Source organism: Brevundimonas sp. NPDC055311 (assembly GCF_053645695.1).
On the sequence record NZ_JBSHMV010000002.1, the window covers coordinates 1 to 56,786 of the forward strand.

The following is a 56,786-nucleotide window of genomic DNA, read 5'->3' on the forward strand; positions in this document are numbered from 1 at the left end:
GATTGAAGCGCGGAACCTAACCGATCCAACCATCCGAAGCAAGGCGCTTTTGCAAACCCTCGCCCCAGACAAAACCCCGAAAATCCAGTCTCCGAAGCCCGTCGGGCCAGCCCGTCTCCGAGCGAGGCGGCGATATACGTCCCACTTTTCCGCAGAGCAAGCCTCTTTTCACAAAAAGTCCAAGAATCTCAACGAACCCGAGTCGCTCGCACCCCAATCCGCAGCGCCCCTCGCGTATGCGCGCGTTTTTGTTTGTTCGAGACCAACACCTGAAGGAGTGGAATTTTCACCCCTCCTCGCCGAGTTGGAGGCGAATTTTATCGCTCAATCGGTGACAGACTTCATTCCAGCGGTGCTTTCTTGCACATTTCTCCTTCGGGCGGTTGCGCCGCAACATTTAGCGATGCATAAGAGCGCCAGTTCGAAAGGTCTGTCCTTGTCCCACCGCGCCGCCATCGCTGCGATCCTGAGCCCCGCGCAAGCGGCGGCCGATCTGCGCATGCTGTCGCTGGGCGTACTCCTTCTCTCGGTAATTCTCATTCCGCTTAGCCAAGCGGTGTGGATGCCTGCGACCTGACCTGAACCCAGCCAGTTTCGCCCATTCACCCCGCTCCGGCCCCGGACGCGGGGTTTTTCATGTGCCCGCCCTATCACCGACAGGCAAGAACTTCCAAGATTTCGATGACACAGCCTTCTGACAGCACGAAACGTCCCAACAGCCGCTCTTCGGCCGTCACCCACGGCCCGAACAGGGCGGCGGCGCGGTCCTATCTGCGCGCAGCGGGGATGCAGGACGCCGACTTCGACAAGCCGATGATCGGCATCGTCAACACCTGGTCGACGGTCACGCCCTGCAACATGCACCTGGACCGTCTGGCCAAGGACGTGCGCGCCGGGATCATCGCGGCGGGCGGCTATCCGGTCGATTTCAACACCATCGTCGTCACCGACGGCATCTCCATGGGCACGGCGGGGATGAAGGCCTCGCTGATCAGTCGTGAAGTCGTCGCCGATTCCATCGAACTGGCCATCGAGGGGCATCAGCTGGACGGCGTCGTCTGCATCGTCGGCTGCGACAAGACGATTCCCGCCGCGGCCATGGCCCTGGCCCGGATGGATATCCCCGGTCTGGTCTATTACGGCGGCACCATCCTGCCCGGCGTGATCGGGACGAAGGAAGTTTCGGTGCAAGAGGTCTTCGAGGCCATCGGCGCCCATGCCGCCGGCTCTCTGGACGACGCGGGCCTGAAGGCGGTCGAGAGCGCGGTGTGCCCCGGCGCCGGCGCTTGCGGCGGCCAGTTCACCGCCAACACCATGGCCATGGCCCTGTCGATGATGGGCGTCAGCCCCATGGGCGCCAATGACGTGCCCGCCGTCGATCCGGCCAAGGGCGCGGAAGGCGAGCGCTGCGGCCGCCTGATCGTCGAGCGCGTCTTCGCCGGCGACACGGCGCGCAAATACATCACCAAGGCCAGTCTGAAGAACGCCGCCGTCGCCGTCTCGGCCTCGGGCGGATCGACCAACGCCGTCATGCACCTGACCGCCATCGCGGCCGAGGCGGGCGTCGACTTCGGCGTCGAGGACTGCCACCAGGCCTGCGTCGAGGCGCCGGTCATCTGCGATCTGAAGCCGGGCGGCCGTTTCCTGGCCTCGCACCTGTATGCGGCCGGCGGCACCCGCCTGGTCGCCCAGCGTCTGGCCGAGGCGGGCAAGATCGCCAACGTCCCGACCGTCTCGGGCCGCAGCCTGTTCGCCGAAGCGGGCGACGCCGAGGAACAGCCCGGCCAGCAGGTCGTGACCGACTTCGAGGCCCCGGTCATGGCGCGCGGCTCCTACGCCGTCATCTATGGCGATGTCGCGCCGGAAGGCGCCGTCATCAAGCTGACCGGCCACAAGGTCGATCGCTTCGAAGGTCCCGCCGCCGTGTTCGACTGCGAGGAAGACGCCTTCCACGCAGTGCAGGACGGCTCGGTCGGCGAAGGCGACGTCATCATCATCCGCTACGAAGGCCCCAAGGGCGGCCCCGGCATGCGCGAGATGCTGCAGGTCACCGCCGCCCTGAAGGGCCGCAAGGTGGAGAACGTCGCCCTGCTGACCGACGGCCGCTTCTCGGGCGCCTCCTATGGCTTCGTCGCCGGCCACGTCTCGCCCGAGGCGGCGGCGGGCGGCCCGATTGCTCTCATTCGCGATGGCGATCCGATCGTCATCGACGTCACCAACCGAAGGATCGATGTGCTCGTCGATCTGGAGGCGCGCCGGGCGGATTTCGCCCCCAACCGTATCCGCCCGGCGCAAGGCGTTTTCGCAAAATACCGCGCCGCCGTCGCCTCCGCCTCTCAAGGGGCCGTGACCATTCCCAATCCGCCGCCAGCCCAGATCCCCGCCGATCTGGCCGCCCGCTCCACCGAAACCGCCGCTTCCTAAGGACGTCCTCCATGGCCATCACCATCTACACCAACGAAGACATCAAGCCGGGCGCCATCGCCGGCCAGCGCATCGCCGTCATCGGCTATGGCTCGCAGGGCCGCGCCCACGCCCAGAACCTGAAGGATTCCGGCCACGACGTGGTCGTCGGCGTTCGCCAGGGCGGCACAGGCTGGAAGCATGCGACCGAGGACGGCCTGGCCACGGCCGAGCCGGCCGAGGCCGTTCGCGGCGCCGACATCATCGCCATCCTGACCCCCGACATGGTCCAGAACGAGGTCTATCGCGACGTCATCGAGCCGAACGCCAAGCCGGGCGCCGCCCTGCTGTTCGCCCACGGCTTCTCGATCATCTACGACCGCATCACCCCGCGCGACGACATGGACGTCATCCTGGTGGCGCCCAAGGGCCCGGGCGATCTGGTCCGCCGCGAGTTCGCGCGCGGACGGGGCGTCCCCTCCCTGTTCGCCATCGAGAAGGACGCGACCGGCAAGGCGCGCGACCGCGCCATGGGCTACGCCAAGGGCATCGGCGGAGCGACCGGCGGCCTGCTGGAGACGTCGTTCCGCGAAGAGACCGAGACCGATCTGTTCGGCGAACAGGCCGTCCTGTGCGGCGGGGCCAAGGAGCTGGTCATCCAGGGCTTCAACACCCTGGTCGAGGCCGGCTACCAGCCCGAGATCGCCTATTTCGAGTGCCTGCACGAGCTGAAGCTGATCGTGGACCTGTTCTACGAAGGCGGCATCTCCAAGATGCACCACTTCATCTCGGAAACGGCCAAATGGGGCGCCGTGGCCTCGGGGCCGCGCGTCATCACCGACGAGACCCGCGCCCGCATGAAGACCGTGCTGGACGAGATCCAGAGCGGCCAGTTCGCGCGCGAATGGATCGCCGAGAACGAGGCGGGCAAGCCGAAGTACGAGGCCCTGCTGACCGAGGACCGCTCCAGCCAGATCGAACAGGTCGGCGCCCGTCTGCGCGACCGCATGGCCTGGCTGCAGACGGCCAAACAGGCCGCCGCCTGATCCTCTGTATATTATAAAGTGAGACTGACCCGATGAGCGCCGCCGCGCCCGCCTTGAAAACCGCTTCCGCCCCGGCCGTCATGACCGGTGCGCGCCTGCTCGTCTCCAGCCTGGAGCGGATGGGCGTAGAGGTGGTGTTCGGCTACCCCGGCGGCGCCATCATGCCGATCTACGACGCCCTGACCGGCTCGTCGCTGAAGCACATCCTGGTGCGCCACGAACAGGCCGCCGCCTTCGCCGCCGACGCCTATGCCCGGCTGAGCGGCAAGGTCGGGGTCTGCATGGCGACCTCCGGCCCCGGCGCCACCAATCTGATCACCGGCATCGCCAACGCCATGATGGATTCGGCGCCGATGGTCTGCATCACCGGCAATGTCCCTCAAGGGGTCATGGGCACCGACGCCTTTCAGGAGATCGACATCCTGGGCGTCACCCTGCCGATCGTGAAGCATTCCATCCTGGTCCGTGACGCGGCCGAGATCCCGGCCGCCATCGAACAGGCCTTCCACATCGCCGCCTCGGGTCGTCCCGGCCCGGTGCTGGTCGACCTGCCCAAGGATGTCCAGTTCGCCGAAACGGTCGCCCCCTTCGGCTTCAACATTCCCAATGAGACGACCGAGGCCGACCCCGACGCCATCGCCGAGGCCGAGCGCTTCATCCGCGCCGCCCAGCGCCCGCTGATCTACATCGGCGGCGGGGTGAAGATCGGTCACGCGACCGAAGCCCTGCGCGCCTTCGCCGAGACCACCGGCATCCCCGCCGTCGCCACCCTGAACGCCCTGGGCACAGTGCCGACCGACGCCCCCGGCTTCCTGGGGATGCTGGGGATGCACGGCACGCGCGCGGCCAATGAGGCGGTGCAGGCGTCCGACCTGCTGATCGTCATGGGCGCCCGCTTCGACGACCGCGCCACCGGCAAGCTGGCCGAGTTCGCCCCCCACGCCCGCGTCGTCCACTTCGACGTCGACGCCTCCGAGATCGGCAAGCTGCGCGAGACCCACGTCGCCGTCGGCGGCGAGATCCGCCCGGCCATCGAGGCCCTGACCGCGCGCATGGCGGCGGCGCCCCATGGAAATGGAGGTTTGGCCATCGACCCCTGGGTCATCCGCTGCGCCTCGGCGGCCGAGCGCCACGCCGCCCGCTATGACGCGCCGGGCGAAGGCGTCTACGCCCCTGCCCTGCTGAAGACCCTGTCGGAGATGGCGGGCGACCGCTTCGTCGCCGCCTGCGACGTCGGCCAGCATCAGATGTGGGCCGCCCAGCACTGCCGCTTCGCCCGGCCGGAAGCCCACATCACCTCGGGCGGCCTGGGGGCCATGGGTTTCGGCCTGCCCGCCGGTCTGGGCGCCCAGATGGCGGACCCGGAGGCGGTCGTCGTCACCATCGCCGGCGACGGCGGCTTCATGATGAACATCCAGGAACTGGCGACCCTGCGCCGCTATGGCGTGCCGCTGAAGATCGTCCTGCTGGACAACGCCTCCCTGGGCCTGGTGCGTCAGTGGCAGGAGCTGTTCTTCGCCGAGAACTATTCCGAGATCGACCTGTCCGACAATCCGGACTTCGTGAAGGTGGCCGAGGCCTTCGGCGTCGAGGCCTTCCGCATCGACCGCCGCGATCAGGTCGAGGCCGGTCTGGCCCGTCTGCTGGCCGCCGAAGGCGCCTGCCTGGCCCACGTCGTCATCGATCCCAAGGAAAACGTCTGGCCGCTGGTGCCGCCGGGCAAGAGCAACGCTGAAATGATGGAGGGCTCCACGCGATGAGCGACACCATTCACATCCAGATCGACCGGGCCGACGGCTCGCTTCAGCGTCTCATCGGCCTGGTGGAGCGCCGCGGCTTCCACATCGACGGCATCAACATGGCGGATGAGGGCACGATGCGCCGCATCGCCCTGACCGTTCGCGGGCGCGACGCCGCCCGCTCCATCGACACCCTGGGCCGCCAGATCGATCGCCTGATCGGCGTCGCGCGCATCCAGGCTCAAACCTTCCAGTCCGAGGCCGCGTAATGTCCCGAGTAGAACGAGTATCCAGAACCGCCGAGATCGCGGCGTCCGATCCCAACCGCGTCATCATCTTCGACACCACCCTGCGCGACGGCGAACAGGCGCCCGGCTTCTCCATGTCGGCCGAAGCCAAGCTGAAGATGGCTCATGTCCTGCGCGACCTGGGCGTGGACGTGATCGAAGCCGGTTTCGCCGCCGCCTCGCCGGGCGACGAGGAGTGCATCCGTCGCGTCTGCGGCGAGATCGAGGGACCGGTCTTCGCCTCGCTGTCGCGCGCCAACGAAAAGGACATCGACGCCTCCTTCCGCGCCCTGGCCCCGGCGCCGAAATCGCACCGTCGCTGCCACGTCTTCCTGGCCACCAGCCCGATCCACCGCTCAGCCAAGCTGCGCATGAGCACCAACGAGGTGCTGGCCACGATTTCGCGCACGGTGGAATACGCCGCCTCGATGTTCGACGACGTGGAGTTCTCGGCCGAGGACGCTTTCCGCACCGAACCGGAGTTCCTGGCCGAGGCCCTGACCGCCGCCGCCGACGCTGGCGCCCAGACGCTGAACGTGCCGGACACCGTCGGCTACGCCACGCCCGAGGAATCGCGTCAGCGCTTCGCCTATCTGGACGGGATCATCCGCCCGCGTCACGCGGACATCATCTTCTCGTCCCACGCGCACAACGACCTGGGCCTGGCCGTCGCCAACTCCCTGGCCGCCGTCGAGGGCGGGGCGCGCCAGATCGAGGGCGCGATCAACGGGATCGGCGAACGGGCCGGCAACGCCTCGGTCGAGGAAGTCATCATGGCCCTGCGCACCCGCGCGGACCGCTATGGCGTGACCATCGGCTCCGAGAGCCGCCACCTGGTGCGCGCCTCCGAGACCCTGCGCGAAGTGACCGAGACGGTCATCGCCCGCAACAAGGCCATCGTCGGCCTGAACGCCTTCGCCCACGAGGCCGGGATCCACCAGCACGGCATGATGGCCGACGCCCGCACCTACGAGATCATGCGTCCCGAAGACGTCGGTTTCGAGGGCAGCTACTTCGTGCTGGGCAAGCATTCCGGCCGCCACGCGGTCGGCAAGCGGGCCGAAGCCCTGGGCCATGTGCTGGACGGCCAGCGCCTGGCCGACGTCTTCGCCGGCTTCAAGCGACGCGCCGATGAGATCGGCGAGATCAACGACGCGGAACTGACCGCCATCATTGCGGCCGTGACGGCCCAGGCAGGCGCTTCCGCACAAATGGACAAGACCTATGCAACCGCTGGCTAAGAACATCTGGATCAATGGCGAACTGACGGCGTGGGAGAAGGCCACGGTTCACGTCATGAGCCACGCCCTGCACTACGGCACCTCGGTGTTCGAGGGCATCCGCGTCTATGACACCCCCAACGGCCCGTGCGGCTTCCGCCTGACCGACCATATCCGACGCCTGTTCGACAGCGCGCGCATCTACCACTTCCCCATGCCCTACACCGAGGACGAGCTGGTCCAGGCCTGCAAGGACGTGGTGCGCGCCGAGGGCCTGCGCTCGGCCTATCTGCGGCCGCTGGCCTTCCTGGGCGAGTGCGGCATGGGCGTCAGCCCTTCGGCCGAGGCGATCCGCAGCGATGTGATGATCTCGGCCTTCGCCTGGGGCGCCTATCTGGGCGAAGAGGCGCTGGAGAAGGGCGTCGATGCCTGCATCTCCAGCTGGAACCGCGTGGCGCCGAACACCGTCCCGGCGGGCGCCAAGGCGGGCGGCAACTATCTGTCCTCCTATCTGATCGGGCGCGAGGCCCGCGTGCGCGGCTTCGGCGAAGGCATCGCCCTGGGCGCCGACGGCCTGCTGTCCGAGGGCGCGGGCGAGAACCTGTTCATCGTCAAGGACGGGGTGCTGATGACGCCTCCGGCCGCCGCCTCCATCCTGCAGGGCATCACCCGCGACAGCGTGATGAAGCTGGCGCGCGGCCTGGGCTATGAGGCGCGCGAACAGGTGCTGCCGCGCGAGGCCCTCTATGTCGCCGACGAGGTCTTCATGACCGGCACGGCGGCCGAGATCACCCCCGTCCGCTCCATCGACGGCATCATGACCCGCGCAGGCGGTCCCGGCCCGGTGACCAAGGCGGTCAACAAGGCCTTCCGCGGCCTGTTCGACGGCACGACGCCCGACCGCTACGGCTGGCTGGAGCCGATCGGCGAGACCACCGCCGGCGCCGCCGCACAGGAGCGCGTGCATGAGCCGGCCTAAGACCCTGTATCAGAAGGTGTGGGACCGGCACGTCGTCGTGCCGGAAACCGCCGAGACGCCGGGCGTCATGTATGTGGACCTGCACCTGGTCCACGAAGTCACCTCGCCTCAGGCCTTCTCCGAGATCGAGGCGCGCGGGCTGAAGGTCCGCCGCCCCGACCGCACCTTCGCCACCCTGGACCACTCGACCCCCACCCTGCCCGCCGGGTCGGATGGTCAGCGCCCCTACGTCACCGAACAGGCGCGTCGTCAGGTCGAGACCCTGGAGGCCAACTGCGCCCGACATAACGTCGAACTGGCGGGCTGGGGCTCGGATCAGCGCGGCGTGGTCCACGTCATGGGGCCGGAGCTGGGCCTGACCCAGCCGGGCATGACCGTCGTCTGCGGCGACAGCCACACGGCCACCCACGGCGCCTTCGGGGCGCTGGCCTTCGGCATCGGCACCTCGGAAGTCGGCCATGTGCTGGCGACCCAGTGCCTGCTGCAGCGCCGGGCCAAGGCCATGCGGGTGACGGTCGACGGGCGCCTGCGTCCCGGCGTCTCCGGCAAGGATGTCGCCCTGGCCGTCATCGCCGCCATCGGCTTCGGCGGCGGCACCGGCTACGTCATCGAATATGCGGGCGAGGCCGTGCGTTCGCTGGACATGGAAGGGCGCATGACCCTGTGCAACATGTCCATCGAGGCGGGCGCGCGGGCGGGCATGATCGCCCCCGACCAGACCACCGTGGACTGGCTGCGCGGCCGTCGCCACGTCCCCGCCGACTATGAGGCCGCCGTCGCCGACTGGCTGAGCCTGGCCACCGACCCCGGCGCGACCTTCGACAAGGAGGTCGTGCTGGACGGCGCCGCCATCCGCCCGATGGCCACCTGGGGCACCACCCCCGATGCAGGCGCACCCGTCGGCGCGCCGGTGCCGCAGCCGCGCTCAGCCTCGGACCAGAAGGCCATCGACTACATGGGCTTCACTGCTGGAGAGGCGACCACCGGCCACAAGGTCGACGTCGTCTTCATCGGCAGTTGCACCAACGGTCGCCTGCCCGATCTGCGCGCCGCCGCCGACGTCCTGCGCGGCCGCAAGGTCCAGCCGGGCGTGCGGATGCTGGTCGTGCCCGGCTCGGAGGCCGTCCGTCGCGACGCCGAGGCCGAAGGTCTGGACCGGGTCTTCACCGAGGCGGGCGCCGAATGGCGCATCCCCGGCTGCTCCATGTGCATCGCCATGAACGGAGACGTCGTGGCGCCGGGCCAGCTGGCCGTCTCGACCTCCAACCGCAATTTCGAGGGCCGTCAGGGCAAGGGCGCCCGAACCATCCTGGCCAGCCCCGCCACCGCCGCCGCCAGCGCCGTCGCCGGGGTGCTGACCGACCCGCGCGCTTACTTGGAGGCCATTCATGCCTGAGGCTTTCAAGACCCTGACGTCGAAGACCCTGACCCTGAGTCAGGCCAATATCGACACCGATCAGATCATCCCCGCGCGCTTCCTGACCACCACGACGCGCGAGGGTCTGGGCGCCCACGCCTTCCACGACTGGCGCTATGAGGCCGACGGCTCGCCCAAACCGGAGGCGGTGCTGAACCGCATCGACCCGACCGAACAGCGCATCCTGCTGGCCGGGCCGAACTTCGCCTGCGGCTCGTCGCGCGAACACGCGCCCTGGGCCTTGCTGGACTACGGCTTCCGGGCGGTGATCTCGACCGAGATCGCCGACATCTTCACTTCCAACGCCCTGAAGAACGGCTTCCTGCCCATCGTCGTCGATCAGGCCGTCTGGGACGATCTGGCCGCCCACCCGGAGCAGCCCGTCACCATCGATCTGGAAGCCGGCGAGATCCGGCGCGGCAACGCCCCGGCCGTGCCGTTCAAGGTCGAGTCCTTCGCCCGCCAGTGCCTGCTGGACGGGGTGGACGCCCTCGGCTGGCTCCAATCGAAGCTGCCCTACGTCACCACCTACGAACGCCTGCGCCAAGACATCTATCAGCCGGAGACCGCCTGATGACCGCCCGTGAAACGCCTGCCGCCCGCACCTTCAACATCGCCGTTCTGCCCGGCGACGGGGTCGGTCCCGAGGTGGCCCTGGCCGCCCAGCGCGTCCTGACCTGCATCGGCGACATCTATGGCCACCGCTTCGAATTTTCCGAGCATCTGATCGGCGGCGCCGCCATCGACGCGGTCGGCGAGGCTCTGCCGGAAGAGACCCGAAGCGCCTGCCTGGCCTCCGACGCCGTCCTGCTGGGCGCGGTCGGCGGGCCCAAATGGGACGACGCCCCGGTGCGCCCGGAGCAGGGGTTGCTGGCCATCCGCAAGGCCATGGGTCTGTACGCCAACCTGCGCCCGCTGCAGGTCTCGCCGGTGCTGGCCCATCGCTCGCCTCTGAAGAAGGAGATCGTCGAGGGCGTCGACCTGATCGTCTTCCGCGAGCTGACCAGCGGCGTCTATTTCGGCGAGCGCACGCGCACCGAGACGCAGGCTTCCGACCTGTGCGTCTATACGGTCGAGGAGATCGAGCGCGTCGCCCGCGCCGCCTTCCAGGCCGCCCAGCAACGGCGCGGCAAGGTCACCTCGGTCGACAAGGCCAACGTCATGGAGACCAGCCGCCTGTGGCGCGAGGTCGTGACCCGCATCCACGCCGAGGAATATCCCCAGATCACCCTGGAGCACGCCCTGGTCGACTCCATGGCCATGCACCTGATCCGCAAGCCTCGCGACTATGACGTCATCCTGACCGAGAACATGTTCGGCGATATCCTGTCGGACGAGATTTCGGTGCTGGGCGGCTCCATCGGCCTGCTGCCCTCGGCGTCGCTGGGCGCGGACGGGCCGGGCCTGTTCGAACCGATCCACGGCTCGGCGCCGGACATCGCCGGCCAGGATCTGGCCAACCCCGTCGGCATGGTGCTGTCGGCGGCCATGATGCTGCGCCACAGCTTCGAACTGGAGGATGAGGCCGACTCCATCGAGGCGGCGGTCGCGGCCGTTCTGGCTTCGGGGGCGGTCACCGCCGACCTGGGCGGCCCCCTGGGCACGGTCGCCGCCACGCGCGCCATCGTCGACGCCATCCGCGCCATCCACTGGGCGGCCGCGCGCCATGTGCCGATGCACTGGGCCTGAGCTTCGGGCAAGAGAGGAAGAAAGAGGCGGGCTTCGGTCCGCCTCTTTTCAATTCAGCCGTCGATCAGCCCCTGCAGGGCCTTCGCCATGCGGTCGCGCAGGCGGCCCCGCTGCTCTTCCGTCAGGGCGGAGAAGCCGTCCGACAGCTCGCGGCCGATCGCCATGCCCATGATCAGGCCGGACGCCAGGCGCGCTCGCACGGCCGCGTCCTCGCCGCCGATCCATTGGGTCAGGGGGTCGAAGAAACGATTGTTCGCCGTACGCTGCACCACGTCCATCGCCTTGGTCGAGCCGATCGAGCGCAACAGGATCAGCAGGCCGCGCATCTTCTCGCCGGTCGGGTCGGCCTCGCACCGGGCCGCCTCGCCATAGACGACCTCCGTGGCCAGGCGCTGACCGAAATCCGCGCGGTCGCCCTCCATCAGATCGCGCCCGTTCTTGCAGCTGTCCAGCACGGACAGGAACAGATCTTCCTTCGAACCGAAGTAGCGGCTGATCAGGGCCGCATCGACGCCGACGTCGCGCGCCACATCGCGCATGCCCACGTCATCATAGCTTTCCGCACAAAAGCGTTCGCGCGCCGCTTCCAGGATAGCCTGGCGGGTGGCGTTGGCGTTACGCGGCCGGGGGACGTCGCAAAGGACCAATTGGTCGCACTCCAATAAACCTTACGGACTATATGGCCTTGTCATCAGGCGTTGACAAGCGTCGCCTTCATCGTCTTTAAGTCAGCCGGTGTTGACTGGACGCCTTCTCCCCAAAGAGCGACAGTCTCTCTCAATCACGCTACTCCCAAGGAGATTGCGCCGATGCGCACGGTTAAGATCGCGGTCGCGTCCGCTTTGATAGCGGCCGCCCTCTATGGCTGTTCCAAGGGACAGGAAGCGCCGGCCCAGGGCGCGCCGCCCGTGACGGTGGCGGCTCCCCTGTCGCAACAGGTCGTCGACTGGGACGAATTCACGGGGCGCTTCGAAGCGCCTCGCTCGGTCGACGTGCGCGCCCGCGTCGGCGGCTACATCCAGTCGGTCCACTTCAAGGACGGCGACTTCGTGCGTCAGGGCCAGCTTCTGTTCACCCTCGACCCGCGTCCGGCCCAGGCCGCCCTGGCTGCGGCCCGCGCCCAGCTGGCCCAGGGCCAGGCCCAGCTCACCCTGGCCCGCACTGAACTGACCCGCGCCGAGGGCCTGCTGGCCTCCCAGGCCGTGTCCCAGGCCGAGGTCGACGCCAAGCGCGGCGCCGTCCAGACCGCCGAGGCCGCCGTGGCCGCCGCCAACGCCGCCATCCGCGCGCGTCAGCTGGACGTCGAATTCACCCGCGTCACCGCCCCCATCTCGGGCCGCGTGTCCGACCGCCGGGTCGATCCGGGCAACCTGATCGGCGGCGGCTCGTCGGCCGGCGACGTGCTGACCACCATCGTCTCCTCGTCGCCGATCTACTTCGTCTTCGACGGCTCCGAAGCCCTGGCGCTGAAGTATCAGCGCGACGCCCGCAACGGCGCCGCCCCGATCCGCATCCGTCTGCAGGACGAGACCAGCTATGACCGCACCGGGACGCTGGACTTCACCGACAACGCCATCGACGCCTCCTCAGGCACCATCCGCCTGCGCGCCGTGGTGCAGAACGCCGACGGCTTCCTGAAGCCCGGCATGTTCGGCCACGCCCAGCTGGCGGGCTCGGGCGGCTATGCGGCCATGCTGGTGCCCGACGCGGCCATCGTCACCGACGGTCCGCGCAAGGTCGTCTATGTGGTCGGCAAGGACGGCGCCGTGGCCGCCAAGCCGGTCCAGCTGGGACCGATCGCCAACGGCCTGCGCGTCGTGCGCACGGGCCTGACGCCCGACGATCGCGTCATCATCAACGGCCTTCAGCGCGCCCGTCCGGGCCAGAAGGTCACCGCCCAGAACGGGACCATCAAGGCCGAGGAAACCCAGGCGCAAGCGCCTGTGACCACGGCCCCCGTCGCCTCGACCGCCACCTTCGCCGCCAGCGCCGGCTGAGGAGGAGGCTCACGGGCCGGAACCTGATCCATGAACATATCCCGCTTCTTTATCGACCGACCGATCTTCGCGATCGTGATCTCGGTCTTCATCACCCTGATCGGCGCCTTCGCCATGCCGATGCTGCCGCTGGCGCAGTATCCGGATATCGCGCCGCCGACGATCAGCGTGACCGCCTCCTACGCCGGCGCCTCGGCTGAAACCCTGTCCGAGACGGTCGCCGCGCCGCTGGAGCAGGAGATCAACGGCGTCGAGAACATGCTCTACATGACCTCGTCGTCGACCTCCGACGGCCGGGTCCAGGTCACTGTGACCTTCCAGCCCGGCACCGACCTCGACACCGCCCAGGTGCTGGTCCAGAACCGGGTCGCCCTGGCCGAGCCGCGCCTTCCGGCGCAGGTCCGTCAGGTCGGCGTCGTCGTCAACAAGGAGTCGACCGGCTTCCTGATGCTGGCGTCGCTGACGTCCGACGACCCCGGCATCGACAGCGACTACCTGGGCAACATGGCCCAGTCGACCATCCGCGACCGCCTGCTGCGGATCGACGGCGTCGGCGGCGTCCAGGTCTTCGGCGGCGGCAACTACTCCATGCGGATCTGGATCGACCCGGCCAAGGCGGCCGCGCGCGACCTGACCGCGCCGGAGATCGTCGCCGCCCTGCAGGCCCAGAACGTCCAGGCCGCCGGCGGTTCGATCGGCCAGCCCCCCTTCCCGACCAACGCCGCCGCCTTCGAGCTGCCGGTTCAGGTCGAGGGCCGCCTGTCGGCCCCGGAAGAGTTCGGCAAGGTCGTGCTCAAGACCGACGCTCAAGGGCGCGTGACCCGCGTCAGCGACATCGCCCGCATCGAACTCGGCTCGGAAATCTACGGCGTCGAAGGCTACTTCAACGGTCAGCGTGGCGTCGGCATCGCCGTCATCCAGCAGCCGGGCTCCAACGCCCTGTCGACCGCCGAGGCGGTCATCGCCGAGCTGGACGCCATCAAGGCCGACTTCCCGCCCGGCGTGAAGTACGCCATCCCCTATAACCCGACGGAATACGTCGCCGCCTCGGTCTCGGCCGTGGAGCACGTGCTGATCGAAGCCGTCTTCCTGGTGATGATCGTCATCCTGGTCTTCCTGCAGACCTGGCGTGCGGCCATCATCCCGATCCTGGCCATCCCCGTCGCCCTGGTCGGCACCTTCGCGGTGCAGCTGGCTCTGGGCTTCTCGATCAACTCCCTGTCGCTGTTCGCCCTGGTTCTGGCCGTCGGCATCGTCGTCGACGACGCCATCATCGTGGTCGAGAACGTCGAGCGCTACATCCGCGAGGGCCTGACGCCCAAGGAAGCGGCCTATCGGTCGATGCAGGAAGTGTCGGGCGCCCTGATCGCCATCTCCCTGGTGCTGACCTCGGTGTTCGTGCCGACCGCCTTCGTGCCCGGCATCCCCGGCATCTTCTTCCGCCAGTTCGCCGTCACCATCGCCTCGGCGACGCTGATCTCGCTCCTCGTGTCGCTGACCTTGTCTCCGGCCCTGTCGGCCCTGCTGCTCAAGCCGCACAAGGAGCACGACCATCACCGCAAGCCGGGTCTGATCGGCACGATCACCTATTACCTCGGCTGGGCCGGAGCCAAGTTCAACGAGGGCTTCGACTGGGTGTCGGACCGCTACGGCCGTATGACCGCCCGCCTGATCCGCATGGTCACCGTCATGCTCGTCATCTACGCCGCCCTGCTGGCGTTGACGGGCTGGCGCATGACCGACACGCCCACCGGCTTCATTCCGGCGCAGGACCAGGGCGTGCTGATCGGCGTCGTCCAGCTTCCGCCGGGCGCCTCGCTGGAACGCACGAAGGCGGCGATGAACAGGGCCGTCGAAATCGTCCAGAAGGCCGACGGCGTTCAGGAAGTCACCGCCTTCGCCGGCCTGGACGGGTCCAGCTTCTCGCTGTCGTCCAACGCCGCCACCATGTTCATCAAGCTGAAGGACTATGACGAGCGGACCACGCCCGAACTGGAAGCCTCGGCCCTGGCCGGCGCGCTCAGCGGGGCGACCGGCGTCATCGAGGAAGCCAGCATCTTCATGCTGTCGCCCCCGCCCGTTCAGGGCATGGGCACCGGCTCGGGCTTCAAGATGATGATCCAGGACCGTTCGGGCGCCGGCTTCCAGGCCCTGGAAGGCGCGACCTTCGCCATGATGGGCGCCGCCGCCCAGGCCCCGGATCAGGTGCAGCAGGTGTTCAGCCTCTACAACACCGGTTCGCCGCGCATCGCCGCCAACGTCGACCGCGACAAGGCCCTGTTGATGGGGGTCCAGCCCTCAACCGTGTTCAACACCCTGGGCACCTACCTCGGCTCGACCTACGTCAACGACTTCAACTTCCTGGGCCGCACCTTCCGCGTGACCGCCCAGGCCGAGCCCGCCTATCGCGACGAACTGGCCGACATCGCCAATCTGAAGGTCCGTTCGGCCACCGGCGGCATGGTGCCGATCGGTTCGGTGGCGACCCTGGCCGACGATTCCGGCCCGGCGCGCGTGGTCCGCTACAACCTGTTCCCGGCTTCGGAACTGCAGGGTGAAGCGGCCCCGGGCGTGTCCACCGGCGACGCCATCGCCGCGATGGAGGAGCTGGCGGCCAAGACGCTGCCGGACGGCTTCAGCTACGAGTGGACGGAAATTGCGCTGCAGGAGAAGGCGGCGGCCGGCGGGTCGACCATCATCTTCCTGATGGCTGTGGTGTTCGTCTTCCTGGTGCTGGCCGCTCAGTATGAGGCCTTCACCCTGCCGCTGGCGGTCATCCTGATCGTGCCGATGTGTATCCTGGCGGCCATCCTCGGGGTGAACCTGCATGGTCTGGACAACAACATCCTGACCCAGGTCGGCCTGGTGGTCCTGATCGCCCTGGCGGCCAAGAACGCCATCCTGATCGTGGAGTTCGCCAAGCAGGCCGAGGACGAACAGGGCCTGAACCGCTGGGACGCCGCCGTCCAGGCCGCGCGCCAGCGTCTGCGCCCGATCCTGATGACCTCGTTCGCCTTCATCTTCGGCGTGCTGCCCCTGGCGATCGCTTCGGGCCCCGGATCGGAGATGCAGAACGCCCTGGGGATCGCAGTGGTCTACGGGATGCTGGGGGTGACCTTCTTCGGTCTGATCTTCACCCCGGTCTTCTACGTCATCTGTCGCTGGATGGCGGGCAAGCTGCCCAAGGCGCCGGGCAAGGAGCGCGAGCTCCCCACCAGCTTCGGCGCTCCGCCGCACGACCCCTTTGACCCCGACGGCCCGGAACCGGCGACCGCCGCTCCGCGCCAGGGAGATGCGTAAAATGAACGGCAAACTCCGCACTCTGCTGACCGCCGCGGGGTCGGCCGCCCTGCTCGCCGCCTGCGCGGTGGGCCCCAAGGCGCCGCTCCCCACCCTCCCGGCCGAAGGCCAGGGCGCCTTCATCGGCTCGCAATCCGCCTCGGTTTCGACCGAGGCGGCCCGCGACGACTGGTGGCGGCTGTATCAGGATCCGACCCTCGACGGCCTGATCCAGCAGGCCCTGACCGAGAACAACGAGCTGGAGGCGGCCGCGGCCAATCTGCGCGCTGTCCGGGCCTCGCTGTCCGAAGCCCGCTCGGGCCGGTTCCCGACCACCACGACCTCGGCCGCCTACAACCGCAGCCGGGCCTCGACCGACACCGTGCCCACCGCCGGCGGCGCCAAGCTGCCGGAAGTCGACACCTATGACGTCGGCCTGGATGTCTCCTATGAGATCGACCTGTTCGGCCGGGTGGAATCCTCCATCCGCGCCGCGCGGGGCGACGTGGCCGCCGCCGCCGCCGCCCTGGAGGTCGTGCGGGTGACCGTCGCGGCCGAAACGGCCCGGGCCTACGCCGACACCTGCTCGGCCAACGCCCAGATCGCCGTGGCCGAACGGACCATCGACCTGCAGACCCAGACCGTCGACCTGACCCAGCGCCTGCTGGACGGGGGCGCCGGCAATGGTCTGGACGTGGCCCGCGCCCGCGCCGCCCTGGAACAGACCCGCGCCAGCCTGCCGCCCCTGCGGGCGTCGCGCGACGGCGCCCTGTTCCGCCTGGCCACCCTGACCGGCCGCACCCCGGCCGAGGCCAGCGAGGCGGCTCGCGCCTGCCAGTCCCCGCCGCAACTGTCGCAGCCGATCCCGGTCGGCGACGGCGCGGCGCTTCTGGCCCGCCGTCCCGACGTGCGTCAGGCGGAGGCCCGCCTGTCGGCCGCCGCCGCCCGCGTCAACGTCGCCACCGCCGGCCTCTATCCCAGCATCCGCCTGGGCGGCTCGGTGGGATCGACGGCGCTCGACGCCTCAGACCTGGGCGAGGACGCCAACTTCCGCTTCAGCGTGGGTCCCCTGATCTCCTGGTCCTTCCCCAACGTCTGGGCGGCCCGCGCGCGGATCAAACAGGCCGGCGCCCAGTCGGACGCGGCCCTGGCGACCTTCGACCAGACCGTGCTGACCGCGCTGCAGGAGACCGAGACGGCGCTCAGCGCCTACGCCAACGAACTGGACCGCCGCACGGCCCTGCGCACCGCGCGGGATCAGGCGGCTACGGCGGCGCGCCTGTCGCGCCTGCGCTTCGACGCCGGCGCCGACAGCTTCCTGACGGTGCTCGATTCCGAGCGCACCCTGGCCGGCGCCGACGCCGCCCTGGCCGCCTCGGAAGCCCAGGTCACCACCTACCAGATCGGCCTGTTCAAGGCCCTGGCGGGCGGTTGGGAACAGGCTCCCGATCCCGAAGCCTGACCTTCAGCCTCAAGCTGAAACTGAGACGCCCGGCTGGTTCGCCCGCCGGGCGTTTTCTTTGGCGCTTCTTCCGCCGCGCGACACAAAGATAGAATTTTCTTCATTTGAATCGCGCGTCACGGCCGTCGTGTCGAATAATCCTCGCCAACAACTTGGCTGAGGCGATGATCTTGCGATAGGGAGGCGATGTGACCGCCTCCTCCGCCCTCCCCCAAGCCGCTGCGGCCGCAGCCTCGCCCGCCGTCGCCCTGACCCAGGCGCGCCGGGTGGTGATCAAGATCGGCTCGTCCCTGCTGTTCGACGCCGATCGACGCGCCGTCGCCGCGCCGTGGCTGGCCAGCCTGGCCGCCGACATCGCCGAACTGCGCCGACAGGGCCGCGAGGCGATCGTCGTCTCCTCCGGCGCCGTCGCCCTGGGACGCGGACGCCTGAACCTCTCGACCAGCCGCCTTCAGGACAAGCAGGCCGCGGCCGCCGTGGGCCAGACCCTGCTGATGCACGCCTGGGAAGAAGCTTTGGCGCCCCACGGCCTGATGGCGGGCCAGGTGCTGCTGACCCGCGACGACACCGAACGGCGGCGCCGCTGGCTCAACGGCCGCGCCACGCTTGAGGCCCTGCTGAGCCACGGCGTCGTCCCCGTGGTCAATGAGAACGACACCGTCGCCACCGAAGAGATCCGCTACGGCGACAACGACCGCCTGGCCGCGCGCGCGGCGCAACTCGGACGGGCCGACCTGCTGATCCTGCTGTCCGACGTGGACGGCCTCTACACCGCCGATCCGCGCCGCGATCCGGACGCCCGTCACCTGCCCCTGATCGAGCGGCTGTCGCCCGAGGTGCTGGCCATGGCCTCAGGCGCCAATGCGCAGGCCGGCGTCGGCACAGGCGGCATGGCGACCAAGCTGGCGGCGGCCCAGATCGCCGCCTCGGCCGGGTGCGCCACCGTCATCGCTTCGGGACTGACGGCCCATCCGCTGAAGGCTGTGCTCGACGGCGCCCGCGCCAGCCTGATCCTGGCCCCCGCCACCCCCATGGCCGCGTGGAAGCAGTGGATCGCGGGCAGCGTGGCGCCCGGCGGCGCCCTGACGCTGGACGCCGGGGCAGTCGCCGCCCTCCATGCCGGAAAGAGCTTGCTACCCTCCGGCGTCGTCGCCGTCAGCGGCGACTTCGGCAAGGGCGACAGCGTGCGCCTGACCGGCCCTGACGGCCTTCGCATCGGCGTCGGACTGGCCGCCTACGCCGCCGACGAGATCGCCCTGATCCGCGGCCGCCATTCGGACGCAATCGAAAGCCTGCTGGGCTATCGCGGCCCCTCGGTCGTCATCCACCGCGACGATCTGGTTCTGGAGGACCGATGAGCGACCTCGACGCCGCCATGCGGGACATGGGCCGCCGCGCCCGCGCCGCCGCAGAATCCTTGCGCGCCACGACGCCGGACGCCCGGACCGAGGCGCTTCACCGGCTCGCCGAGGGCCTGCGCGCGGCCGAGACCGACATCCTATCCGCCAACGCCCGCGACGTAAGCCACGCCCGCAACGGCGGCCTGTCCGAGGCCTTGATCGACCGCCTGGCCCTGACCCCCGCCCGCGTCGAGGGCATGGCCCTCGCGGTCGAAACCATCGCCGCCCAGCCCGATCCCGTCGGGGCCGAAATGGCCCGCTGGACCCCGGCCAACGGCCTGGACATCGCCCGCGTCCGCACCCCCATCGGCGTTCTGGCCGTCATCTATGAGAGCCGCCCCAACGTCACCGCCGACGCCGCCGCCCTGTGCATCCGGTCCGGCAATGCGGCGATCCTGCGCTGCGGCTCGGACTGTCTGGACTCCTCGCGCGCCGTCGCCGTCGTCGTCGCCCGCGCCGTAGCCGAAGCGGGCCTGCCCGCCGACGCCGTCCAACTGGTCCCCGTGCCGGATCGCGAGGCCGTCGGCGCCATCCTGTCGGGCCTCGACGGCGCCGTCGACCTGATCATCCCGCGCGGCGGCAAGAGTCTGGTCGCGCGAGTTCAGGCCGAGGCGAAGGCGCCGGTGCTGGGCCACCTCGAGGGCCTGTGCCACACCTATCTGGACGGCGCCGCCGACCTGGACGTCGCCCGTCGCGTGACCCTGAACGCCAAGATGCGCCGCGTCTCCGTCTGCGGCGCGACCGAGACTCTGCTGGTGGACCGCGCGGCTGCGGATCGCCTTCTGCCCGCCGTCGCCGCCGACCTGATCAACGCCGGATGCGAACTACGCGGCGACCCCGAGGCCCGCGCCCTGGTCCCGAACATAAGCGAGGCGACCGAGGTCGACTGGACCACCGAATACCTGGCCCCCATCCTGTCAGTGCGCGTGGTGGACGGCGTGGACGGCGCGGTCGACCACATCCGCCGCTACGGCTCGGGCCACACCGAGGCCATCGTCACCACCGATGAGAAGGCCACCGAACGCTTCGCCAACGGCGTCGACAGCGCCATCGTCCTGATCAACGCCTCGACCCAGTTCGCCGACGGCGGCGAATTCGGCTTCGGCGGCGAGATCGGCATCTCGACCTCAAAGCTGCATGCGCGCGGGCCAGTCGGGGCGGAGCAGCTGACCACCTACAAATATGTGGTGCGCGGCCAGGGCCAGACGCGCCCCTGATCCATCCCCGACGCAGAGAAGGCCGGAGTCCGAGCTCCGGCCTTCCTTATCTCGAGCGGGCCTCAAGCAGCCCGAAGGGCGATAGGCCCCAGAGAAAGAGTGCTTATGCGCCCCTTTCAGGGAGCGCATAGGCGATCACATAGTCCCCGCGCGGCGTCTCCATGAAGTGATGCCCGCCGGCCATGATGACCAGATACTGGCGGCCGTTCTGCTCATAGATCATCGGATTGGCCTGACCGCCCGCCGGAAGCACGTCCGACCACACCGTCTTGCCCGTCTCGATATCGATGGCGCGGATCAGGTCGTCCGTCGCGGCGGCGATGAAGATCAGTCCGCCCGCCGTCACCGCCGAGCCGCCGTTGTTCGGCGTGCCGATCTCCAGCGGCAGCATGGAGGGAATGCCGAACGGTCCGTTCTTCCTCGCCGTGCCGAACGGGCGGTCCCACAGGGTGCGGCCGCTCTTCAGATCGATGGCGCGCATCCCGCCATAGGGCGGCTGTTTGCACAGCAGGCCGGTGAACTTGACCCGCCAGCCCGCATTGACGTCGATGGCGTAGGGCACGCCCATCTGCGGGTCGCCCGCGCCCTCGGCCTTGGACTTCGACAGGTTGCCGCCGCGGTTGGCCGCCTCCTTCTCGCGCTCGATGTAGCGAGGATCGTCGCGCGGGAACCAGCCCAGGCGGTCCGCTTCCGCGCGGGGCACCAGGCGATTGTGGTTGGGCATGTCGTTGTAGTTGGCGACAATCACGCCGCGCGCCGGGTCGACCGCAACCCCGCCCCAGTCCGAGCCGCCGTTGTAGCCCGGATACTGGATCCAGTAGCGGTCCGCCGTCGGCGGGGTGAAGTAGCCGTCATAGGCCGCCTGATGGAACTGGATGCGGCAGACCATCTGGTCGATCGGCGACATGCCCCACATGTCCCGTTCGGTCAGGTCGGCCTTCCTCAGCGTGTGGAACAGGGAGAAGGGCTGGGTCGGGCTGCGCTGCGAGGGCTCGACGCCGCCCTGGGGCACGCGGCGCTCCTCGACCTTGTGCAGGGGCTGGCCGGTGCGGCGATCCAGGATATAGAGGTCGCCCTGCTTGGACGGCAGGATCACCGCCGGAACCAGGGTCCCGTTGATCGGCATGTCGACCAGGGTCGCCTGCGAGCCCAGGTCATAGTCCCACACATCCTTCCTCACCGTCTGGAAATGCCAGCGCGGCTTGCCCGTGGTCACGTCCAGCGCGACCAGGGAGGTTGCGTATTCATTCTCGGCCGGGCGGCGCAGGCCGGAATAATAGTCGGCCGAGGAGTTGCCCATCGGCAGGAAGACCAGGCCCAGCGCCTCATCCGCCGTGGCCGTGGTCCACATGTTCGGCGTGCCCGGCGTATAGGTCTCGCCTTCGGGCGGCAGGGTCGTGATGTCCGGACGCATCATGTCCCAGGCGAAGCGCAGCTCGCCCGTCACCGCGTCGAAGCCCTGGATCACGCCCGAGGCGTTCCACCGCTTCTGGCCGTCCAGAACCTGATGGCCGGTGACCACCACCCCGCGCACGATGACCGGCGCCGAGGTGATCGACACCATGCCGGGATAGGGGTCGCCCATCCCATGCTTGATGCTGACTTCGCCATTCGCACCGAACCCGGCGCAGGGCGCCCCCGTGCGGGCGTCCACGGCCACCAGCCGTCCGTCCAGCGTGCCCTCGATGATCCGCGTGGCGCAGGGCTGAGCCGCATCAACGTTAGGGACGGCGTAGTAGGTCACGCCCCGGCAGGCGGCGGTATAGGGGATCTGGTCGTCGGCGACCTTGGGATCATAGGTCCACTTCTGCTGGCCCGTGGCCGCATCGACCGCGAACAGACGATTGCGGGCCGAGCACAGGTAGAGGGTGTCACCGACCTTGAGCGGGGTCGTCTCGGCGCCCCAGCGCTCATCCGGCAGGTCGCCGGTGCGGAAGGTCCAGGCGCGCTGCAGTCCCTTCACATTGTCCTTGTTGATCTGGCTCAGCGGGGAATAGCGCTGGGCGCTGTCAGAGCCGCCCCAGGCGGGCCAGTCGGCGCCGACCTTCAGCACCGCCGGGTCGCCCACGGCGCCGTTTCCGGCGGACGGAACCGGGCTCATCACCCTGGCCTTGTTGGCCTGGGCCACGACCACGCCGGAAACGAGGCAGAAGACGGCGATCGCCGCGAGCCCGCCCCAGACCAGCTTGCCTCCGCCCCCGTCGCGCTTCAGCGCCGGCAAGCTGAGGACCACGGCGATCAGCAGCACCAGCGGCGCCACCACGCGCGGGACCAGGGCCCAGCCGTTCAGTCCGACCTCCCACAGAGCCCAAACGACGGTGCCGATGAAGATGGCGATATAGAGCCAGGCGCCCAACGGCCGCAGCAGGGCCAGAAGCCCCCCGGACACGATCATCAACAGGCCGACGATCAGATAATAGGCGGATCCGCCCAGCATGATCAGCTGGCCCCCGCCTATGGTCAGCGTCAGCCCGATCAGGGCGATGACGATCCCCAGAAGCCTGACAAGGACGCTGCCGAATCCACGTCCGCGCTCAATGGACGACATGGCGCCCTCCCATCTTCAGCTTGGCCTTGGACTGCAACACCCGAAGAAGAGCGGCGTTCCATCGGCTTCTGAGAATGGGCGAGAAAAAGGGCCGCGCGCCTGTTCGGCGTGCGGCCCCAAATCGATCCCGACTGAAGTTACTGACGCGCCAACTGGCTGGACAGGATCAGCTCGAGCTGCTTGCGGATATGCGGCGTCAGCTCTTCGATGCCCCAGTTGTCATAGGCGGCGAAGCGGAAGTTGGAGATGAAGACGTCCCAGATCAGACGCGCCAGAAGCGGCAGGTCCACGTCCTGGCGCAGTTCGCCCTCGCGCACGCCGGCCTGCAGCAATTCAGCCACGGCCTCGACCAGCGGACGGACGAAGGCGCGCGAACGCAGATCGGCGTCTTCCGGCTGGAACCAGGAGCGGGCGACCATGGCCTGCATCAGCGGCAGGTGGTCCAGCGAGCGGTGATAGCCGGCGGTCAATCCGTTCGACAGGCGATCCAGCACGCGGCCTTCGGCGGCCGCAGCGGTGCGGATGTCGGCCAGCAGGCCTTCCATCTCCTCGGAGAAGACGGCTTCGAACAGCTCGGCCTTGTCCTGGAAGTTGGCGAAGACGGCGCCGGTCGACATGCCCGCCCCCTTGGCGATATCGCGGATGGTGGCGGCGTCATAGCCGCGCTCGGCGAAGAGGGTGCGGGCGGCGTCCAGCACCTTCTGACGCGTGCGCACCTTGGCGGCCTGGCGGCGGTTCAGTCGAGGCTGGGCTTCGACTTCGGCGACTGCAGGGGCGGACTGGGAAGACTCACGCATCGGCGACGGCTCTAAACTCATCTATAGGCGGCGTTCGCCTCATCGCGGCTCGCTGTCGTCCGACGCGAACCTGGAACGAGACTGACGACGCTCCTGGGAGGAAGTGGTGAACTTTCATCACCGAACAATGACCAAAATGGGTCACAAGCGGCATAAAACTTTGCCGCAGGCCGGTTGTGAGTTCAACAGGGCTACGCAGTTCTACGGATAGGGGCCGTTGAACGACAGACGTGGAATCAAAGCTTTGCCATTAGTCCTGCTTTATTGCACGGCTCATGTATGGCGAAGACATCGGGCGCCGGCGCCGAACCCCGCAGATGCGAATCCCGCCCTCGCCCTTCGCGATAAAATTTTTTAAGACTGCCGGATCGCCCGAAGCTTCTACGCTTCGGGCCGCCCTGCCCTTGGGCCGAGATGAGGAAACGACAATGAAGAAACTGTTCGCTGGGGTCGCCGCCGCGGCCCTTCTGGCGCCCGCCGCCGCCCTGGCCCATGACGGCCACGACCATGCCTGCATCGACGACGCCTGCACCGTCTTCGAACTGTTCCAGACTCCGGCCGCCGAGGGCGGCGCTTCGGGCTGGCAGGGCACCGACGCACCGAAATACGGAACCTGGGGCTTCGACCTGGCGGGCCGCGACACCTCGGTCGATCCGGGCGACAGCTTCTTTCGCTACGCCAACGGCGCGGCCATCGACCAACTGACCATCCCGTCTGACCGCACCTCCTACGGCTCCTTCGCCCTGCTGCGCGAACTGTCCGACAACCGCATGAAGAGGCTGGTGACGGATCTGGCCGCGCGCACCGACCTGGCCGCCGGTTCGGACGAGCAGAAGATCGCCGACGCCTATCGCGCCTACATGGACCAGGCCCGCGTCGACCAGTTGGACGCCCAGCCGCTGGCGCCCTATCTGGCCGCCATCCGCGCCGCCGACACTCATGAGAAAATCGCCGCCTACATGGGCCAGACCCAGGGACGCGCGGGCGGCTCCTTCTTCGGCACCGGCATCACCATCGACCAGAAGAACCCGACCCGCTACGCCGTCTCGACCGGTCAGTCGGGCCTGGGGATGCCCAACCGCGACTATTATCTGGACGCCCGCTTCGCCGACAAGAAGGAGAAGTATCAGGCCTATATCGAGCGGATGTTGACCAACATCGGCTGGGCCGACCCGGCCGGTTCGGCGGCCGCCATCGTCGCCCTGGAAGATCGGATCGCCGAGGCCCACTGGACCCCGATCGAGAACCGCAACCGCGACAAGACCTACAACCCCTATTCGATCCAGACCCTGGCCGCCGAAGCGCCCGGCTTCGACTGGGCCGGCTATTTCAACGCCGCCGGCCTGGGCGCGGTCGACCGTGTGATCGTGCGTCAGAACACGGCCATGCCGAAGATGGCCGCCATCTTCGGTGAGACGCCGGTGGCGACCCTGCAGGCCTGGCAGGCCTTCCACACCACGGACGACGCCGCCCCCATGCTGTCGCAGCGCTTCTCGGACGCCCAATGGGAGTTCCATTCGCGCGACCTGGCCGGCCAGCCCGAGCAGCGCAGCCGCGAGAAGCGCGCCATCAGCTTCGCCGAGGGCGCCTTGGGCGAGGCCGCGGGCCGTCTGTATGTCGCCGAATACTTCCCGGCCGAATCCAAGGCCAAGATGGAAGAACTGGTCGCCAACCTGCGCACCGCCCTGTCGCACCGCATCGACAACCTGACCTGGATGGGCACGGAGACGAAGGCGGCGGCCCAGGAGAAGCTGCGCAAATTCACCGTCAAGATCGGCTATCCGAACAAGTGGCGCGACTATACGGCGCTCGAGATCAAGGCCGACGACCTGTTCGGCAACAGCCAGCGCATGGGCCAGTTCCAGTGGAACTACCGCCTGTCGCGGCTGGACCAGCCGGTCGACAAGGACGAGTGGGGCATGACGCCCCAGACGGTGAACGCCTATTACAACTCGGCCAATAACGAGATCGTCTTCCCGGCCGCCATCCTGCAACCGCCCTTCTTCGATCCGGACGCGGACCCGGCCGTCAACTACGGCGGCATCGGCGGCGTGATCGGCCACGAGATCGGCCACGGCTTCGACGACCAGGGCTCCAAGTCCGACGGCGACGGCGTGCTGCGCAACTGGTGGACCGATCAGGACAAGGCCAATTTCGAAGACCTGACCAAGCGTCTGGGCGCCCAGTACGACGCCTTCGAGCCCCTGCCCGGCTTCCACGTCCAGGGCGGCCTGACCATGGGCGAGAACATTGGCGACGCGGCCGGCACGGCGGTCGGTCTCGAGGCCTACCACCTGTCGCTGAAGGGCCAGCCCGCCCCGGTGATCGACGGCGTGACCGGCGACCAGCGCTTCTTCTACGGCTGGGCGCAGGTGTGGCAGTCCAAATACCGCGAGGACGCCCTGAAGAACCAGATCGCCACCGATCCGCACAGCCCGGCCGAGTTCCGCGTCATCGGCCCGGTGCGCAACGTCGACGCCTGGTATGAAGCCTTCGGCGTCAAGCCCGGCACGAAATACTATCTGGCGCCGGAGGACCGCGTCCGCATCTGGTAAGACGCAGCGCCTGCTGAATGAAGAGGGCCGGAGCGTCGCCGCTCCGGCCCTTTTTCATGGCGGTTAAAGCTCCCCGCCGTCATCCTGGGGCTTGACCCGAGGATCCAGGAGGCAGCGGTCGGAAGGGTCGGAAGCTTGAGCGCGGTTGTCTGGGTCCTCGGGTCAAGCCCGAGGATGACGGCGCATTAGGTCAACACTCCAGCAACTCTCGAACATTCTTCGATACATGTCCTGTGCTCCGGGCATGAAAAAGCCCGCTGCGGGGGATACATCGCAGCGGGCCTTCTCGCTCTCTCAGGAGCGGACGTTTCCTCCCCGAAACGCCTTCAAGATGTCGCTGCGGCTGAGCGCTGCGCCTCTTGAGTGAGACCAAATGACGCCATGGAGGGGGTCAAGTCAATCAAGCCTCCATCGAAAGAGCGTTCTTTCGTAACTGAACGTTGATAACTCACGTCTTCGTCAGGGTTTTTATCGAAACCTATTCGATAATGGAGCGGACCACGGCGACCAGCTGATCGCGCGCCACGGTCTGCTGTCCCGGACGTTCGGCCTTCCAGGCGTCGTTGTCGGCGATGGCGGCGGCGCGGGCGCGTCCGACGTCCAGATCCTTGATCGTCACCTGACCGGCGGCGATCTCGTCTCCGCCCAAGATGACGGCGGCCGGGGCCCCGCGACGGTCGGCGTATTTCATCTGCGCCTTCATGCCCGCCCTGCCCAGGTAGAGTTCGGCGGCGATGCCCGCCGCCCGCAGTTCGGACACGGCGTCGAGGTAGTGCTGCACGTCGTCCTCGGAGAAGACGATGGCCACCACCGGCCCGCGCGTCTCGTCCTCGGCGCCGCGCCCGGCCGCGCGCAGGGCCGAGGCCAGACGCGACACGCCGAAGGAGAAGCCCGTCGCCGGGGTCGACTGGCCGGTGAAGCGCGACACCAGATCGTCATAGCGCCCGCCGCCGCCGATCGAGCCGAAGCGCACGGCTCGGCCCTTCTCGTCCTTGGTGTCGAGCAGCAGTTCAGCCTCGAACACCGCGCCGGTGTAGTATTCCAGCCCGCGCACGATGGTCGGGTCGAAACGCACGTCGTCCTGCGCCACGCCCATGGCGGTCAGGGCGCGGTCGATGGCGGCCAGTTCCTTCAGCGCCTCTTCACCCGCGGCGCCCAAGGCGGCGCCGGACACGGCGTCCAGCACGCCCGCGCGGCTGAGGCCCGGCGTCTCGGCCGAGGCCAGGAAGGCTTCGATGGCCCCGATCACCGAGGAAGGCAGATTCGCGCCCTTGGTGTAGTCGCCGGACTCGTCCAGACGCCCTTCGCCCAGCAACAGGCGCACGCCCTCGACGCCCAGACGGTCGTACTTGTCCACTGCGCGCAGGGCCGTCAGCCGCTGCACCGGATCCGTGATCCCGCCCGCGTCGAACAGGCCGTCGAACAGCTTGCGGTTGGAGACGCGGATCACCGCCTGCCCGGCCGCCAGGCCCGCGGCGCGCAGGCCCTCGCAGCCCATGGCGATGATCTCGGCGTCGGCCTCTGGCCGGTCGGAGCCGACGGTGTCGGCGTCGCACTGCCAGAACTCGCGGAAGCGGCCCGGACCCGGCTTCTCATTGCGCCACACCGGCCCATAGGCGTAGCGGCGGAACGGCTTGGGCAGGGTCTCCCAGTTCTGGGCGGCGAAGCGGGCCAGAGGCGCCGTATGGTCGTAGCGCAGGGCCATCCATTGATCGTCGTCGTCCTGAAGCGCAAAGACGCCCTCGTTCGGACGGTCCGCGTCCGGCAGGAACTTGCCCAGCGCGTCGGCGTATTCGAACGCCGGAGTCTCCAGCGCCTCGAAGCCCCAGCGCTCATAGACCTCGGACACGCGCGCGACGATGCGGCGCTCGGCGGTCAGGTCGCGGCCGCGACGGTCGGCGAACCCACGGGGCGCGCGGGCTTCGGGGCGGTTGGAGGCTTCGTCGGTCATGGGGCGGCGATTAAGCCATCAGTTCCGCCGCCGCAACTCACAGTCCGCCCGACGCTCTCAGGCCGTGCGGCGCAGCGGCAGATCGCGCCCATAGCTCACACGCCGCCACAGCCACTCGAACGGCCCCATGGTGAACTTCGACAGCCACAGCGGCGACCAGATCAGCTGCAGCGCCCAGACGCCGACGACGATGGCCCACTGCATCGGATAGTCGACCTGACCGAACAGACGCGGCCCCCACGGCATGTAGAAGATGGTCGTCATGATCAGGGTCTGGGTCAGGTAGTTGGTGAAGGCCATCCGCCCCACCGGCGCCAGCGCCTTGCGCAGCCAGCCCACCCCGCGCGTCGTCAGCAGGATCAGAGCCGAGGCGTAGGCCAGGGTGATGATCAGCGGATAGGAGCCCACCGCCATGGCCCAGCCGCCGGTCGCCTCGACCTCGGCACCGGCCTGAATTTCGAACCACTCCAGCACGCCCAGCAGAGCCAGAACCGCCGCCCCGCCCGCCATCAGCATCGCGTAGACGCGCGTCGGAACCCGCCCGTGGAAGAAGCCCGCCTTGAACAGACCCAGGCCCAGCATCATCAACGGCACGGTCGAGAACACATACATGAGCAGGCTCATGCCCTGGGCGATGGCCCACGCCTTCAGGTTCTCCAGCGCCGCGCCGGCCCAGCCGCTCTGATAGGCGGCGATCGAGGCGGCGACCGCCCCGTCCGAGGAGCCGCCGCCGCTGCTCATGGCCTCGGGGAAGCGCGCCGTCAGCAGCATCAGCCCGGCCTGAAGCGTCGCCAGAAGGACCGTCGCCCCGACGCCGATCCAGATCAACGGCTTGGCGGGCATCGACCGTATCAGCATCATGAACAGGCCGGACCAAGCGTAGAGCAGCAGAATGTCGCCGTACCAGAAGGCCGCGCCGTGGATCAGGCCGAACAGGGCCAGGAACAGCAGACGGCGACGCAGGACGCGCCCCTTCGCCTCATCGCCCCGTTCGCCGCCGACCAGGAAGACCGACACGCCGAACAGCATGGAGAACAGGGTGACGAACTTCTGCTGGAAGAAGACGGCCACGACCCATTGCGCCACGCCCGACGCATTGGGGCCCGCCGGAAAGGGCGACTGGCCGCTCGTCATCTCGATCGCCATCATCGGCAGTGCGAAGGCCGCCGCATTGACCGCCAGGATTCCGAGAACCGCCGCGCCGCGCAGCACGTCCAGGGTCACGATCCGCTGATCCGCCGCCACCGGCTTCGGCTGGGCCGTCTCGACCTGATCCCTCATGCTCGCCCCCTATTCTGCGTGAAGAGGTTGAGGCTTAGGCGGGACCGCCGCTCCGCTTCACGTTAAATCCCTGTAACGTCCCGTTCGGCCAGGACGCCCATGCGGTTCTTGACCGTCGGCGCCGGGACAAAGCCCAGATAGGCCACGCACAGGCCGCCCCACAGGGCGTAGCTGACGCCCATCATGACCGCCAGCGGCAGGCCGCCGACGCCATAGATCAGCAGGGCCGTCTCGATCGCGCCCAGGCCCTGGACGAGGCTCTGCGAGGCGGCGCCCGCCAGGCCCGCCATGATCACGGCCATGACCGTCTGCATCGCCGCCGCCAGCAGGCCGCCGAACACGGTGAAGCGGCAAACCACGCCCAGCCGCGTCGACGGCCGACCGGTCCTGCCGTGGCTGTCGAGCAGCAGCCAGAGACCTGCCGGCGCCGCGATCAGTCCGACCGCCAGCATCACCAGCCGCCAGTCCGTATCCACGCCCGACCACCAGTTCTCGGGCGGCCAGATGAACAGGGTCAGGATCACCGGAGGCCAGGCCGCCGCCGCCAGGGCGGCCGGAACCAGGGCGCCCGCGCCGCGCCGCGGCGCCACGCGCTTCAGGCCCGGAAGAGAGGGAAAGGCGACGGCCATCAGCGGGTCGGAACCGGCGTCTCGCCGGAATAGTCGTAGAAGCCGCGCCCGCTCTTCTTGCCCAGCCAGCCGGCCTCGACATATTTCACCAGCAGCGGACAGGGCCGGTATTTGCTGTCGGCCAAGCCTTCATACAGCACGTTCATGATGGCCAGGGCCACGTCCAGCCCCATGAAGTCCGCCAGCTCCAGCGGCCCCATCGGATGGTTGGCGCCCAGCTTCAGCGCCTTGTCGATCGAGACCACGTCGCCGACGCCTTCGTACAGGACATAGACCGCCTCGTTCATCATCGGCACCAGGATGCGATTGACGATGAAGGCGGGGAAATCCTCGGACTCCGTGATGATCTTGCCCAGGCTCTCGGCGAAGGCGACCGCCGTCTCGAAGGTCGAGGCCGAGGTGGCGATACCGCGCACCAGTTCGACCAGCTTCATCGTCGGCGCCGGCTTCATGAAGTGCAGGCCGATGAAGCGCTCGGGCCGATCCGTGACCGAAGCCAGGCGGGTGATGGAGATCGAGGAGGTATTGGACGCCAGCAGAACATCCGGCCCCAGCAGCGGCGTCAGTTCGGTGAAAACGCCCTTCTTGACCGCTTCATCCTCGGACGCGGCCTCGATGACCAGATCGGCCCTAGCCGCCTCCGCCAGGGTTTTCACGGCGGTGACGCGCTGCAGGGCCGCCTGGGCCTCCGCCTCGGTCGACAGGCCGCGCGCCGCACGCCGCGCCAGGCTGGCCGCGATCTCGCCCAGGGCCAGGGTCACCCGGTCCGGCGCGATGTCGTACAGCTTCACCTCATAGCCGCCGGCGGCCACCACCTGAGCGATGCCCGAACCCATTTGCCCGGCGCCGATGACGGCGACTGTCCTGATCGTGGTCATGAATTACGCGTAAAAGGCGGTCCGCCAGGGACCCATCGTCGGCACCTTAGGAGCCCGCTCGCGCCGCGCAAGGGCGGAAATGGGCGCCGAAGACCGAATCCCGCGCCGCCGTGGCTTTGCTTCAACGAAGGTTCGCTCGCCTCAGCCCAGCGACATGATCAGCATGGGCGCGACCGACCGGTTGAACAGCACGCTCAGGAACTGCAGCGCCAGAAGGGCGATGATCGGGGTGATGTCGATCCCGCCCAACGGCGGCACCACGCGCTGGATCGGCCCCAGGATCGGCCGCGTCACCGTGTCCAGCACATAGGCGATCTGGCCCACGAAGCGGTTGCGCGGATTGATCACGTCGAAGGCGAACAGCCAGCTCAGGATCGCCGAGGCGATGATGCACCAGATCATCAGGGTGACGACGGCGTTCACCAGCCAGACAAGGGCGAAACCCATGAGAAACTCCTGCTTCGTTCACGCCGCTTCTAGCGGCCCGGCCGCGGATCGCCAAGGATTCGTGCGCGGCCCGTTGACACGCCCCCCTGGACGCTTCTATGTCCCGCCCCTGCCTGTCGGTCGGGGCCGTAGCTCAGTTGGTAGAGCGCGTCGTTCGCAATGACGAGGTCAGGGGTTCGACTCCCCTCGGCTCCACCAGGGCATCTCCGCGAAATCGTTGAAGACCACCGTCTTTGGGCGCGGCGCTCACGCGCGCGTCAATTCTCACGATAGAAGTTGCAATACCAGTCGACGAAGCGGGCCACGCCCTCCTCCACCGGGGTCGTGGGGGCGTAGTCGAGGGCCGCCAGGGTCTCGGCGACGTCGGCCTCGGTGTCGGCCACGTCCCCGTCCTGCATGGGCATGAGGTTCAGCTTGGCCTTGCGGTCCAGCTTGGTCTCCAGCACCTCGATATAGCGCATCAACGGCACCGGACGGCCCGCGCCCAGGTTCAGGATACGCCAGGGGGCGACGCCGCTGGTGGCGGGGTTGGGGGCCGTCGCATCCCACGTCGGGTCGACGGCGGCCGGTCGGTCGAGCGCGGCGATCACGCCGGTGACGATGTCGTCGACATAGGTGAAGTCGCGGCTCATCCGGCCCTCGCCGTAAACGTCGATCGGCTCGTCCTTCAGGATGGCGCGGGTGAATTTGAACAGGGCCATGTCCGGACGGCCCCACGGTCCATAGACGGTGAAGAAGCGCAGGCCCGTCGCCGGAAAGCCGAACAGGTGGGCGTAGGAGTGAGCCATGGCCTCATTGGCCAGCTTGGTCGCGGCGTAGACCGTCAGCGGATGGTCGGCGGGCTGGCGCACCGAGAACGGCAGGGCGCGGTTGGCGCCGAACACCGAACTGGTCGAGGCGAAGACCAGATTATCCGCCCCGACCGCGCGGCAACCTTCCAGGATGCTGAGGAAGCCGACGACGTTGGAATCGACATAGGTCTCGGGCGCTTCCAGGCTGTAGCGGACGCCCGCCTGGGCGGCGAGGTGGACCACGCGGCGGGGCTGGTGCTCGGCGAACAACGCGGCGACGCCCGCGCGGTCGGCCAGGTCCAGCGTGTGATGGCTGTAGTTCGGATGAACCTGAAGCTGAGCCAAGCGCGCCTGCTTCAGCGCCGGATCGTAGTAGGCGTTGAGGTTGTCCAGACCGATCACGCGCTCGCCCCGCTCCAGCAGACGCCGGGCGGTATGAAAGCCGATGAAGCCGGCGGAGCCGGTGACCAGGACGGGATCGCTCATGATCGGCTGCGATAAACGGTCGCGCGGCCAGACGCCAGCGTCGGCGCCCTAGGGCAGGGCCTCGGCGACGTCGGGCGACGGCGCCAGCAGCTGAGCCGACAGGTTCAGCCCGACGCCCGCGATCAGGCAGGCCGCCGCCGCGAGCAGCATCAGACGCGTGGCGTCCGCCCCCGGCGCCAGCGGCCGGGCGAACAGCAGGACCAGCAGGGCGACGAGGGCCAACGCGCCCGGCAGATCCATCCCGACGCCCAGGAAGACGAAATGACCGATCCCCAGCAACCAGGCCCCGCCCAGCAAGGTCGCGACCGCGCCAGGCAGAAGGCCGACCGGCCGCGTCAAGCCCGGGTCGATCAGGGCCGCCAGGACCGCCGCCGTCGCCGCTAGAAGCACCGGCCAGACGAACAGCAGCGCCGCCTCGGGCGCCGCGCCCTGCAACGCGCAGCCGAAGACGAAGACCAGAGCGATCAGGCCCAGCCAGCCGCCCCAGGCAGAACGCTCGGCCTGTCCCGGCCACAACGACAGCCCGACCGCGACGACGCCGAGCGCCAGCATCACCGGGCTGAATCCGCCGACGATCAGAACCACGGCGGTCAGCAAGGCGAACGTCCCGCCGATCACGCGCGGCCGCGCCCGGCGCACGCCGCTCAGCAGGACCAGCGCCAGGGCGAGCGCCGCCAGCGCCGCTCCCGCCTCCATCCACGGCAGGCGGCGCAGCAGGGTGTAATAGACGTCCGGCGAGGCGGCGCGGCTGGACATCGGCCCGGCCAGCAGACGCGTCGCCTGCAACAGGATGACGCCCCCGGTCAGGAACCACAGCCCGTCCAGCACGCCCAGCCCGACCTGCCCCGCCCTCAGCCCCGCCCCGCGCCGCGCTCGCCAGGCGGCGAAACCGCCCAGGGCCGCCGCCAGCGCCAGCAGGATCCAGCCCGTCCCTTGCGCATGGGCGATCACCCAGCGGCCGAAGACGTCGGCATAGACCAGGTTCTCGCCCTTGGCCGGCAGGCTCGGCGCGCGCAACAAGGCGTCGGCCGCCTCCAGCGCCTGAGAGCCCAGATGCTGCACCGCGCCCCGGTCCAGATTGGCGGGCGTCGCATTGGCGGCGTGATACTGATCCGGGCGGCCGATGAAGGCCAGGTTCAGACCGCCGACGCCCCGGTCCTTGGGCACGGTGAAGTCGGTGCCGTTGGGCATTCGCTCATACATGAAGGCGGCGATGGAGGTGGCGGTGGTCCCGCCGTCGGCTTTCGCCGCCGCACGGCGGAACAGCTGGACCGTCGGCCCCGCCTCGCGCCCGGTCTCGAACATGGCGGCGCGGCCGCCGCCGCCGCGCGCCTCGAGATTGACCACGGCCCCGATGCGGTCGCGCAGGGGATGGCCGCCGAAGAAGACCCGCGCCCCGTCCAGGCCCAGTTCCTCCGCATCGGTCAGCAGGACGACCAGATCACGCTCGGCCGGGCCGCGCGCCTGGATCGCCCGCACGGCCTCCAGGATGGCGGCCACCCCGGCTGAATCGTCGGCCGCGCCGGGGGAGCCGACCACGGTGTCGTAATGGGCCATCAGCATGACGGCGGGCTGGCTGCGGTCTTTTCCGGGCAGGACGCCGATCAGATTGATCGCCTGATTGTTCGCCGCGCCGGGATCGCCGCCCGCGCGCTCCAGCCGCTTGACGGCGGCGGGCGACAGCGGCCCGGCCTGCTCGCTGACCTGAAGTCCCAGTTGCGTCAGGCGGTCGTTCAGATAGGCGCGGACCCGTGCATGTTCGGGCGAGCCGACCGGGTGAGGCGCGCGGGCGATCTGTTTGATGTCCCCCATGGCCCGCGCGGCCGAGAAGGCGACGGCGGGCGCGTCCGCCGCGCGCGGCTTCGGCGCCTGGGTGGTCCACACCGCCAGCAAGAAGGCGAGCGTCAGCGATCCGAACAGCAGGGCCCGCCGCATGAGAGATCCTCCCCGATCCGAGCGGCAGTAGGACCAAGCCTGAGCGGAATGGCAAGAGGGCGGCGGCGGGTCTCCCCGCCGCCGCCCTCCCGATACGATCCGCCGTATCGGCTTAGAAGCGCTTGGACAGCTCCACGCCGTACATGCGCGGCTCGTTGACGAAGGCCGTCAGGTTGTTGAAGTCGATGGCGCCGATGACGTTGGCCTCGTCCGTGATGTTGCGGACATAGACGGCCGCCTCCAGACCCCGGTTCAGGTCGCGCCAGCCTGCGCGCAGACCGCCTTCGAAGTTGGTGTCCTGACGGAACTCGACCGCCTCATAGAGGAAGAGGTTGAAGTCCTTCTGCATCACCCAGTCGGTCGAGGCGAACAGTTCCTGATCGTCGCCGATCGGGCGGACGTAGGACAGGGTCAGGTTGGCCGAATACTCCGGCGCCTGCGGGAAGGGGTTGCCGTCGATGTTGGCGCGGTCGCTGGTTCCGACCTTCACGATCGGATCGGTGATGGTGCACAGGTGGTTGCCGCAGATGGCGACCAGCAGGTCCTTGTCCTTGATCTCGGTGTGGTTCCACGCCACGCCGCCGGCTAGGGTGAAGCCCGCGCCCAGATAGACGTCGCCGTCGATCTCCAGACCGTAGCCCTGACCCTTGTCGGCGTTGATCAGGCGGTTGGAGTTGTCGATGCCGCCGATAGCCGTGAACTGCATGTCCTTGACGTCATACAGATAGGCGGTGGCGTTCAGGCGGGCGCGGCCGTCCCACAGGCGAGCCTTGAAGCCGGCCTCATACGACATGACCGTTTCCGAATCCGCCGTGGTCAGAACCGGCAGGTTGCGGCCTTGAATCGACGGACCGCGATAGCCGCTGGCCACGCGGGCGAACAGGTTCAGGCTGTCGTTGACCTCATACAGGGCGCTGACGTCCCAGCTGACCTGCTCGTCGCCGACCGAGACCTGGCCTTCCGCATTGGCGGGCGTGCCGACCACGATGCGACCATGATAGTCGCGGCTGTCGTCGGTATAGCGCAGGCCGCCGGTCAGTTTCAGAGCGTCTGTGACCTGATAGTTGGCCTGACCGAAGATCGACCAGGAGTCCGACTTCTGCACGATGTCGGTGACCTTGGTCGGCATGAGGCCGCCGACGCCGTCGAACGTGCCCGACACCAGATTGATGCGCTCGTCCCAGTAGAAGGCGCCGACCTGCCAGCCCAGACGGCCCGCGCCGTTCGAGGCCAGGCGCAGCTCATAGGTGTTCTGCAGCAGATCGCTGGACAGGGTGCCGGACTCGACCGGGAACGGAGTCTTGTAGCCTGCGCCCGTCGGCGCGCCCGCGGAGACGCCGCCGTCGATGTCGCCGTCGCCCTGGGACCAGCCCTGGAAGGAGCCGACCACGCCGGTCAGGGTCGCCGGGCCGAAGTCATAGGCGACCTGCAGCGACTGCGAGGTGGTCTTCTGCTTCTGGAAGTTGTTGCGGCCGCCGTCATACCAGACCGTGTCGCGATCGAAGTTGTCGTTCAGCTTGTTCGAGCCCTTGGTCAGGACGTTGGCGCGGTTCATCGTGCCTGTGCCTTCATAGTCGCGCGCCTGCAGGGTCAGCAGGGTCGACAGGCGGTCGGTCGGGGTCCAGGCGACGTGGATGCGGCCCGCCACATCATCGAAATTGCCCAGGTCCTTGCCGTCCTTCTTGGCGAAGGGGGCGTCATAGGCGTTGTTGATCCAGTCGTCGCGGTGGTTCCACAGGGCCGCCACGCGCACCGACAGCGTATCCGACGCCGGCAGGGTCACGGCCGCCTCGGCGCGGGTCGAGCCATAGTTGCCGTAGGTGATCGAGCCGAAGCCGGTGAACTCATCGCCCGGCTTGGTGGTGTCGATCTTGATCACGCCGGCTGGGGTGTTGCGGCCGAACAGGGTGCCCTGCGGCCCGCGCAGCACTTCCAACTGCTTCACGTCGAACAGAGGGAAGCCCTTCAGATAGACGCTTTCCAGAACCAGTTCGTCCATCACCATCGACACCGGCTGAGACGCCGTGAAGTCGAAGTCCACATTGCCCAGGCCGCGGATGTAGAAGCGCGGGGCGTAGCGGCCGTTGGAGCTTTCGACCTGCAGGCTGGGCACGCGGCCCGACAGCTGCAGGATGTCGCCGCCGCCGGCGTTCACCGCGTTCAGCGTCTCGGTGTTCATCGCCGTGACGGCGAAGGGCACGTCGCGGATGCTTTCGCTGCGGCGCTGGGCGGTGACGACGATGTCGCCGACGGCGGCGGCCTGATCGGCCTGGACATCGGCGGATTGCGCCAGGGCCGGCGTGGAGAGCAGCAGGGCCAGACCGCTGGCGGAGGCGGCGAGAACCGAGAGACGCGTCATCGAGATATCCCCTTCTTGATGATCTTGGGTGGGTGAATTCGCCGCAGCCCCTAGGCCCGTAGCGTCGCGGGTTCCAGCGCCGATGCGGGCTGGTGCATGAACCTTTCGCGACAGGGACACAGACCGCAAGAAACCGCCGTTCGATTCACGCGTCGCCGTAGCGCGACATTGTGCGCCGCAACAGGACGTGCAAAGCAGACCGGCTGCGCCTTCCTCCGGGGCTCCCGATGCGCGAAGCGCGCGACCTGCCGCAGGAGACGCCCATGCCCCTCGCCGCCCCGTCCCGTCGCCGATTTCTTGCCGGCGCCGCCGCCGCCCTGCCCCTGGTCGGCGGAACCGCCGCCCTCGCGCTGGATCAGTCGCCCGCCGTCATCGGCCGCGTCCTAGCCATGTCCGACCTGCACTCCGCCTATGAGCGTAGCGCCCAGCTTCTCGCCGCCCTGCGCGCAGAGGTCCGCAGCCGACCGGTTCCGCATCTGATCGCGGTCGATGGCGACATCTTCGAGCATGGCAACGTCGTGTCGGTGCGGTCCGAAGGCGCGATCGACTGGGCCTTCCTGGCCGCCCTGCCCGCCATCGCCCCCACCGTGGTCAACCTGGGCAATCACGACAACGACCTGATCCCCGACCTGCATGAGGTCGTGAAGCGGATGCAGGGCCTGGGGATCACCGTCCTCAGCAACATCGTCGACGCCCGCAACGGCCGACCCTACGCCCCGGCCGCGACGGAGTTGACCTTCGGCGAGCGCCGTCTGCGCATCGCCGGCTTCGGCACGAATTCGCTGAACACCTATCCCAAGGCCAGCCGCGACTGGCTGTCGATCCCCGATCCGACCGAATGGGCCAACGCCCATCTGTCGTCGCTGCTGGAGGGCGCCGATCTGGCGCTGGTGATGAGCCACGCTGGCGTGGCGGGCGACCGCGGGATGCTGGCCGCCCTGCCCGACGGCGCCCTGATGATCGGGGGACACAACCACCTGCTGTTCCAGGAGCCGCTGGGGCGCGGCCTCTACGCCCACACCGGATCGTGGAGCAACGCCTACACCGCGGCGGACTATCTCAGCGATGGAAGCGTGCGGGCCCAGTCGCGCACCGTCGCCCTGGACGGCGCCGCCGACCCGACCCTGGCCGCGCTGATCCGCACGACGCTGGACCGGCATCTGACCGCACAGGAGCGCGCCGTTCTCGGGACCAGTTCGACCGCCTTGTCGCTGGGCGACACCGGCCGCGCCGTGGCCGCCGCCTTCGCCCGCTTCGCCGGGGCGCAGGCCGGCTTCATCGGCCACACGACGCTGGGGACGGGTCTGTCCGCCGGGCCGGTCAGCCGCTACGCCTTCGACGCCGTGGTGCGTTTCGACGGCAAGCTGATGGCCGCCGAGGTTCCGGCCTCGCGACTGGCTGAACTGACCGCCCTGGCCAACCAGGATCGGGTCATGCCCTTCGCCCGCCGCACCGGCGACTTCGTCTATGGCGCGGTCGAGGGAATCGAGGGGCGCGAGACCGTCCGCATCGTCACCACCGACTGGTGCGCCCTGAACCAGCAGGAGTATTTCGGCGTGACTGACCTGGCCTTCGCCGAGGTTCCCGGCCCCGGCGTCAAGGCCGTCGCCGCCCAGGGCCTGCTGTCGGTCGCCTGACGGCTCAGACGGTCTGACAGCTCAGGCGGCGCGCCGTGCGGCGGCCGCGCTCTTCACATAGAGGCCCTTGCGTCCGGCCACCGGACGGAAGGCCACGCTGTCGCCGTCCGGCCGCTCGTCGCGCCCCAGGAACAGGCAGCCGTCGTCGACCATCCGCCGCTCCAGCCCGTCCAGCACCCGCGCGCGACGTTCCGGCGCCATGTCACCCAGGACATTGCGGCAGAAGACCACGTCGAACCGGCCCTCGTCGGCCGCCTCGTCCAGCAGGTTGGCGCGCTTGAAGGCGATGGCGGCGCGCAGTTCGGACCGCGCCCGCCACTGATCATCGACCTGCTCGAACCAGCGCAGCATGGCCCGCGCCGACAGGCCGCGCTGTATCTCGAACGAGGTGTAGAGGCCCGACAGCGCCTTCTCGATCGCCTGACGCGACAGGTCCGTGGCCTCGATCTCGACCTGGGCGCCGGCCTCGAGCGCGGCGATGGCGAGGGAATAGGCCTCCTGCCCGGTCGAGGCGCCGGCGCACCAGAGACGCACCCGCCCGCCCGGCCGCGCCGCCGTCAGGGCGGGCAGCAGTTCGCGCTCCATCACCTCAAAGGCCGCACGGTCGCGCCGGAACCAGGTCTCGCCGTTCAGCAGGGCCTCGATCACGCTCCAGCCCAGGGAGGCCACCGGACGGCTCCACAGGCTGGCCAGCATGGCTTCGACGTTGTGATAGCCCTCGCGCCGCGCCACGGGCCCCAGCCGGTGCTCCGCCAGCTGCATCCGGTCTCGGGTCAGCCGGAAGCCGGCGCGGGACGCCAGCAGGGTCTGAAGACGATCGAAATCCTCCGGCGTCATGACGGCGACTGCACCACTCCCACTTCGGCGAGCTTGGCCTGAAGGATCTCGCCGTCGAAGGGCTTCATAACATATTCGTCGGCCCCTGCGGACAGGGCTTCGGCGATTCGATCGGCCCGCGTCTCGACCGAACAGAACAGAACCTTGGGCGTGCGCCCGCCCGGCAGATCGCGCAGGCGACGCAGGAAGGCCAGGCCGTCCATCACCGGCATCTGCCAGTCCAGCAGCACCACCTGGGGCATAACCGCCTGGCAATAGTCCAGCGCCTCGGCGCCGTCGGCCGCCTCGGCCACGTCAAAGGACAGGTCCTCCAGGATGCGGCGCGCCACCTTGCGGATGATGCGGCTGTCATCGACGATCAGACAGGTTCTGGGGTCCACAGGGTCTATTCCCGTTTGGCGCGAGATAAAAACCACGCTCACGCCATAGTCGTTCAGGCGGGTTAACGGAGCGTTGGCTAGACGAACGCGGGTTGCTCACTAGCGCCCGGCAAGCGCGCCATCAAGGCCACGCGGCCGTCTTCAGCCGCCAGGTCCAGCCGCCCGCCCGCCTCGCGCGCCGTCAGCCACAGCCAGTAGGGTTGGATCCACTGCCCGGCCAGCCCCTCAGTCAGCCGCTCGCCCTTCAGGCCGACCACGGCCTCCGGCTTGAGCCGGGCGCGGGCGCCCTCGGCCGATCCGACCAGAAACAACTGATCGCCTTCCCGGCGGACGGTCACCACCGCCGCCCCGCCCATCGGCAGGGCCGAAACGGTCAGATAGGCCAAGTTGATCAGGGTCCGCGCCTGGATCTTGGAGAAGGTCTCATCCCCTACGCGCCAGTCCAGCGTGGCGCGCCCGCCGTCGGTCAGGCCCGCGACCAGGCCGTGCAGTTCGGCGCCGGAGAACTGTTCGCTGCTGGTCGCGGCGCCGAAGGCCACGCGGGCGAAATGCACCAGGGCCACCATCTTGGCCGCGCTCTGACGGATCAGGCCCAGGGCGTCGTCGCGCATGTCCTGGGCGCCGGGATCGTCCAGCAGGTCCAGCCCCGACATCACGGCGCCGGCCGGGCTGATGAAGTCGTGGCACAGCTTGGCGGCGATGAAGGCGGCCAGTTCGGCGCCGTCCACAGGCAGATCGGCGGCGGATAGGGAGGCAGGGTCGTCGGAAACGGTCATGGCGCACAAGGTTTCGAAAAGGTTAAGGCCAAGGTGGCCTGATTTGCCGGTTCGTTAAACCGGCCGCATGGTCTATCCAGCCCTTCATGACCGCCTCCGCCTACGCCGACCTTGAATCCGATCTCGCCTCCGGCCGCCTGGCCGAGGTCATCGCCGACATCGCCGAGGAGGCCGCCCGCCTGATCCTGCCCTACTGGCGGGCCGATACGGCCGTGGAGACCAAGGCCGACGCCAGCCCCGTGACCGAGGCCGACCGCGCCGCCGAGGCCCTGATCCTGGCCCGCCTGGCCGAACATTGGCCCCAGGTCGAGGCCGTCGCCGAGGAGGCCGTCGCCGCCGACGGCGCCCCGTCGTCGGTCGGTACGTGGTTCTGGCTCATCGACCCGCTGGACGGCACGCGCGGGTTCGTCCAGGGGCGCGAGAGCTATTCGGTCAACATCGCCCTGATCCGCGGCGACGCCCCCGTGGCCGGTGCGGTGACGGCCCCGGCCCTGGGCGTCAGCTGGCGCTCCGCCGCGCCGGGCCAGGGCGCGCTGCGCCGCGCCTTCGGCGAGCCGTGGAGGACGATCCGGGTGCGCGAACGCCCCGCCGACGCCGTCGCCCTGGTCAGCCACAGCATCAGCGACGAAGACGCCCTGCGTCTGGCCGCGCGCAACGGCTGCACCCAATGGCAGGGCATGGATTCCTCGCTGAAGTTCTGCCTGATCGCCGAGGGCCGTTTCGACGCCTATCCGCGCACCGGCCCCACCAGCGAATGGGACACCGCCGCCGGCCAGGCGGTGCTGGAGGCGGCGGGCGGCCGCGTCCTGGCCGAGGACGGCCGTCCCCTGGCCTACGGCAAGCTGGGCTTCCTCAACGGCCCCTTCGCCGCCATCGGCGCCTGAAGCCGATCAGGCCGAGGCGTCCACACGCGCCATCTCGATCTGGGCCGAGAGGCCGGCGGGCAGGTCACGCTCGGGCACGCTCGACAGGTCTTCCAGATGCGCCCGGTCCCTGGGCCGGACCAGCACGCTGGCCACCGCCGGGTCCGCCAGGGCGTAGGCCAGGCAGATGGCCTCGCCGGTCCACCCCGGCGTCCGGTGCAGGAAGGCGAAGGAGCCCGGCCGCTCCAGATCGGCCTCGCCTCGCCCTGCGCCCCAGCCGCCGAACAGGCCCCGCTTCTTCGCCCCGCCCGCATCGGCGGCGCGGCGCTCGGTGGCCAGGCTTTCGGGAAAATAGTCATAGGCGAACAGGCTCATCTCCCGATCGCGCGCGGCCTTCATGCGCGAGCGCACCTGCCAGGGCACATTGGCGTGAAAGGGGGTGAACAGGACGTCGAACGCCCCGGTCGAGACATAGAGATCCGTCACCGGTTCATCGCCCGACACGCCCAGCATCCGCACATACTCGGCCTTCCGCATCGCCTTCAGGGCGGTCAGGGAGGTCTGGGGCAGCTCATCCTCGGCCGGGCGATCCAGCACCGCCATGTCGAACCAGCCCAGGCCCGAGGCGTGCAGCCCCTGTTCGATCGAACGGCCCAGCCTCTCGGCCGAGAAATCCCGGTCGGCGCCCAGGGTCGTGCTGACCCACACCAGCCGCCGCTCGACATGGCCCAGGGCCTCGCCGACGGCCTGAAGCAGCATCGGGTCCAGCCGCTCGATATGATAGGCGTTCACCCCCGCCTCGAGCCCGGCGAACACCAGGTCGCGGACAGAGTTCGGCCCCCGCGCCGCCGCCTCGGCCCCCAGGCTGAGCGTCAGACTGGAGACCGCAGCCCCCGAGGCGCCGAAGGGGCGGTAGCGCATGGGGTTCAGCCCGCCTCGACCGGCGCCGAGGTCTCCAGCGCCAGGGCGTGCAGTTCGCCGCCCATCTTGCCCTTCAGCGCGGCGTAGACGGTCTGGTGCTGACGCACGCGGGGCATTCCGCGAAAGACCTCCGACACGATGCGGGCGCGATAGTGGTCGCCGTCGCCGGCCAGGTCCTCGATGGCGATGTCCGCGTCGGGGAAGGCCTCCACCAGATGGGCGCGAAGGTCGTCGGCGGACATGGGCATCTTGGAACTCCTGAAACGCAGAAGGCCGCTTCCGGGCCTGAATTGTAAAGCTTATCGCCCCGCGCCCCGCCTGTCAGCCGCTCATCCGGCGCGAGGGCGCTCATACAGGTCGACGGCCGATCCCTTGTAGTCCGCGCGGGCGTAGGGGCGATAGCCCACCCGCTCGGCCAGACGCACCGAGGGCGCGTTCTCGGGCGAGATCATGCAGACCGTGCGCGCCTCCAGCCGATAGGCGTCGGTCCAGACCAGGGCCGCCTCCAGCGCCTCGCGCGCCAGGCCCGCGCCCTGGAAGGCGGGGGCCACGCCCCAGCCCAGTTCCGGCGCGTCGAAGGGAGGATCGATCTCGCGGCGGTAGTCCAGCACGCCGACGCTGCCGACATAGGCCCCCGTCGTCGTCTCGCGGATCGACCAGTTGCCGTAGCCCTTGGCCTGCCAGTGGCCGATGTCGCGCAGCAGGCGGAACCAGACCTCCTCCTCCGACAGGCCGCGCCCCATGATGTGGCGGGTGAACTCGGCGTCGGCCCACAGGGCCGTCAGGTCGTCCATGTCGCCGACGGCGACGGGCGTCAGGGTCAGGCGTTGAGTGGTCAGAACAGTCACATCAATCCCAGTTGCTTGAAGCTGGCCACGCCTTCGCGGCCGACGATGAGGTGGTCGTGAACCTGAACCGACAGGGCGCGGGCGGCCTCGATCACCTGTCTGGTCATGTCGATATCGGCCCGGCTGGGCGTCGGATCGCCCGAGGGGTGATTGTGCACGATGATCATGGCGCTGGCCGACAGCTCCAGCGCCCGGCGCACCACCTCGCGCGGATAGACCGGGGCGTGGTCGACCGTGCCCCGGTTCTGAATCTCGTCGAGGATCAGCTGGTTCTTCTTGTCGAGATAGAGGACGCGGAACTGCTCGCGCGGTTCATGCTGAAGCGACAGGCGCACGTAGGACAGCAGCGCCGTCCACGACGAGATGACCGTGCGTCGGTTGGCTTCCTCCTTGGCCACGCGGCGCGAGACTTCGTGCAGGGCGGCTAGGTCCAGCGCCGTCTCGGCGCCCACCCCCTTGGCTCGGCCGCGCGAATCCTCGGCCTTGACCGTCATTAGGTCCTCGACCGAGGCCGCCAGCACCGCCGCCAGCGATCCGAACCGCGTCAGCAGAGCCTTGGCCACCGGCTTGACGTCGCCCTGCGGCTGGCTGCGGAACAAGAACAGCTCCAGCAGCTCATAGTCCGGCAGATGGTGGATGCCCGCCGTGCGCGCGCGCTCACGCAGCCGTTCCCGATGACCGGCGTGGTGCGGCTTGGCCTTCGGTTGTTCCGGCGGTTGATCGAGCATCAGCCTCCCCCGGAAGGGAGACTAGCTCAGAATTTCGGGCGGAAAAGACCCTTGGGCGAGGCGGTGAAGATCTCCAGCCCGTCCTCGGTCACGCCGATCGAATGTTCGCACTGCGACGACAGCGACTTGTCGCGCGTCACGGCGGTCCAGCCGTCCGACAGCACCTTCACCGCCGGCTTGCCCAGGTTCACCATCGGCTCGACGGTGAAGAACATGCCCGGCTTCAGCACCGCGCCTTCGCCGCGACGGCCGTAGTGCAGGACGTTGGGGCTGTCGTGGAAGACCCGGCCGATGCCGTGGCCGCAGAAGTCGCGGACCACGCTCATGCGCTGGGCCTCGACGAATTTCTGGATGGCGAAGCCGATGTCGCCGAAGGTGTTCCCCGGCTTGATCTGGCCCAGACCCAGGTCCAGCGAGTCATAGGTGACGTCGATCAGCCGCTTGGCGCGGGCGTTGATCTCGCCGACCGGGTACATCCGGCTGCTATCGCCGTGCCAACCGTCGACGATGACCGTATGGTCGATGTTGACGATGTCGCCTTCCTTCAGAACCTTGTCGCCGGGAATGCCGTGGCAGACGACGTGGTTGATCGAGGTGCAGACCGTCTTGGTGTAGCCCTTGTAGCCCAGGCAGGCGGGGACGCCGCCGTTGTCCAGGGTGAACTCGCGCACCAGATCGTCCAGCTCGCCCGTGGTGACGCCCGGCTTCACATGCTCGGTGATCATGTCCAGCGCCTCGGCGACCAGGCGGCCAGCCTTGCGCATGCCCTCGAACCCTTCCGCGTCATAGATGCGGATTTCGTGGCTGCGGACGAAGACGTCGGTTTCCAGGTCGGGGGTCTCGTACATGATCGGCTTTCGGGGAGGCGCGCGCTCCGCGTACAGGCGGACCGGGCGAAGAAACGACTTCAGGACTTCAGATGGTCAGACTAGCACAAAACCTCAAGCCCGTCAGGGTTCACGGCTGACGCATGGCCTGGCGCTCCCTATCTTCAGCCCATGTCACAATCGCCCCCCTCCCCCACCGCCGCCGTCCTGATCATCGGCGACGAGATCCTGTCGGGCCGAACCCGCGACAGCAATCTGAACACCCTGGCCCGCTTCCTGGCGCCGCTCGGCGTCGATCTGATGGAGGCGCGGGTGGTCGGCGACCGTCAGGACCCGATCGTCGCGGCGCTGAACGCCCTGCGCGCGGCGCACGACTATGTCTTCACCACCGGCGGCATCGGCCCGACCCATGACGACATCACCGCCGATGCGGTCGGCGCCGCCTTCGGCGTTTCCGTGTGCGAACACCCCGAAGCCCTCGCCATCCTGGAGCGCCGCTATGCGCCAGGCGAGTTCAACGCTGCGCGGCGCCGCATGGCCCGCGTGCCCGAAGGCGGCGTCCTGATCGCCAACCCGGTCAGCGACGCGCCGGGCTTCCAGGTCGACAACGTCTTCGTCATGGCCGGCGTGCCCAAGATCATGGAGGCCATGCTGGACGACGTGGCGCCGCGCCTGAAGACGGGCGCCCCGGTGCACAGCCGGTCGTTGCGCGTCAGCGGCGTCGGCGAGGGCGCCGTGGCCGACATCCTGCGCGCCGCCGCCGAGGCCAGACCGCATCTGTCCTTCGGCTCCTATCCCTTCGGTTTCGGCGCCGGACAGACCGCCGGCGAGGTCGGAACCCAGCTGGTGATCCGGGGTCGGGATCAGGCCGAAGTTGACGCTGCGGAACACGATCTTGCCGCAAACCTGCGTTCTTCAGGCATCGAAATTGCCGTTACGTAACCTCACCAAGGTGTGAAATTGTGCGATTTTTGCGCCACGCTTTCGCCGAGAAGCGGTCCGACACCGGCCTTGGACGCAACGCTTTCATGACACGGACGCTGTGATGGGTAGCGTGGCGGCCCTCCCCGAACCAAGGCCGCCCGCCTTTCTCAAAATGGTCGGCCCACGACATAGGTGAAGCGTAATGACTCCCAGGAACATGGCCCGCCTCGGCGGCCTGGCTCTGACCACCGCCCTGATGACGGGCGTCGCCGCCCCGGCCTTCGCGGGCTCCTTCTATCTGCAGGAACAGTCCGTGCGCGGCGCCGGACGCGCCTATTCGGGCGAAGCCGCCGACCGCGGCGTCGGCTCGATGTGGTGGAACCCCGCCTCCATCGCCCGCAGCGGCCGTGAAGTCTCGGTCGGCCTTCACGCCATCCGCATCGACTCCGAGGTGAAGAACGCCGGCTCCTACGTCACCTATCCGGGCGGCGTGGACGTGCCGGTGGTCAACCCGCGCAACACCGAGGTCGACCCGATCGAAAGCGGCCTGGTGCCGAACTTCGCCTTCGCCACGCCGATCGGCGACCGCTTCGCCGTCGGCGTCTCGGTGGCCGCCCCCTACAACTTCACCACCAAGTACGAACAGGGCTCCTTCGCCCGCTACGACGCCCTGACGTCGGAGCTGCGCTCGGGCGACGCCAGCCTGACCGTGGCCTATCAGGTCAACGACTGGCTGGACGTCGGCGCCGGGCTGAACGCCCAGTTCGTCAAGGCCAAGCTGACCTCGGCCATGCCGTCGGTGTCCCCCCTGCTGCCGGACGGCTCCTCTTCGCTGGAAGGCGACGGCTGGGACTTCGGCTGGAACGTCGGCGCCCAGGTCCACAAGGGCCCGTGGGACTTCGGTCTCAGCTATCGCTCCAAGATCGAGCACGAGCTGGACGGCGACGTGAACATCGTCCTGACCGGCCCGCTGGCGCCCAACAGCGTCTCGACGGGCGGCACGGCCAGCTTCAACACCCCGTGGTTCGCCTCGGCGTCGGTCCGTTACGCCGTCAACGACAAGCTGACCCTGAACGCCCAGGTCAACCGCATCGGCTGGTCCGAGTTCCAGGCCATCACCGTCGAATATCCGGGCGGCGGCGACGTCATCCATCAGAACTACAAGGACGTCACCACCGGCGCGATCGGCCTGGACTACGCCATCAGCGACAAGACCACCCTGCGCGCCGGCGTCGGTTACGATCCGACCCCGACCCGCGACAGCCTGCGCACCGCCCGCATCCCGGACGCCGACCGCTGGCTGTTCTCGGTCGGCGGCTCGACCGAGGTGACCGAGGGCGTCACCTTCGACGCTGGCCTGACCTACATCGCCTTCAGCGACTCGACGATCCACGACGACCGCGCCTTCTACGCCGGCACCCCGGCGGCCGTGACCTCGCACCTGCGCGGCGAGGCCGAAGGCTCGGCCCTGGTCGCCTCGATCGGCGCCCGCTGGGCCTTCTGATCCTCGCCTGACGACGGATACGGAAACGGCGGCTCCCGCAAGGAAGCCGCCGTTCTTGTTCCTGCGCCGATCTCGACGATCAGCCTTGAGCGCCGTGTCCCTTGCCCCCGTTCGACGGGCGGCGACGACGAGGACGGCGCTTCAGCTCGCCGACCGGCTTGGGTTCGGCCTCGGGCGTCGCACGGACCGCCGAGCGGGCGCGGTCGCCCGCCATCGGGTCATAGGCCGCCGCCGGGCGCTCGGCGTGATGAGTCCGGTCGCGTTGACCCTTGCGCTGACGGTGCGGCTGGCCGCCGCCCTCGGGCTTGACGCCGTCGCGACGCGGGTTGCGACGACCGCCGCCGCGGCCCTCGCCGACCGAACGACCCTCGCGCTCGGGCAGGGTCGCCTTCTTGGCCACGCCCGCCGCCATGATGGAGGCGTCCAGCTGGGCCAGGGCCTTGTCGTTGCGACGGTCGATCGCGGGGATCTTCTGGCGCGTGACCTTCTCGATGTCCTTCAGCAGCTTCATCTCGTCGCCGGCGACGAAGCTGATGGCCGTACCGTCCTTGCCCGCGCGGGCCGTGCGGCCGATGCGGTGGACATAGGCTTCCGGCACATAGGGCAGCTCGAAGTTCACCACGTGGGTGACCTTGTCCACGTCGATGCCGCGCGCGGCGATGTCGGTGGCGACCAGGACGCGCAGCTTGCCGTTCTTGAAGGCTTCAAGCGCGCGCTCGCGCTGCGGCTGGCTCTTGTTGCCGTGGATGGCCCCGGCCTCGACGCCGCCCGCTTCCAGATAGGCCGCGACCTTGTCGGCGCCGTGCTTGGTCTTGGTGAAGACCAGGCAGCGCGTATAGGCGGGGTCCGAGAACAGTTCGGTCAGCAGGGCGCGCTTCTTCCCCTGTTCGACCCAGATCACCGACTGCTTGATACGCTCGACCGTGGTGGCCTGCGGCGTGACCTGGACCTTGACCGGGTCCTTCAGCAGTTCGCCCGCCAGCTTGCCGATCTCCGAGGGCATGGTGGCCGAGAAGAACAGGTTCTGGCGCTTGGCCGGGATACGGCTGACGATCTGGCGGATCGGCTTGATGAAGCCCAGGTCCAGCATCTGGTCGGCCTCGTCCAGGACGAAGATCTCGGTCTGCGACAGGTCCAGCGTCTTCTGTTGCAGGTGGTCCAGCAGGCGGCCTGGCGCGGCCACCAGAACGTCCAGCCCCTGTTGCAGGGCGCGTTCCTGCGGCCCGTATTTCACGCCGCCGAAGATGACGGCCACGCGGAAGCCCAGGTGGGCGCCGTATTGCTTGAAGCTGTCGGCGATCTGGGTGGCCAGTTCGCGCGTGGGGCTCAGGATCAGGGCGCGCGTGGTGCGCGGCTTGGGCGCCACGCGGTTCTCGGCCAGGCGATGCAGGATCGGCAGGGCGAAGGCCGCCGTCTTGCCGGTGCCGGTCTGGGCGATGCCCAGCAGGTCCTTGCCCTTCATGACGTCGGGAATGGACTTGGCCTGGATCGGCGTCGGCTTCTCATAGCCGGTCGCGGCCAGGGCGGTCAGGAGAGCCTTGTTCAGGCCCATGGATTCGAAGGTGATGGTGTCGCTCACGTCTGTCTTTCACGAACGGCGGCGCGCGCGGCTGGACAAGCCAGGCCTTCACTAGGGGCGCACGTCGCCTGCCCGAAGCTCGGGCGGGGAACGGGCGCCGCCCCGCGTGTATGGACGACGTATGAAATCGAATGATCCGGCCGCTCGACAGACAGGCCTTCCGGGGAGGGAAGCCCAACACGCGCTGGAACGCGCCGGTCACCGCATTGTGCGATGCAGCGCAGATGGGCCTCAATAGCGGCCAAGTCAAGGCGAACCCGGCGAAAGCCTACAACAGGTTGACCGCCAGATTGACCGCCAGGGCCAGAATCACCGTGTTGAACAGCCAGGCCACGATGCTGTGGACGGTGGCGATGCGGCGCAGGCGCTGGCTGGAGATCTGCACGTCGGCGGTCTGGTTCGCCACGCCGATGATCAGAGCGAAGTGCAGGAAGTCCCAGTAGTCGGCGTCGTCCTCGCCCGGAAACATCAGGCCCTGACGATCCCCCTGGCCGGCCTCGGCTGGCGCATAGAACTCATGGGCGTAATGCAGGGTGAAGATGGTCTGCACGAACAGCCAGCTCAGGGCGATGGTGACCACGGTCAGAACCGCCGCCGTCGCCGTCGGCTTGCCGCCCGACGCCGCCATGAAGACGATGACGAAGACGCTGGCCCCCGCCGCCAACAGGCTGAGCGGCAGCACCGCTCCGCCCGCCTGGTCCAGCTCCGCCGACCGCGCGCGGATCGCCGCCACCGATCGCGCCCGACTCAACCGCATGAAGGTCAGCAGCAGAAAGGCCGTCACGCCCGCGTCCCAGGCGACCGCCAGCCGCATCGGCCAGCCCCAGACGACCGGCGAGACGGCGCTGGCCGCCGCCATCACCGCCAATCCCAACCAAAGGGCGAAATGCAGACGAAAGAGGTGCGCGACCGGCTTCATGGCCGCATGATTGCGCCGTTCCGTGCGAACGGCCAGAGCCCCGCCGCCGGACTTCAGCCGTCAGCTCTTCCAGCGCAGCACCGTCTCCTTGATCGGATTGACGAAGGCGCGGCCCTCGGCGCGGCTCTTCAGCCATTCGCGCTTCAGCTGCTGATACCATTTGGCCTGTTTGTCGGCGTCGTCGATCCAGATCAGGGCCGGGTCGTATTTCAGCCCCTCGTTCTGCAGGTTCACCATGCCGCCGTCCTGCTTCAGGAAGGCGACGACGCCCATCCGCAGGAAGGGCTTGGCGATGCCGAACACCCAGTGGTCGGACCAGAAGATCTGGGTGATGCGGGTCTTGGTCTCGCTCACCGGCGTCAGGCAGGTCAGGGCCAGCACCTGCTTTTGCCCCACCTGGATATGCTCCCAGCGATAGCCCGGCAGGCGGAAGGTGATCTCGGTCGCGGGCGCCCCGCCCAGCACCTTGTAGAGGCGGCTGTTCGACGACGGCGCGTGACGCACCATGGCCCAGCCGAAGTCGACCGGGGCGAAGGTCTTGGCCTTCTCGTGCATCGAATGTTCGGAGCGCCACCACCACTGCTGGTGGACATAGGGGCCGTGGGCGGGGTCCATCAGGCCGACGACGGCGTGGTCGATATGGCTGTCGAAATCCATCCACTCGACCAGACGCGGCTGGCCGACCGCGCCGGGGAACTGCGGCGGTTCCTGATCCGGCTCGGACGGGTTGCGGGCGTCCGCCGCCATCCAGACGAAGACCATGCCCTGGCTCTCGCGCACCGGATAGGACCGGACCTTGATGCGGTTCGCCTCGAACGCCTGATCCTCGACCAGCGACGGGATGGCCGCGCAGACGCCGTCGGGCCGGAACCGCCAGCCGTGATAGGGGCATTCGATCGTCTCGCCCTCGTCCGGCTTCTCGACCAGCCGCCCGGCCGACAGCGGCGCTGCGCGGTGGGGGCAGATGTCGCGCATCCCATAGACATCGCCCGCGCGCGTGCGGCCGATCAGGACCGGCTCGCCCATGATCTCATAGCGTTTCAGGCTGGCGACCGGCACGTCGCGCGCCAGGGCGACGAAATACCAGGCGTCGGTGATGAAGCCCTTGCCGAAAGCCGTCGGCGGGGCCTTGGCTTCTGGGGCGGCGGAAGGTGCGGGCGCGGCGTCTGCGGTCATGGCCGCCTTGTAGCAGCAGCGACGGTCGGCCGTCCAAAGGCCATTCCCTTCCTCAGCCGATGAATTAATCTGGCGCAAATTCTCTTTGGGAGAGACGCCTTGATCCGCACCGCCTCCACCGCCCTTTTCGGCGCCGCCGCCCTGTTGCTGGCCGCCGCCCCCGCCGCCCTGGCTCAGGACGGCCCCGCCAATCACGCGACGCACGCCGCCTTCGCGTCCGATCGCCTCAGCGTGGTGGTCGACGGGCCGGAGGGCGCGCCCGATCTGATCCTGATCCCCGGCCTGTCGTCCTCGCCGGACATCTGGCAGGGCACGGTCGACCATCTGGCCGGACGCTATCGCGTCCACCGCATCCACGTCGCCGGTTTCGCCGGCGCCGCGCCCCAGGCCAACGCGCAGGGCGACGCGCCTCAGCCGGTCGGCGCCCCCGTGGCCGAGGAGATCGCCCGCTACATCCGCGAACAGCATCTGAACCAGCCCGCCGTCGTCGGCCACTCCATGGGCGGGACCATGGGCATGATGCTGGCCGCGCGTCACCCCGATCTGGTCGGCAGGCTGATGGTCGTGGACATGATCCCCTTCATGGGCGCCATGTTCGGCGCGCCCGGCGCGACCGCCGAGAGCGTTACGCCCGTCGCCAATCAGATCTGGACCGCCCAATCCGCCAGCCCGCGCGACGCCTACGTCGCCCAGGCGACAACCGCCATCAACGGCATGATCAACACCGAGAACCGCCGCGAGGAAGCCCTTCAGGACATGCGCGACAGCGATCAGAAGGTCTCGGCCGCCGCCTTCCGCGAACTGGTCACGACCGACCTGCGCCCCGAACTAGCCCGGATCACCGCCCCGACCGAGGTGCTCTACGTCAAGTTCAACGACGCCCGCATGACCGATGCGATCACCGACGCCATCTATCAGGCGTCGTTCGCGACCCTGCCCGGCGCGAAGCTGAAGCGCATCGACGACAGCGCCCACTTCATCATGTTCGACCAGCCGACGGCCTTCTATGGCGAGCTGGACGCCTTCCTGGCCCGATGAGCCATCCGGCCGCGGACCGGATCGTCGGCCTTTATCAGGAGAAGGCGGCGGACTGGATTCGCGACCGAGGCTCTGTTCTGCGCCGGGATGAGGGCGACTGGAACGAAGCGGCCTGGCTGGGCCGCTTCACGCAGGGCTGGCCGCCCGGCGCCCGCGTGCTGGACGTCGGCTGCGGCTCGGGCTGGCCCATGGGCGCCGCCCTGCTGGAGCGCGGATTCGAGGTCATCGGCCTCGACGCCTCGCCCGGCCTGATCGCCCATGCGCGCCAGACCCTGCCGGGCGGCGACTGGCGCATCGGCGACATGCGCGAAACCCTGCCGGACGGCGCCTTTCACGGCGTTCTGGCCTGGCACAGTCTGTTCCATCTGACGCCTGAGGCGCAGACGACGGTCCTGCCCGCCCTTGCCGCCCGCGTCGGCCCAGGCGGGCGGCTGATGTTCACCGCCGGTCCCGCTCACGGCGAGGCGATCGGCGAATGGCGCGGCGAACCGCTCTATCACGGCAGCCTGGACCCCGACGCCTATCACGCCCTGCTCAGCGAGGCCGGCCTGACGGTGGAGAGCGCCGGCGATCAGGGCGTCTGGCTGGCCCGGCGCGCCATTCTTTCGGCGAAATAAACGCACACGCTGGCGTGATCGGAAACGGGGGCGTTTTCGCGGGCGACGTGAACGGCTAGAGCGAAATCGGTTCAGTTGGATTGCGTTCAACTGAACCCAGATATTCGCTCCAGCTTAATTCTGGACCATTGTTCTAGGTTCAGTCGATTCCGACTGAACCGAAAATGGTCTAGGGTTCGCGCCGCTGGCATAGAGGGATGTTCATGGCGCGCAAGGACCGCGGACCCGACGGGAACGATCAGGGCGGAGGAAAACCGCGTCGCACCTTCATGGGCCGTCTCTTCTACTGGGGCGCGGTTCTGGCCGTCTGGGGTCTGATCTTCGGCGTCGTCTTCTTCGCCGTCTTCGCGCGCGACCTGCCCGACACCTCCAGTCTGTATGAGGTCGATCGCCAGCCCTCGATCACCTATCTGGACCGCTCCGGCGCCCTGATCGCAGTGCGCGGCACCCAGATGGCGCCGCCCGTCGATCTGGACGCCCTGCCCGACTACGTCCCGGCCGCCTTCGTGGCCATCGAGGACCGCCGCTTCTACCACCACCCCGGTTTCGACCCGATCGGCATGAGCCGCGCCATGGCCTCGAACCTGAAGGCCGGGCGCGTGGTCCAGGGCGGTTCGACCATCACCCAGCAGCTGGCCAAGAACCTGTTCCTGACGCCCGATCAGAACATGAAGCGCAAGGTCCAGGAGCTGATGCTGGCCGTGTGGCTGGAAATGAAGTTCTCCAAGAAGGAGATCCTCGCCCTCTATCTGAACCGCGTCTATTTCGGCGCCGGCGCCTATGGCATCGAATCCGCCTCGCAGCGCTATTTCGACAAGAGCGCCGACAAGCTGACGGTCGGCGAGGCGGCCCTGCTGGCGGGTCTGCTGAAGGCGCCCTCGCGCTATTCGCCGGTGTCGGAGAGCGAGCGCGCCGCCGCCCGCGCCAACGTCGTTCTGAACGAAATGGTCGAGGTCGGCGCCATCACCCGCGCTCAGCGCGACGCCGCCGTGGCCGAGCCGGTGCGGGTGTCCAAGACGCTGGCCAGTCAGCACGCCCAGTACTTCATCGACTGGCTCGACAAGCAGATCCGCGGCCTGGTCGGCGAGCCGACCGAGGACCTGGTGGTCGAAACCACCCTGGACCTGACGCTGCAGACCGACGCCGAGCGCGCCGTGCGCCGCATTCTGGACCGCGACAAGGGCAAGGGCGTCGAGCAGGCGGCCCTGGTCGCCCTGGACGGCGACGGTCGGGTGCGCGCCATGATCGGCGGTTCGTCGTATGGCGACAGCCAGTTCAACCGCGCCGTCGACGCCCGCCGCCAGGCGGGCTCGGCCTGGAAGCCCTTCGTCTATCTGGCGGCGGTCGAGGCCGGCTATACGCCCGAGACCCCGGTGGTGGACCAGCCGGTGACCATCGGCGGCTGGTCGCCGCGCAACTACTCGGGCCGCTTCTCGGGCCAGATGACCCTGGCCCAGGCCGTGGCCCAGTCGACCAACACCGTCGCCGCCTATGTCGCCGACCAGGTCGGGCGCGACAGCGTGGCTCGCGCCGCCCGTCGCCTCGGGATCAGCAGCGAGATCGGCCTGCAGCCCTCCATGGCCCTGGGCGCCGTCGAAGTCAGCCCGCTGGAGATGGCCCAGGCCTATGACGCCTTCGCCAACGGCGGCCGCCGCGTCGACGCCTACGGCATCAGCCGCATCCGCACCCCGTCCGGGCGGGTGATCTACACCCACGGCCCGTCCGAAGGCGGCCAGGCCATCAACAATCCGCCGCTCTACTACATGAACCAGATGCTGCGCGGGGTGATCACCTCGGGCAGCGGTCGTTCGGCCGCCATCGGCGGGCGCGACATCGCGGGCAAGACCGGCACCACCTCGGACTACAAGGACGCCTGGTTCGTCGGCTACACGGGCGGCTTCGTCGCCGCCGTCTGGGTCGGCAAGGACGACAACAAGCCGATGGCCCGCGTCACCGGCGGCTCTTCGCCCGCCGCCATCTGGCGCGGCTTCATGGAGGCGGCCCTGCCGCGTCTGGCGGTCCAGGCCATCCCCAACGGCCCGCCCCTGCCCGAGGGTTGGATCCCGCCCGACCCCGTCGGCGACCTGATGGGCCAGGTCGAGGACCCCTACGCCACGGCCGTTCCCTACGACGACGCCCAACCGCCCGTGGTCATCGATGGCCAGGTCCCGCAGGCGGCCCAGCCGCAACAGCCCCCGGCGACGCGACCCGCTCCCCAACAGCAACGCCAGCCCGACGCCTTGTTCTTCTGACCTTATCCTTCTCCCCTTGTGGGAGAAGGTGGCCCGTCAGGGCCGGATGAGGGGTTTCTCCAACAGAAGAAACCGCCAGATGGGATGAGGTAGCCAGACCCCTCATCCGTCTCGCTACGCGAGCCACCTTCTCCCACAGGGGGAGAAGGATTTAGCCCACCGCGTGAAGCGCCGCGCCATGCTCGCGCAGCCAGCGTCGGTGCGGGCGATGATCCCCGACCAGACGGGCCACCACCGCCCAATAGGCCGGGCTGTGGTCGGCGTGGACCAGGTGGGCGACCTCGTGCGCGGCCAGGTAGTCGGCCACGGCGGGCGGGGCCATGATGACGCGCCAGGAATAGCGGATCGAGCGGTTGTGCGGACTGCACGAGCCCCAGCGCGAGCGAGTGTCGACGATGGACACCTTCACCGGCTTCTGGCCCAGAGCCTTGAGGTGAACCTCGGTCCGCTCGACCAGGAAGTCGCGTGCGGCGCGACGGAACCAGTTCTCGATGCGTCGTGAGAAGGCCTCGCCCTCTCCGCCCGAGCGCAGCACCGGCCCCTCGGCCGTTTCGACCAGGCGCGCCGCGCCTGCGCCCCCCGTCGCCTCCAGCCGCAAGGGACGCCCCTGCCAGCTCACCTCGGCGCCCGGCGCAAACGCCAGGGTCTCGGCCCGCGCGGACAGCCGTTCGGCGATCCATTCGGCCTTGGTGCGGGCGAAGGCCACGACTTCGCCCAGGCGCCGCTCGCTGGGGGCCACGGCCACGGCCTCGCCCGCGCGGGCGTCGATGCGGATCGACAGCCGACGCGCGCGCGGATTGACCGACAGCCTCAGGGCGCCGCCGCCCTCAAGCGGCAGACGCTGACCGTTCCGGTACGACACTGATAGCTTCATTGCTGGCGATGAAATCGCGCACGCGCGGATAGATCTCCTCGCGGAACCGGCGGCCGTTGAATACGCCGTAGTGACCGACCTTGGGCTGGACGTAGAGCAGGCGACGATCGTCGGGAATGTTGGGCGTCAGGCCGTGCGCCGCCTGGGTCTGGCCGACGCCGGAGATGTCGTCCATCTCGCCCTCGATGGTGGCCAGACCGATGTCCGTGATGGCGCTGAGGTCCACCGGCTTGCCGCGATGCTCCAGCAGGCCGCGCGGCAGCAGGTGCTGCTGGAAGACGATGTCGATGGTCTGGAGATAGAATTCCTCGGTCAGATCCAGAACCGACAGATACTCGTCATAGAACTGCTCGTGCTTCTCGACCCCGTCGCCGTCGCCCGCCACCAGATCCTCGAAATAGCGGCGATGGGCGTCAACGTGCTTGTCCTCGTTCATCGACATGAAGCTGTAGAGCTGGACGAAGCCCGGATAGACCCGCCGCCCGACGCCCGGATAGGGCCAGGGCACGGTGTGGATCATGTTCGACTTGAACCAGGTGAAGGGCTTTTCCTCGGCCAGCTGGTTCGTCACCGTCGGCGACAGGCGGGCGTCGATGGGCGAGCCCATGAAGGTCATGGAGGCGGGCCGGTTCGGGTAGTTCTCGGCCGCCATCACCGCGCAGGCCGCCAGCACCGGCGGCCCCGGCTGGCAGACGCCGACGACGTGGGCGCGCGGCCCGACCGCCGCCAGCATGGCGCGCACATGGTCGATGTAGTCGTTGAAGTCGAACCGCCCTTCCAGCATCGGCACCTGGCGCGCGTTGGCCCAGTCGGTGACATAGACGTCGTGGTCCTGAAGGAAGGTCTCGACCGTGCCGCGCAGCAGGGTGGCGTAGTGGCCCGACAGCGGGGCCACGATCACCACGGCGGGCGCGGCGGCGGGTCGGCCCGCGCGTTTCAGGTCGCCGATGTTGCGGGCGAACCGCACCAGACGGCACCAGGGCGAGGACCAGACGACCTGTTCGGTGGTGCGGACGGCCTTGCCGTCGATCTCGATCGTCTCCAGACCCCAGTCGGGCTTGCCGTAGCGACGCGTCAGACTTTCGAACACCTCAGCCGAGGCGTAGGCGGTGCGGCCGATCGCCGTATCCGACGCCGGATTGAATGGAGAGGTCCAGAACTGGCGGGCCATCTGAGCCCCGATCCGGAACGGCGTCGCCGAATGATAGGCGAGCTCGTGAAAAGCGTAGAGCATGAAACCCCGACTGCGGCCCCCGCCGATGCGGAACGCCGATCATACAGGGTGCTGCGCCGC

47 protein-coding genes and 1 tRNA gene are annotated in these 56,786 nt (G+C 68.7%); 24 read left to right on the forward strand and 24 right to left on the reverse strand.

Translation table 11 applies throughout. The features are described from left to right. The 10 genes from ACWIDZ_RS05830 to leuB form a co-directional block, all read left to right on the forward strand. Positions 1-577 (forward strand): hypothetical protein (locus ACWIDZ_RS05830; protein WP_453990316.1); only part of this gene is annotated, 577 nt, incomplete at its 5' end. A gap of 104 nt (positions 578-681) precedes the next feature. Further along, complete coding sequence (gene ilvD, locus ACWIDZ_RS05835) at positions 682-2,424, forward strand: dihydroxy-acid dehydratase (protein WP_453990314.1); 1,743 nt, start codon at positions 682-684, stop codon at positions 2,422-2,424. Positions 2,425-2,435: 11 nt separating this feature from the next. Further along, entirely contained in the window at positions 2,436-3,449 is a 1,014-nt protein-coding gene (ilvC, locus tag ACWIDZ_RS05840; protein WP_338577705.1) for a ketol-acid reductoisomerase, read from the forward strand. A 32-nt stretch (positions 3,450-3,481) separates the two neighbouring features. After that, complete coding sequence (ilvG, locus tag ACWIDZ_RS05845; RefSeq protein ID WP_453990312.1) at positions 3,482-5,209, forward strand: acetolactate synthase 2 catalytic subunit; 1,728 nt, start codon at positions 3,482-3,484, stop codon at positions 5,207-5,209. Next, on the forward strand, positions 5,206-5,457 hold the full coding sequence (locus ACWIDZ_RS05850) for an ACT domain-containing protein (protein WP_453990310.1): 252 nt from the start codon (positions 5,206-5,208) through the stop codon (positions 5,455-5,457). The genes ilvG and ACWIDZ_RS05850 overlap by 4 nt, the downstream gene beginning before the upstream one ends. Beyond that, positions 5,457-6,716: a 2-isopropylmalate synthase gene (locus ACWIDZ_RS05855; RefSeq protein WP_453990308.1), complete on the forward strand. Its 1,260-nt coding sequence runs from the start codon at positions 5,457-5,459 to the stop codon at positions 6,714-6,716. Before ACWIDZ_RS05850 ends, ACWIDZ_RS05855 begins: the two co-directional genes overlap by 1 nt. Continuing rightward, positions 6,700-7,674, forward strand: a complete 975-nt coding sequence (locus ACWIDZ_RS05860) for a branched-chain amino acid transaminase (RefSeq protein WP_312219846.1) — start codon at positions 6,700-6,702, stop codon at positions 7,672-7,674. The genes ACWIDZ_RS05855 and ACWIDZ_RS05860 overlap by 17 nt, the downstream gene beginning before the upstream one ends. After that, positions 7,661-9,070 (forward strand): 3-isopropylmalate dehydratase large subunit, encoded by a 1,410-nt coding sequence (gene leuC, locus ACWIDZ_RS05865; protein WP_453990306.1) that lies wholly within the window; start codon positions 7,661-7,663, stop codon positions 9,068-9,070. The genes ACWIDZ_RS05860 and leuC overlap by 14 nt, the downstream gene beginning before the upstream one ends. Further along, entirely contained in the window at positions 9,063-9,665 is a 603-nt protein-coding gene (gene leuD / locus ACWIDZ_RS05870; RefSeq protein ID WP_453990304.1) for a 3-isopropylmalate dehydratase small subunit, read from the forward strand. Before leuC ends, leuD begins: the two co-directional genes overlap by 8 nt. Continuing rightward, a complete protein-coding gene (gene leuB, locus ACWIDZ_RS05875; protein ID WP_453990302.1) occupies positions 9,665-10,780 on the forward strand; it encodes a 3-isopropylmalate dehydrogenase in 1,116 nt (371 codons plus the stop codon). Before leuD ends, leuB begins: the two co-directional genes overlap by 1 nt. A gap of 53 nt (positions 10,781-10,833) precedes the next feature. Here the strand turns inward: leuB and ACWIDZ_RS05880 are convergent, their stop codons facing one another. Continuing rightward, positions 10,834-11,427, reverse strand: coding sequence for a TetR/AcrR family transcriptional regulator (locus tag ACWIDZ_RS05880; protein ID WP_312219850.1), 594 nt, complete (start codon positions 11,425-11,427; stop codon positions 10,834-10,836). Positions 11,428-11,589: 162 nt separating this feature from the next. On the opposite strand from ACWIDZ_RS05880, the gene ACWIDZ_RS05885 reads away from it, so the two are divergent. The 5 genes from ACWIDZ_RS05885 (at position 11,590) to ACWIDZ_RS05905 (ending at position 20,135) form a co-directional block, all read left to right on the forward strand. Continuing rightward, entirely contained in the window at positions 11,590-12,777 is a 1,188-nt protein-coding gene (locus tag ACWIDZ_RS05885; protein WP_346485551.1) for an efflux RND transporter periplasmic adaptor subunit, read from the forward strand. Positions 12,778-12,807: 30 nt separating this feature from the next. Further along, entirely contained in the window at positions 12,808-16,077 is a 3,270-nt protein-coding gene (locus ACWIDZ_RS05890; protein ID WP_453990299.1) for an efflux RND transporter permease subunit, read from the forward strand. 1 nt (position 16,078) lies between these two features. Next, complete coding sequence (locus ACWIDZ_RS05895; protein ID WP_453990297.1) at positions 16,079-17,518, forward strand: efflux transporter outer membrane subunit; 1,440 nt, start codon at positions 16,079-16,081, stop codon at positions 17,516-17,518. 188 nt (positions 17,519-17,706) lie between these two features. Then, positions 17,707-18,876 (forward strand): glutamate 5-kinase, encoded by a 1,170-nt coding sequence (gene proB / locus ACWIDZ_RS05900; protein ID WP_453990295.1) that lies wholly within the window; start codon positions 17,707-17,709, stop codon positions 18,874-18,876. After that, positions 18,873-20,135 (forward strand): glutamate-5-semialdehyde dehydrogenase, encoded by a 1,263-nt coding sequence (locus ACWIDZ_RS05905; RefSeq protein ID WP_453990293.1) that lies wholly within the window; start codon positions 18,873-18,875, stop codon positions 20,133-20,135. Before proB ends, ACWIDZ_RS05905 begins: the two co-directional genes overlap by 4 nt. Before the next feature lie 103 nt (positions 20,136-20,238). On the opposite strand, the gene ACWIDZ_RS05910 is transcribed toward ACWIDZ_RS05905, so the two are convergent. Both ACWIDZ_RS05910 and ACWIDZ_RS05915 read right to left on the reverse strand, forming a co-directional pair. Next, positions 20,239-22,683 (reverse strand): membrane-bound PQQ-dependent dehydrogenase, glucose/quinate/shikimate family, encoded by a 2,445-nt coding sequence (locus ACWIDZ_RS05910; RefSeq protein ID WP_453990291.1) that lies wholly within the window; start codon positions 22,681-22,683, stop codon positions 20,239-20,241. Positions 22,684-22,820: 137 nt separating this feature from the next. Further along, positions 22,821-23,480, reverse strand: coding sequence for a TetR family transcriptional regulator (locus ACWIDZ_RS05915; protein WP_453990290.1), 660 nt, complete (start codon positions 23,478-23,480; stop codon positions 22,821-22,823). Between the two features lie 428 nt (positions 23,481-23,908). Here ACWIDZ_RS05915 and ACWIDZ_RS05920 point away from each other — a divergent pair, with 428 nt between their 5' ends. Then, positions 23,909-26,035, forward strand: coding sequence for a M13 family metallopeptidase (locus tag ACWIDZ_RS05920; protein ID WP_453990288.1), 2,127 nt, complete (start codon positions 23,909-23,911; stop codon positions 26,033-26,035). A gap of 478 nt (positions 26,036-26,513) precedes the next feature. Here the strand turns inward: ACWIDZ_RS05920 and hisS are convergent, their stop codons facing one another. The 5 genes from hisS to ACWIDZ_RS05945 all read right to left on the reverse strand — a co-directional run bounded on the left by hisS (position 26,514) and on the right by ACWIDZ_RS05945 (position 31,221). Beyond that, complete coding sequence (hisS, locus tag ACWIDZ_RS05925; protein ID WP_453990286.1) at positions 26,514-27,986, reverse strand: histidine--tRNA ligase; 1,473 nt, start codon at positions 27,984-27,986, stop codon at positions 26,514-26,516. A gap of 57 nt (positions 27,987-28,043) precedes the next feature. Continuing rightward, the gene (locus ACWIDZ_RS05930; RefSeq protein ID WP_453990284.1) at positions 28,044-29,267 is read right to left on the reverse strand and encodes a DUF418 domain-containing protein; all 1,224 of its coding nucleotides are present in this window, start codon (positions 29,265-29,267) and stop codon (positions 28,044-28,046) included. A 62-nt stretch (positions 29,268-29,329) separates the two neighbouring features. Then, complete coding sequence (locus tag ACWIDZ_RS05935; RefSeq protein WP_291779985.1) at positions 29,330-29,896, reverse strand: hypothetical protein; 567 nt, start codon at positions 29,894-29,896, stop codon at positions 29,330-29,332. Next, positions 29,896-30,774 carry a 3-hydroxybutyryl-CoA dehydrogenase gene (locus ACWIDZ_RS05940; RefSeq protein ID WP_312220999.1) on the reverse strand — a complete coding sequence of 293 codons (879 nt, stop codon included), beginning with the start codon at positions 30,772-30,774 and terminating at the stop codon, positions 29,896-29,898. The genes ACWIDZ_RS05935 and ACWIDZ_RS05940 overlap by 1 nt, the downstream gene beginning before the upstream one ends. A gap of 141 nt (positions 30,775-30,915) precedes the next feature. Continuing rightward, a complete protein-coding gene (locus tag ACWIDZ_RS05945; protein ID WP_291779989.1) occupies positions 30,916-31,221 on the reverse strand; it encodes a YggT family protein in 306 nt (101 codons plus the stop codon). 122 nt (positions 31,222-31,343) lie between these two features. Here ACWIDZ_RS05945 and ACWIDZ_RS05950 point away from each other — a divergent pair. Next, positions 31,344-31,419: transfer RNA gene (locus ACWIDZ_RS05950), tRNA-Ala, on the forward strand. A 59-nt stretch (positions 31,420-31,478) separates the two neighbouring features. On the opposite strand, the gene ACWIDZ_RS05955 is transcribed toward ACWIDZ_RS05950, so the two are convergent. From ACWIDZ_RS05955 to ACWIDZ_RS05965, 3 genes are all read right to left on the reverse strand, one after another. Further along, positions 31,479-32,498 (reverse strand): NAD-dependent epimerase, encoded by a 1,020-nt coding sequence (locus ACWIDZ_RS05955; protein ID WP_453990281.1) that lies wholly within the window; start codon positions 32,496-32,498, stop codon positions 31,479-31,481. A gap of 48 nt (positions 32,499-32,546) precedes the next feature. Further along, positions 32,547-34,433 carry a M20/M25/M40 family metallo-hydrolase gene (locus ACWIDZ_RS05960; protein ID WP_453990279.1) on the reverse strand — a complete coding sequence of 629 codons (1,887 nt, stop codon included), beginning with the start codon at positions 34,431-34,433 and terminating at the stop codon, positions 32,547-32,549. 112 nt (positions 34,434-34,545) lie between these two features. Beyond that, positions 34,546-36,792 carry a TonB-dependent receptor gene (locus tag ACWIDZ_RS05965; RefSeq protein WP_453988276.1) on the reverse strand — a complete coding sequence of 749 codons (2,247 nt, stop codon included), beginning with the start codon at positions 36,790-36,792 and terminating at the stop codon, positions 34,546-34,548. 263 nt (positions 36,793-37,055) lie between these two features. On the opposite strand from ACWIDZ_RS05965, the gene ACWIDZ_RS05970 reads away from it, so the two are divergent. Next, on the forward strand, positions 37,056-38,429 hold the full coding sequence (locus ACWIDZ_RS05970) for a metallophosphoesterase (RefSeq protein ID WP_453988275.1): 1,374 nt from the start codon (positions 37,056-37,058) through the stop codon (positions 38,427-38,429). Between the two features lie 21 nt (positions 38,430-38,450). Here the strand turns inward: ACWIDZ_RS05970 and ACWIDZ_RS05975 are convergent, their stop codons facing one another. The 3 genes from ACWIDZ_RS05975 to chpT form a co-directional block, all read right to left on the reverse strand. Then, a complete protein-coding gene (locus tag ACWIDZ_RS05975; protein WP_312220265.1) occupies positions 38,451-39,266 on the reverse strand; it encodes a CheR family methyltransferase in 816 nt (271 codons plus the stop codon). Further along, positions 39,263-39,646, reverse strand: coding sequence for a response regulator (locus ACWIDZ_RS05980; protein ID WP_453988274.1), 384 nt, complete (start codon positions 39,644-39,646; stop codon positions 39,263-39,265). The genes ACWIDZ_RS05975 and ACWIDZ_RS05980 overlap by 4 nt, the downstream gene beginning before the upstream one ends. 77 nt (positions 39,647-39,723) lie before the next feature. Then, positions 39,724-40,422, reverse strand: a complete 699-nt coding sequence (chpT, locus tag ACWIDZ_RS05985) for a histidine phosphotransferase ChpT (RefSeq protein WP_453988273.1) — start codon at positions 40,420-40,422, stop codon at positions 39,724-39,726. A gap of 86 nt (positions 40,423-40,508) precedes the next feature. Here chpT and cysQ point away from each other — a divergent pair, with 86 nt between their 5' ends. Next, a complete protein-coding gene (cysQ, locus tag ACWIDZ_RS05990) occupies positions 40,509-41,306 on the forward strand; it encodes a 3'(2'),5'-bisphosphate nucleotidase CysQ (RefSeq protein WP_453988272.1) in 798 nt (265 codons plus the stop codon). A gap of 6 nt (positions 41,307-41,312) precedes the next feature. On the opposite strand, the gene ACWIDZ_RS05995 is transcribed toward cysQ, so the two are convergent. The 5 genes from ACWIDZ_RS05995 to map all read right to left on the reverse strand — a co-directional run bounded on the left by ACWIDZ_RS05995 (position 41,313) and on the right by map (position 44,630). After that, on the reverse strand, positions 41,313-42,206 hold the full coding sequence (locus ACWIDZ_RS05995) for an aldo/keto reductase (protein WP_453988271.1): 894 nt from the start codon (positions 42,204-42,206) through the stop codon (positions 41,313-41,315). A 5-nt stretch (positions 42,207-42,211) separates the two neighbouring features. Then, positions 42,212-42,454: a BolA family transcriptional regulator gene (locus ACWIDZ_RS06000; protein ID WP_338577670.1), complete on the reverse strand. Its 243-nt coding sequence runs from the start codon at positions 42,452-42,454 to the stop codon at positions 42,212-42,214. An 81-nt stretch (positions 42,455-42,535) separates the two neighbouring features. Continuing rightward, on the reverse strand, positions 42,536-43,054 hold the full coding sequence (locus ACWIDZ_RS06005; RefSeq protein WP_453988270.1) for a GNAT family N-acetyltransferase: 519 nt from the start codon (positions 43,052-43,054) through the stop codon (positions 42,536-42,538). Continuing rightward, entirely contained in the window at positions 43,051-43,782 is a 732-nt protein-coding gene (radC, locus tag ACWIDZ_RS06010) for a RadC family protein (RefSeq protein ID WP_453988269.1), read from the reverse strand. Before radC ends, ACWIDZ_RS06005 begins: the two co-directional genes overlap by 4 nt. Positions 43,783-43,808: 26 nt before the next feature. Further along, complete coding sequence (gene map, locus ACWIDZ_RS06015; protein ID WP_346519143.1) at positions 43,809-44,630, reverse strand: type I methionyl aminopeptidase; 822 nt, start codon at positions 44,628-44,630, stop codon at positions 43,809-43,811. Between the two features lie 150 nt (positions 44,631-44,780). Here map and ACWIDZ_RS06020 point away from each other — a divergent pair, with 150 nt between their 5' ends. Together ACWIDZ_RS06020 and ACWIDZ_RS06025 are read left to right on the forward strand one after the other, a co-directional pair. After that, positions 44,781-45,551, forward strand: coding sequence for a competence/damage-inducible protein A (locus ACWIDZ_RS06020; protein ID WP_453988267.1), 771 nt, complete (start codon positions 44,781-44,783; stop codon positions 45,549-45,551). Between the two features lie 184 nt (positions 45,552-45,735). Further along, positions 45,736-47,037, forward strand: coding sequence for an OmpP1/FadL family transporter (locus ACWIDZ_RS06025; RefSeq protein WP_291780029.1), 1,302 nt, complete (start codon positions 45,736-45,738; stop codon positions 47,035-47,037). A gap of 79 nt (positions 47,038-47,116) precedes the next feature. On the opposite strand, the gene ACWIDZ_RS06030 is transcribed toward ACWIDZ_RS06025, so the two are convergent. The 3 genes from ACWIDZ_RS06030 to ACWIDZ_RS06040 form a co-directional block, all read right to left on the reverse strand. After that, positions 47,117-48,616 (reverse strand): DEAD/DEAH box helicase, encoded by a 1,500-nt coding sequence (locus tag ACWIDZ_RS06030; protein WP_453988266.1) that lies wholly within the window; start codon positions 48,614-48,616, stop codon positions 47,117-47,119. A gap of 268 nt (positions 48,617-48,884) precedes the next feature. After that, positions 48,885-49,535 (reverse strand): DUF1345 domain-containing protein, encoded by a 651-nt coding sequence (locus tag ACWIDZ_RS06035; protein WP_291780032.1) that lies wholly within the window; start codon positions 49,533-49,535, stop codon positions 48,885-48,887. Between the two features lie 60 nt (positions 49,536-49,595). Further along, the gene (locus ACWIDZ_RS06040; protein ID WP_453988265.1) at positions 49,596-50,711 is read right to left on the reverse strand and encodes a Rieske 2Fe-2S domain-containing protein; all 1,116 of its coding nucleotides are present in this window, start codon (positions 50,709-50,711) and stop codon (positions 49,596-49,598) included. A gap of 99 nt (positions 50,712-50,810) precedes the next feature. On the opposite strand from ACWIDZ_RS06040, the gene ACWIDZ_RS06045 reads away from it, so the two are divergent. The 3 genes from ACWIDZ_RS06045 (at position 50,811) to ACWIDZ_RS06055 (ending at position 54,618) form a co-directional block, all read left to right on the forward strand. Further along, positions 50,811-51,749, forward strand: coding sequence for an alpha/beta fold hydrolase (locus tag ACWIDZ_RS06045; protein ID WP_453988264.1), 939 nt, complete (start codon positions 50,811-50,813; stop codon positions 51,747-51,749). After that, on the forward strand, positions 51,746-52,366 hold the full coding sequence (locus tag ACWIDZ_RS06050) for a methyltransferase domain-containing protein (protein WP_453988263.1): 621 nt from the start codon (positions 51,746-51,748) through the stop codon (positions 52,364-52,366). The genes ACWIDZ_RS06045 and ACWIDZ_RS06050 overlap by 4 nt, the downstream gene beginning before the upstream one ends. Before the next feature lie 197 nt (positions 52,367-52,563). Next, positions 52,564-54,618, forward strand: a complete 2,055-nt coding sequence (locus ACWIDZ_RS06055) for a transglycosylase domain-containing protein (protein ID WP_453988262.1) — start codon at positions 52,564-52,566, stop codon at positions 54,616-54,618. Positions 54,619-54,769: 151 nt separating this feature from the next. Here the strand turns inward: ACWIDZ_RS06055 and ACWIDZ_RS06060 are convergent, their stop codons facing one another. Together ACWIDZ_RS06060 and ACWIDZ_RS06065 are read right to left on the reverse strand one after the other, a co-directional pair. Further along, a complete protein-coding gene (locus tag ACWIDZ_RS06060; protein ID WP_453988261.1) occupies positions 54,770-55,480 on the reverse strand; it encodes a M48 family metallopeptidase in 711 nt (236 codons plus the stop codon). Continuing rightward, on the reverse strand, positions 55,446-56,726 hold the full coding sequence (locus ACWIDZ_RS06065) for a polyhydroxyalkanoate depolymerase (RefSeq protein WP_453988260.1): 1,281 nt from the start codon (positions 56,724-56,726) through the stop codon (positions 55,446-55,448). Before ACWIDZ_RS06065 ends, ACWIDZ_RS06060 begins: the two co-directional genes overlap by 35 nt. Positions 56,727-56,786: the final 60 nt, after the last annotated feature.

What these genes read in the sequence shown, in the direction of transcription:
- ACWIDZ_RS05995 (WP_453988271.1), bottom strand. Translation starts at nt 42,206, where the DNA reads ATGCGCTACCGCCCCTTCGGCGCCTCGGGGGCTGCGGTCTCCAGTCTG.
- ilvC (WP_338577705.1), top strand. Translation starts at nt 2,436, where the DNA reads ATGGCCATCACCATCTACACCAACGAAGACATCAAGCCGGGCGCCATC.
- ACWIDZ_RS05930 (WP_453990284.1), bottom strand. Translation starts at nt 29,267, where the DNA reads ATGAGGGATCAGGTCGAGACGGCCCAGCCGAAGCCGGTGGCGGCGGAT.
- ACWIDZ_RS06050 (WP_453988263.1), top strand. Translation starts at nt 51,746, where the DNA reads ATGAGCCATCCGGCCGCGGACCGGATCGTCGGCCTTTATCAGGAGAAG.
- cysQ (WP_453988272.1), top strand. Translation starts at nt 40,509, where the DNA reads ATGACCGCCTCCGCCTACGCCGACCTTGAATCCGATCTCGCCTCCGGC.
- ACWIDZ_RS05970 (WP_453988275.1), top strand. Translation starts at nt 37,056, where the DNA reads ATGCCCCTCGCCGCCCCGTCCCGTCGCCGATTTCTTGCCGGCGCCGCC.
- ilvG (WP_453990312.1), top strand. Translation starts at nt 3,482, where the DNA reads ATGAGCGCCGCCGCGCCCGCCTTGAAAACCGCTTCCGCCCCGGCCGTC.
- ACWIDZ_RS06040 (WP_453988265.1), bottom strand. Translation starts at nt 50,711, where the DNA reads ATGACCGCAGACGCCGCGCCCGCACCTTCCGCCGCCCCAGAAGCCAAG.
- ACWIDZ_RS06055 (WP_453988262.1), top strand. Translation starts at nt 52,564, where the DNA reads ATGTTCATGGCGCGCAAGGACCGCGGACCCGACGGGAACGATCAGGGC.
- radC (WP_453988269.1), bottom strand. Translation starts at nt 43,782, where the DNA reads ATGCTCGATCAACCGCCGGAACAACCGAAGGCCAAGCCGCACCACGCC.
- ACWIDZ_RS05895 (WP_453990297.1), top strand. Translation starts at nt 16,079, where the DNA reads ATGAACGGCAAACTCCGCACTCTGCTGACCGCCGCGGGGTCGGCCGCC.
- ACWIDZ_RS05965 (WP_453988276.1), bottom strand. Translation starts at nt 36,792, where the DNA reads ATGACGCGTCTCTCGGTTCTCGCCGCCTCCGCCAGCGGTCTGGCCCTG.
- ACWIDZ_RS05920 (WP_453990288.1), top strand. Translation starts at nt 23,909, where the DNA reads ATGAAGAAACTGTTCGCTGGGGTCGCCGCCGCGGCCCTTCTGGCGCCC.
- ACWIDZ_RS05910 (WP_453990291.1), bottom strand. Translation starts at nt 22,683, where the DNA reads ATGTCGTCCATTGAGCGCGGACGTGGATTCGGCAGCGTCCTTGTCAGG.
- ACWIDZ_RS05860 (WP_312219846.1), top strand. Translation starts at nt 6,700, where the DNA reads ATGCAACCGCTGGCTAAGAACATCTGGATCAATGGCGAACTGACGGCG.
- ACWIDZ_RS06025 (WP_291780029.1), top strand. Translation starts at nt 45,736, where the DNA reads ATGACTCCCAGGAACATGGCCCGCCTCGGCGGCCTGGCTCTGACCACC.
- ACWIDZ_RS06020 (WP_453988267.1), top strand. Translation starts at nt 44,781, where the DNA reads ATGTCACAATCGCCCCCCTCCCCCACCGCCGCCGTCCTGATCATCGGC.
- ACWIDZ_RS06000 (WP_338577670.1), bottom strand. Translation starts at nt 42,454, where the DNA reads ATGCCCATGTCCGCCGACGACCTTCGCGCCCATCTGGTGGAGGCCTTC.
- ACWIDZ_RS05960 (WP_453990279.1), bottom strand. Translation starts at nt 34,433, where the DNA reads ATGCGGCGGGCCCTGCTGTTCGGATCGCTGACGCTCGCCTTCTTGCTG.
- chpT (WP_453988273.1), bottom strand. Translation starts at nt 40,422, where the DNA reads ATGACCGTTTCCGACGACCCTGCCTCCCTATCCGCCGCCGATCTGCCT.
- ACWIDZ_RS05885 (WP_346485551.1), top strand. Translation starts at nt 11,590, where the DNA reads ATGCGCACGGTTAAGATCGCGGTCGCGTCCGCTTTGATAGCGGCCGCC.
- ACWIDZ_RS05890 (WP_453990299.1), top strand. Translation starts at nt 12,808, where the DNA reads ATGAACATATCCCGCTTCTTTATCGACCGACCGATCTTCGCGATCGTG.
- ACWIDZ_RS05940 (WP_312220999.1), bottom strand. Translation starts at nt 30,774, where the DNA reads ATGACCACGATCAGGACAGTCGCCGTCATCGGCGCCGGGCAAATGGGT.
- leuB (WP_453990302.1), top strand. Translation starts at nt 9,665, where the DNA reads ATGACCGCCCGTGAAACGCCTGCCGCCCGCACCTTCAACATCGCCGTT.
- hisS (WP_453990286.1), bottom strand. Translation starts at nt 27,986, where the DNA reads ATGACCGACGAAGCCTCCAACCGCCCCGAAGCCCGCGCGCCCCGTGGG.
- ACWIDZ_RS05945 (WP_291779989.1), bottom strand. Translation starts at nt 31,221, where the DNA reads ATGGGTTTCGCCCTTGTCTGGCTGGTGAACGCCGTCGTCACCCTGATG.
- ACWIDZ_RS05855 (WP_453990308.1), top strand. Translation starts at nt 5,457, where the DNA reads ATGTCCCGAGTAGAACGAGTATCCAGAACCGCCGAGATCGCGGCGTCC.
- ACWIDZ_RS05935 (WP_291779985.1), bottom strand. Translation starts at nt 29,896, where the DNA reads ATGGCCGTCGCCTTTCCCTCTCTTCCGGGCCTGAAGCGCGTGGCGCCG.
- map (WP_346519143.1), bottom strand. Translation starts at nt 44,630, where the DNA reads ATGTACGAGACCCCCGACCTGGAAACCGACGTCTTCGTCCGCAGCCAC.
- ilvD (WP_453990314.1), top strand. Translation starts at nt 682, where the DNA reads ATGACACAGCCTTCTGACAGCACGAAACGTCCCAACAGCCGCTCTTCG.
- ACWIDZ_RS06065 (WP_453988260.1), bottom strand. Translation starts at nt 56,726, where the DNA reads ATGCTCTACGCTTTTCACGAGCTCGCCTATCATTCGGCGACGCCGTTC.
- leuD (WP_453990304.1), top strand. Translation starts at nt 9,063, where the DNA reads ATGCCTGAGGCTTTCAAGACCCTGACGTCGAAGACCCTGACCCTGAGT.
- ACWIDZ_RS05955 (WP_453990281.1), bottom strand. Translation starts at nt 32,498, where the DNA reads ATGAGCGATCCCGTCCTGGTCACCGGCTCCGCCGGCTTCATCGGCTTT.
- leuC (WP_453990306.1), top strand. Translation starts at nt 7,661, where the DNA reads ATGAGCCGGCCTAAGACCCTGTATCAGAAGGTGTGGGACCGGCACGTC.
- ACWIDZ_RS06035 (WP_291780032.1), bottom strand. Translation starts at nt 49,535, where the DNA reads ATGAAGCCGGTCGCGCACCTCTTTCGTCTGCATTTCGCCCTTTGGTTG.
- ACWIDZ_RS05850 (WP_453990310.1), top strand. Translation starts at nt 5,206, where the DNA reads ATGAGCGACACCATTCACATCCAGATCGACCGGGCCGACGGCTCGCTT.
- ACWIDZ_RS05975 (WP_312220265.1), bottom strand. Translation starts at nt 39,266, where the DNA reads ATGACGCCGGAGGATTTCGATCGTCTTCAGACCCTGCTGGCGTCCCGC.
- ACWIDZ_RS05915 (WP_453990290.1), bottom strand. Translation starts at nt 23,480, where the DNA reads ATGCGTGAGTCTTCCCAGTCCGCCCCTGCAGTCGCCGAAGTCGAAGCC.
- ACWIDZ_RS05905 (WP_453990293.1), top strand. Translation starts at nt 18,873, where the DNA reads ATGAGCGACCTCGACGCCGCCATGCGGGACATGGGCCGCCGCGCCCGC.